Source organism: Streptomyces sp. 71268 (assembly GCF_029392895.1).
In the GTDB taxonomy this organism is placed as follows: domain Bacteria; phylum Actinomycetota; class Actinomycetes; order Streptomycetales; family Streptomycetaceae; genus Streptomyces.
Genome location: NZ_CP114200.1, coordinates 519,045 through 575,368, shown reverse-complemented (window position 1 = coordinate 575,368; position 56,324 = coordinate 519,045). Strand labels below are relative to the sequence as shown.

The following is a 56,324-nucleotide window of genomic DNA, read 5'->3' as shown; positions in this document are numbered from 1 at the left end:
TCGACGCGATCCAGGAGCTGCGCGCGGCCGGCGCGGAGGCCATCCAGATCAACGAGGTGCGGGTCGTGGCCAACACGTACTTCGCCGACGGGGGCAAGGGCATCGAGATCGACGGCCACGAGGTGAGCCAGCCCTACGAGTTCACGGTCATCGGCAAGCCCGAGGATCTTGAGCCCGCGCTCAACATTCCTGGTGGGGTGGTGCAGACTCTGGAGAAGGAGCGCGCGAACGTGTCAATCAAGCGGCACGAGAAGATCGTCGTGGACGCCTTGCGATCGGCGAAGCGGCCTGACTACGCTCGGTCGTCATCGTGAGGAGCGGGGGACGTATGGGGGCCCCGTGCCGCGGGTGGAAGCCAGCGGGGGGTCGGCGCACCAGATACGGGGCGCGTGAGGGAAACTGTCTGGTGGTCACGGACGTTGTGAGGGTGTCCGGGTCAGCCGGTGTGTGCATCGAGGGTTTGTCCTGCCCCACGGGCGGGTCTGTTTCAGTCAAGGGGAATCGCCCGTGAAGTTGTTTGCGAAGTTGTTCGGCAAGAGTGCACGCCCGGAGGGTGGCACCGCTCGCCATCGAGGGCGCGCTGCCGAAGGAAGCGGGGCTCAGGAGGAGCGCCCGCTGTTCCGGGACCAGGTCGGTGGCCAGCCCGGTGGCCACGGCGCGTCGTCTGTTGACCCTGCCGGAGCCGGACCCATAGGTTTCGGGGAACGATCAGCCTCAAGTACGGGTGGAGGGTCCGGGGTGCCTGTTTGCCCCAGGTGCGGGCACCAGGCCAGCGCCACGAGCAAGTTCTGCTCCAACTGCGGCACGCCGCTGCGGGCCGGAGCGACGCCCGAGCGTGCCTCGGAGACGACGTCCACCATCTCGATCTCGGGCCTTGAGGCGTACGACTCCGAGACGACCGGCCAGACGCCGCTGCCGTCGCTGACGCCGGAGGCCCAGGCCGCGGTGGACGCGCTGCCGGCGGGGTCGGCGCTGCTGGTCGTCCGGCGCGGCCCGAACTCGGGGAGCCGCTTCCTGCTGGACAGCGAGTTGACGACGGCCGGTCGTCACCCGAACAGCGACATCTTCCTCGACGACGTCACCGTCTCGCGCCGGCACGTGGAGTTCCGCCGTGGCCCTGACGGCGGCTTCTCGGTCGCCGACGTGGGCAGCCTGAACGGCACCTACGTCAACCGTGAGCGGATCGACGCCGTGCTGCTCAACAACGGCGACGAGGTGCAGATCGGTAAGTACCGGCTGGTCTTCTACGCCAGCCAGCGGGGATTCGGCATCTGAGCGACCAGGGGAGCCGAGGAAGGTTCATGCGTCACTCACCGTCGGGCGGTGCCGGACACGGCACCGCCCCCGCGGACGGCCGGCTGCTGAGCATCGGGGCCGTGCTGAACCTGCTTCGGGACGAGTTCCCCGAGGTCACGATCTCGAAGATCCGCTTTCTTGAGGCCGAGGGGCTGGTCGAGCCCCAGCGCACTCCCTCGGGCTACCGGAAGTTCTCCCGGGCGGACGTGGAGCGGCTCGGGTACGTGCTGCGCACGCAGCGCGACCACTACCTGCCGCTGAAGGTCATCCGGGAGCACCTGGACGCCCTGGAGCGCGGGGAGCAGGTGCCGCTACCCGCTCCCGCCCAGCCCCGCGACCTGCTCGACGGGGAGCCGCCGGCGGCGGAGGAGCCGACGGCGGCCAGGGTCGGCCGTGCGGAGCTGCTGGCCGCCGCCGAGGTGGGTGAGGCGGAACTGGCCGAGTGGGAGTCCTACGGGCTGCTCAGCGCCGCCTCGGACGGCGGATACGACGTCGGCGCGGTCGCCGTGGCCAAGCTCATCGCCGATCTCGGCAGGGCTGGTCTGGAACCGCGCCATCTTCGGGCCATCAAGGCCGCCGCCGATCGGGAGGCCGGCCTTGTCGAGCAGCTCGTCGCACCCCTGCGCAGGCATAGAAACCCGCAGACCAGAGCCCATGCGGAGGCCACCGCCCGGGAGCTGGCGGGGCTGTCCGTACGGCTGCACGCGGCGCTCGTGGAAGCCGCGCTGCGGGTCAGGTTGCACTGAGTGCCGCGGTGCCCGACTACCCAAACCGGTCGACCAGGTCCTAGGGTTGCTGTGTGAATGAGCTCGACGTCGTGGGTGTCCGGGTGGAAATGCCTTCCAACCAGCCGATCGTGCTTCTCCGTGAAGTGGGAGGCGACCGGTACCTGCCCATCTGGATTGGGCCGGGAGAGGCGACTGCCATCGCCTTCGCGCAGCAGGGCATGGCCCCCGCGCGACCGCTGACCCATGACCTTTTCAAGGACGTGCTGGAAGCGGTGGGTCAGGAACTCACCGAGGTCCGGATCACCGACCTGCGGGAGGGCGTCTTCTACGCGGAGCTGGTGTTCGCCAGCGGCGTGGAGGTCAGCGCCCGGCCGTCGGACGCCATAGCGCTGGCTCTGCGCACCGGAACGCCGATCTACGGCAGCGACGGTGTGTTGGACGACGCGGGCATCGCCATCCCGGACGAGCAGGAGGACGAGGTCGAGAAGTTCCGCGAGTTCCTCGACCAGATCTCTCCGGAAGACTTCGACACCAACAGCCAGTGAGCCGCTGACGCCGGCCGTGATGGACATCCGGCCAGCCGTTCCCGGCGGAGTGTCGTGGTAAACCACTCCCAGGGTGATTATCACTCGGCGTGCCGAGTGTGGCGATCGTTGACGCACCCCGAGTGACTGCCTACCGTCGAGAAGGCAGGTCAAGGACGGAGGTCGGCGTGAGAAGCACCGGCGAGGGCACGGCGGCAGGCGGTCCGTATCCGCTTCCCGGGGGCGGGGCCGGATCGGCGCCCGGACAGCCGGTCGCGACACGCGCCATGGCTCCCGAGGAGCCCGCGTCCGAGGACGTCGGCTACCGCGGGCCCACGGCGTGCGCGGCGGCGGGCATCACCTACCGGCAGCTCGACTACTGGGCGCGTACCGGACTCGTGGAGCCGAGCGTGCGGCCGGCTCACGGCTCCGGCAACCAGCGCCTGTACAGCTTCCGCGACGTGGTCGTCCTCAAGATCGTCAAGCGGCTCCTCGACACCGGCGTCTCGCTCCAGAACATCCGCACCGCGGTGCGGCACCTGGGGCTGCGCGGGGACGCCGACCTGGCGCAGATGACCCTGATGAGCGACGGGGCGACGGTGTACGAGTGCACGTCGCCGGACGAGGTCGTGAACCTGCTCCAGGGCGGCCAGGGCGTCTTCGGCATCGCCGTCGGCGTGGTGTGGCGGGACGTGGAGGCGGCGCTGTCCCAGTTGCACGGGGAGCGCGTGGACACCGGCGAGACGCTGGCCCGCCACCACCCCGGGGACGAGCTGGCCAGGCGGCGCAACCGCGCGGTCTGAGCCCGGTTGTCAGTGGCGTACGGCACTATCGTGGTGTGAGGGGTGCGCCAACAATCCTGCATCTGGACATGGATGCCTTCTACGCGGCGGCGGAGCAGGCATCCAAGCCCAGCTTGCGTGGGAAACCGGTGATCGTCGGGGGGCTTGGGCCGCGCGGCGTCGTGTCCACGGCCTCGTACGAGGCGCGGGTCTTCGGGGTGCACTCGGCCATGGCCATGGCGCAGGCCCGCCGGCTGTGCCCCAACGCCGCCTACCTCACGCCGCGCTTCTCGCTGTACCGGCAGGTCAGCGACGTGGTGATGGGACTGTTGGCGAGGCTGTCGCCGCTGGTGGAGCCGCTCAGCCTGGACGAGGCGTTCGTCGATCTCGAAGTCGGCGGCGTGGAGCCCCGATTGGAGGCGGCCCGCGCGGTGGGAGAGCGGCTGCGCCGCGACATCGCCGCCGCGACCGGGCTCTCCGGGTCGGTCGGGCTCGCCGGCTCCAAGATGCTCGCCAAGATCGCCTCCGAGCAGGCCAAGCCCGACGGCCTGGTGGTGATCGAGCCGGGCACCGAGATGGCGCTGCTCGGGCCGATGTCGGTGCGGGCCATCCCCGGAGTCGGTCCGGCGACGGCCGAGGCGCTGCGGCGCGCCGGCATCCACACCGTGGCGGAGTCGGCCGAGGCCGGGGAGGCCGAGTTGGTGCGGCTGCTCGGCAAGGCCCACGGCGCCTCGCTGTTCGCGCTGGCCAGTGGGCGGGACGAGCGCCCGGTGGTCGCCGACCGGGACACCAAGTCGGTCTCCGTGGAGGACACGTTCGACGAGGACCTCACCGACCGCTCGCGGGTGCAGTTCGAGGTGGCCCGGCTCGCGGACCGGTGCGTGGAGCGGCTGCGGGAGGCGGGCAGGTCGGGGCGCACGGTCGTGGTCAAGGTCCGGCGCTACGACTTCTCGACGCTCACCCGCTCCGAGACGCTACGCGGCCCCACGGACGACCCCTCGGTGGTGCGGGAGGCCGCGCGGCGGCTCATCGACGGCGTGGAGACGAGCGAGGGAGTGCGCCTCCTCGGCGTCGGCGTCACCGGTCTGGCCGACTACACGCAGGAGGACCTCTTCGCGCAGGCCGCCATGGAGCGTGAAGCGCTGGAAGGGGCCCAGCGGGCCCGGGACGAGGCTTCGGGCAGACCTGACCCCGGGCCGGCCCCGGGCCCGGAGAGCGCCCCGCAGGGCCCCATATTCGAGCCGTCGCCCGAGCTTCCCAGGCACTGGCTGCCGGGTCACGACGTCGTGCACGCGGAGTACGGCCCCGGCTGGGTGCAGGGCAGCGGCGTGGGGCGGGTGACCGTGCGGTTCGAGCAGCCCTGGTCGGCGCCGGGCCGTGTGCGGACGTTCGCCGTCGACGACCCGGCCCTCGCGCCTGCCGAGCCCCTGCCGTTGGTGCGCCCGGAGATACCGCCCGGGGCGCCGGCAGCCGACCTGCCGGCCGTGGACATCGGGGCCGGCGGCGGGGTGGCGGCCGGCGCCGGCGGGTCAGCCGTCGGAGGGTGAGCCGCCCGGACTCTCCTCGCCGGCGATGCGCCCGAAGCCGGTGTCCGGGGGAGGGGCGGGGCCGCGCCGCGAGGTGTCGAGCCCGTAGTGCCGGTAGAGCTGGACCTCCTGCTCGGGCGAGAGGTGCCGGCCGACGCCGAGGTCCGGGGCGCCCTTGATCAACGCCCGGTCGAACGGGATGCGCAGCGTCTCGTCGACCACCTCGCTCGGCTCCAGCGGGACGAAGACATCGCGCCCGAACAAGCCGGTGCGCACGGCTGCCCACTCGGGTTCGCCCGTCGCGTCATCGAGATAGACCTCGTCCACCGTGCCGATCTTCGTGCCGTGGCGGTCGAACGCCTTGCGGCCTATCAACTGCCGCGGGTCGGTGTCCGTGTGCACCGTCCATCACCTCCAACAAAGTCATGACTGCCCCCTATGACACCTACGTAAGGCCAGATCCAGCTCGTCGGCCACTTGAGGGGCTGGCCGACATCGCCGCTGGTAGGCTGGCAGACGGCTGTCGACCCCGTGCGGGAGAGCTCTCCGTCGCAAGCTGGCGGGGGCGCCGAAGGAGCAAATCCTCCCCGGAATCTCTCAGGCACACGTACCGTACGGACGAGGTCACTCTGGAAAGCAGGGCGGGTCACGGGCAACATGCCGGAGCCCTTCCTCACCGACGGTGAAAGCCGGATCGCTGCGCGGGCCGGTGAAGCTCTCAGGTTGAGATGACAGAGGGGGAGGCCGTACGGGCACCAGCGCCTTGGTGCCCCCCAAGGTCGCTTGACCAGGAGGCCCCCGTAGATGACCGCACACCGCATCTCCCTGACCGAGTTGGAGCGCGGCACGCCCTTCGACGAGCGCCACATCGGGCCTGACCGCGAGGCGCAGGCCAAGATGCTCGCCCAGGTCGGCTTCGGCTCGCTCGACGAGCTGACCGCGGCAGCCGTGCCCGACGTGATCAAGAGCGCCGAGTCGCTGCGGCTGCCCGACGCCAGGACCGAGGCGGAGGTGCTCGCCGAGCTGCGCGAGCTGGCCGACCGCAACGAGGTCGTCACGCCCATGATCGGCCTCGGGTACCACGGCACGTTCACCCCGCCGGTGATCCTGCGCAACGTGATGGAGAACCCGTCCTGGTACACCGCGTACACGCCGTACCAGCCCGAGATCTCGCAGGGCCGCCTCGAGGCGCTGCTGAACTTCCAGACCGTGGTGTCCGACCTGTCCGGGCTGCCCACCGCGAGCGCCTCCCTGTTGGACGAGGGCACCGCCGCCGCGGAGGCCATGGCGCTCTCCCGCCGGGTCGGCAAGGTCAAGCAGGGCGTCTTCCTCGTCGACGCGGACTGTCTGCCGCAGACCATCGCCGTCATCCAGACCCGCGCCGAACCGACCGGCGTCGAGGTCGTCGTCGCCGACCTGTCCGACGGCATCCCGGACGAGATCGCCGAGCGCGGTGTCTTCGGCATCCTCCTCCAGTACCCCGGCGCTTCCGGCGCACTCCGCGACCCGCGCGCCGTCATCGAGCGGGCCCACGAGCTCGGCGCCGTCGTCACGGTCGCCGCCGACCTGCTCGCCCTCACCCTGCTGACCTCGCCCGGCGAACTCGGCGCCGACATCGCCGTCGGCAGCACCCAGCGCTTCGGCGTGCCGCTGGGCTTCGGCGGTCCGCACGCCGGGTTCATGGCCGTCGACGACAAGTTCGCCCGCAGCCTGCCGGGCCGGCTGGTCGGCGTCTCCGTGGACGCGGACGGCAACAAGGCGTACCGGCTGGCGCTGCAGACCCGCGAGCAGCACATCCGCCGTGAGAAGGCCACCAGCAACATCTGCACCGCGCAGGTCCTGCTCGCCGTGATGGCCGGCATGTACGCCGTCTACCACGGCCCCCAGGGCCTGGCCGCCATCGCGCGCCGTACGCACCGCTACGCCACCGTGCTCGCCGAGGGGCTGCGGGCCGGCGGGGTGGAGGTCGTACACGAGGCGTACTTCGACACGCTGACCGTGCGGGTTCCGGGTCGGGCCGCCGAGGTCGTGGCCGCCGCGCGCGAGGCCGGCGTCAACCTGCGGCTCGTCGACGCCGACCAGGTGGGCATCGCCTGCGACGAGACCACCGGTCGCGCGCAGCTCGCCGCCGTGTGGGGCGCGTTCGGTATCAACGCCGACGTGGAGGCGCTGGACGCCGCCGTGGCCGACGCGCTGCCGCAGTCGCTGCTGCGTACCAGCGACTACCTCACCCACCCCGTCTTCCACCAGCACCGCTCCGAGACCGCGATGCTGCGCTACCTGCGCAAGCTCGCCGACCGCGACTACGCGCTGGACCGAGGCATGATCCCGCTCGGCTCCTGCACGATGAAGCTGAACGCGACCACCGAGATGGAGCCGGTGACCTGGCCGGAGTTCGGCGGGCTGCACCCGTTCGCGCCCATCGAGCAGGCGCAGGGCTACCTCACGCTGATCAGGGAGCTGGAGGACCGGCTCGCCGAGGTCACCGGCTACGACAAGGTCTCGCTCCAGCCCAACGCCGGGTCGCAGGGCGAGCTGGCCGGCCTGCTGGCCGTGCGCGCCTACCACCGGGCCAACGGGGACGAGCAGCGCACCGTGTGCCTGATCCCCTCCTCCGCGCACGGCACCAACGCCGCGAGCGCCGTGATGGCCGGCATGAAGGTCGTCGTCGTCAAGACCGGCGACGACGGCGAGGTCGACACGGCCGACCTGCACGCCAAGATCGAGAAGCACGGCAACGAGTTGGCCGTGCTCATGGTCACCTACCCGTCGACGCACGGCGTGTTCGAGGAGCACATCAGCGACATCTGCGCCGCGGTGCACGACGCCGGCGGCCAGGTGTACGTGGACGGCGCCAACCTCAACGCGCTGGTCGGCTTGGCCAAGCCGGGCCACTTCGGTGGCGACGTCTCGCACCTGAACCTGCACAAGACGTTCTGCATCCCGCACGGCGGCGGCGGCCCCGGCGTCGGCCCGATCGGCGTGCGCGCGCACCTGGCGCCGTTCCTGCCCAACCACCCGCTCCAGCCCGAGGCCGGCCCCGAGACCGGCGTGGGCCCCGTCTCCGCGGCGCCCTGGGGCTCGGCCGGCATCCTGCCCATCTCCTGGGCGTACGTGCGCCTGATGGGTGGCGAGGGGCTGCGCCGCGCCACGCAGGTCGCGGTGCTCAGCGCCAACTACATCGCCAAGCGGCTCGAACCGCATTACCCGGTGCTGTACACCGGCCCGGCCGGGCTGGTGGCGCACGAGTGCATCGTCGACCTGCGCGGACTCACCAAGGAGACCGGCGTCACCGTCGACGACGTCGCCAAGCGGCTGATCGACTACGGCTTCCACGCGCCGACGATGTCGTTCCCGGTGGCCGGCACGCTCATGATCGAGCCGACGGAGAGCGAGGACCTGTCCGAGCTCGACCGCTTCTGCGAGGCGATGATCGCCATCCGTGCGGAGATCGCCAAGGTGGGTTCCGGCGAGTGGTCGGCCGAGGACAACCCGCTGCGCAACGCCCCGCATACGGCGGCCACGGTCGGCGGCGACTGGGACCACCCGTACAGCAGGGAAGAGGCCGTGTTCCCGGCCGGCGTGGCGGCCTCGGACAAGTACTGGCCGCCGGTTCGCCGGGTGGACGGGGCGTTCGGTGACCGCAACCTGGTCTGCTCGTGCCCGCCGCCGGAGAGCTACGAGAGCTAGGCGGTCCGGCGTGGTGCGTGGTCGCGACTGACCGACGCGCGACGGACATGCGAGGGGGCCGGTTCGGCGGTGACGCCGGGCCGGCCCCTGGTGTTTCGTGCTGCGTGCTGCGTGCTGCGTGCTGCGTGCTGCGTGCTGCGTGCTTGGTGCTGCGCCGTACGTGTCCGCGCGGTGCTCGTACTCGCGTGGTGCTGGGGCACGCCGCCGTACGGTCTGACGCGGGTTCGCGGCCCCTGCCGTACGGCGACGGCGTGCTCGCCTGTCGGTGCCCGCGTCGGCGGGCAGGGGTCAGGCGGCGGTGACGACGTGCTCGGTGCTCAGCGGCCGGTGCGGGTCGATGACCTGGCCGTCCGGCAGCAGCTCCCCGGTGTCCTCGAAGAGCAGGACCCCGTTGCACAACAGGCTCCAGCCCTGTTCGGGGTGGTGGGCCACGAGGTGGGCCGCCTCCCGGTCAGCGGATTCGGCTGTCGGGCACGGTGGTTGGTGCTGGCACATGGAAGGAATCTTTCGCTGTGACGTGGTAGCTGTCCTGCGGCTCGGTGCGGTATCCATTGCCGCCCCCCGTAACTGTTGGTTGGTCTCAGTCTTGTCCTGCGAGCGTGATTTCGCAGGCATTTAGCGGCAGCGCTTCTCTCCAGTGGAAGACGCGTCACTCGTCGGGATGGTTGTCGTGCGGCGCATCATCCCGACGGGTGGTTCCTGCTAGTCGGCATGCACTAGTCCTTTGGGGGGAACGCGCGTCGGCGGACAGGATGCCGCGCGCCCCACGACCTGGGGTGTCGCGGGGCGCAACGGGCTCGCTCCAATGCGTCAGGCGGGCGATCCCAGCAGGGGTCCGGGGGTGATGCGGAGTGTCAGCATGGGCAACAGGTCGGCGACCCGGTGCGGCAGGTTGGGCGCGATGCCGGGCGGCGCGGGGGCGAGCGGCACCAGCAGGTCCGTCGGTGCCGGGTGGCCGGCGTCGACATCGGCGGTCGTGTCGCGGTGCAGCCACAGCGTGAGCATGTACAACTCGGGTACGGACAGCAGCCTGGGCTGGTACGCGGCGGGCAGCGCCTCCGCGCGCCGCAGGGCGTTCTCGGTCGAGGCCACGTACGGGCCCTCGCAGAAGTGCGAGAAGGCCCAGCCGTCGGGCGTGAACATCGCCTCGGCGGCGGCGACGGCGTGGTCCGCGCCGACGATCAGGAAACGCCAGCCGGCGAGCCGAGTGGTGGGCGTCGCCGCCCGTCCGCCGCGCGGCGACACGCGGTCCAGGACGTGGAGCGGGAGCGGGTGCTCGGCGGTCAGCGGACCCGGTTCGGAGCGCAGGGCCGGGGTGCGGGCCTCACGGACGGCGGTGGGGGAACCGAGGGCCGCGAGGACGCTGCGTAACGCGGGCGCCGGGGCTGGGGAGACATGCAGCGGCATAGTCGCCTCTCACTTCGAGACAGGTGCTACGGGGGTGCGGGACGGCACTGTCTGTGCGCGGGGTCGGAGGTGGGCCGGAACCGATTGCCGGGTCGCCACTCTCCGCCTCATTGGCGAGTTTATACGACAGGTGTTCCCTTTCCCTTTGCCGACGCTCCTGCGGTCAACTCGGCAAGGGCATATCCGGACCTTACGTTGTGGTGATTGATCCGTTTCTGTGCCGTCTTTTCAGAGGCTGACCGTGGCTTTTATCTCGTAGCCGGAAGGCTGAAAGTCGCCCGTCTTTTCTGCTTCGAAAAGAGTGCCAAGCTGCTAGGCCGACGTATGCCGTCCAGAGGGACCAGCGGTTTCGCTACCCGGAGCTTAGTCGTCCCAGAGCCTGGACGGGGCGTTATGGATCACACTGCCTGGGCATCATCGACCGTGACTTACCCCGGCTCCACATCCCGAGCCGGGCTCGGGCGGCTGGCGTGGCCGTGATCCCGTCTAGGAGGGACGCTTCTATGGGTGAGAAGATCGTGGCAGGCGGGTTTGACCTGTCCGATCGGCAACGGCATCGCGAAAAGCTGAGCCAATGCCTGGACGCTTTCGCCCGGCTGTTGAAAGAGAAGCGATTCGAGCGTCCAAAGAACCTCATGGGCCTGGAGATCGAGCTGAATCTCGCCGGCTCCGACGGCATGCCGCGGATGCTGAACGCCGAGGTCCTTGAGCGCATCGCGAGCGGGGATTTCCAGACGGAACTTGGCCAGTGCAACCTTGAGGTGAACATCGTCCCTCACCGCATGCACGGGCGGGTCTTCGACCAGTTGTCGGAGGAGTTGCGTACCGGCCTTGCATATGCCGACAGAAAGGCCGGCGAAGTCTCCGCCGGCATCGTCATGATCGGCATCCTGCCGACCCTGGCGGCGCACGACCTGGTCTCCGCGAACCTCTCGCGAGGCGACCGGTACCGGCTGCTCAACGACGAGATGCTGGCCGCCAGGGGTGAGGACTTCACCATCGACATCGCCGGCGCAGAGCGGCTGACCTGTACCTCCGCGTCGATAGCGCCGGAGGCTGCCTGTACGTCGGTGCAACTGCACCTCCAGGTGACGCCGAGCAGGTTCGCGGACGTGTGGAACGCGGCGCAGGCCGTCGCGGCGGCGCAGATAGCGGTGGGGGCGAACGCGCCGTTCCTCTTCGGGCGGGAGCTGTGGCGCGAGTCGCGGCCACCGCTGTTCGTACAGTCCACCGACACCAGGCCGCCCGAACTCATCGAGCAGGGCGTGCGCCCCCGCACGTGGTTCGGAGAGCGCTGGATCGATTCTGCACAGGACCTCTTCGAGGAGAACCTCCGCTACTTCCCGCCCCTGCTGCCGATCAGTGGGGACGAGGACCCGTTGAAGGTGCTCGACGACGGCGGCGTCCCCGAACTCGCCGAGCTGGCGCTGCACAACGGCACCATCTACCGCTGGAACCGACCGGTGTACCAGGTCACCGACGGCGTGCCGCACCTTCGGGTGGAGAACCGGGTGCTTCCCGCGGGCCCCACGGTCACCGACGTCATAGCCAACACCGCGTTCTACTACGGCTTGGTCAGGGCGTTGGCCGACCAGCCGCGCCCGGTCTGGCGGCGGATGCCGTTCGCGGTGGCCGCGGACAACTTCGACACGGCCTGCCGCGACGGCATCGACGCGGTGTTGCGCTGGCCGCGTCCGGGCCGGTCCGGGGCGCTGACCCGGGTGTCCGCCGTACGGCTCGTCCAGGAGGAACTGCTGCCGCTGGCGGCGGCCGGCCTCGACGCGTGGGGCGTGGAGCCGACGGACCGGGACCGCTACCTCGGAGTGATCGCCGAACGCTGCCGCCGGCGGGTCAACGGGGCGTCCTGGCAGACGGCCACCTACCACCGGGCCCTGGACGCCGGCCTGGCCAGGCAGGACGCGCTGGCTGCCATGACCCGCCGCTACTGCGCGCTGATGCGTACGGGGGAGCCGGTGCACACCTGGCCCGTGGGGGTGGACGGCTGACCGGGCCGCGCCGACGGCGCACCGATGGTGTGGGCCCTGGTGACGGCCCGAGCCCCGGCCTGCGGGCCCCTGTGTCGTGCCCCGGGCGAACGTCAGGCAAGCTATGACCTCCCAGGTGAGGTGGCCCGCGAGGAGCGCGCGGCCCATCGCGCCCATCCGGTAGGTCGAGCTCTTGGAGGCAGGGCAGTGGTGCGGTCGCAGGCGCGTGAGGTGACCGGCCCCGCACCGGGTGGCGGGCTGTCGAGGCGGACGCTCGGCACCGAGACGCTGTTGGTGCTGGCGGTGTCGCTGGGGGCCAGCGGGGTGTCCGCGCTGATCGACTTCATCGGCTCGGCCACGGAACCCGGTGGGCTCAGCGACCAGACCGCCAACCTCAACACCTCGGCGGCCCCCGGGCGACCCTGGCTCGACCTCGCCTGGCAACTCTTCGGGATCACGACCGCGTTGGTGCCCGTGGCGCTGGTGGCCCACCTGTTGCTGCGCGAGGGTTCGGGGCTCCGCGCGATCGGCTTCGACCTGCGGGCCCGCCGCTTCGACCTGGGCTGGGGGGCCCTGGTCGCGGCGTGCATCGGGGGCTCGGGGCTGCTGCTCTACATCGGGGCGCGGGCAGCGGGCGCCAACCTGACCGTGGTGCCCGAGTCGCTGCCGGACGTGTGGTGGAAGTACCCGGTGCTCGTCGCCTCCGCCGTGCAGAACGCGGTGCTCGAAGAGGTGATCGTGGTGGGGTACCTGCTGCGGCGGCTCGGGCAGTTGGGATGGGGCCCGATGGCGGCGCTGGCGGCGAGCGCGGTGCTGCGCGGCTCGTACCACCTCTACCAGGGCATCGGCGGGTTCTTCGGCAACGTGGCGATGGGCGTGATCTTCGTGTTGCTGTACCGGCGGTGGGGCCGGGTGGGGCCGCTCGTCGCCGCCCACGCGCTCATCGACATCGTGGCGTTCGGCGGGTACGGACTCCTTGAGGGCAAGGTCAGTTGGCTTCCGGAGCAGTGAGCAGCTCCCCGTCGATGACGGTGACGGCCTGGCCCGTGAGGAGCGTACGGTCGCCGCGCAGGTGGACGAGTACACGGCCGCCGCGCGGCGAGACCTGGAGCCCGGTGAGTTCGGCGCGGCCGATTCGGGGTGACCACAGCGGTGCCAGGGCGGTGTGGGCGCTGCCGGTCACCGGGTCCTCGTCGATGCCGGACGCGGGGCCGAAGAAGCGCGAGACGAAGTCGTAGTCGCCGGGCGTCCGGGCGGGTGCCGTCACGATGACCCCCCGGTGCGGGAGCCGGGCCACCGCTGCCAGGTCGGGGCTCAGGCCACGCACGGTGGCCTCGTCGGCGAGTTCCACCAGCAGATCCCCCACCTGCGGACCGGTGTCGTAGCAGGCAAACGGGGTCGCGCCGAGCGCCGCGCCGGTGCCGTGCGGGGTGTCCAGCGGGGTGAGCGGCGCGGTGGGGAAGTCCAGCGTGATGGCGGTGGCGGTGACACCGGACGGTTGGCTGGTGCTGGTGCTGGTGCTGGTGCTGGTGCTGGTGCTGGTGCTGGTGCCGGGGGCGGGTGTGGGTGTAGGTGTGGGGGCGAGTGTGCTGGCGGGGGTAGCCGGCGTCGCGGTGAGAATCCCGCTGCGGGTGGCGAAGCGGATCGTGCCCGTGGCGGCCCCCGTGGCGTGCAGGACATGGGCGGTGGCCAGCGTGGCGTGCCCGCACATCGCGACCTCGGTCGTCGGCGTGAACCAGCGCAGCGCCCAGTCCGCGTCGGGCGCGTCCGGGAGCGGGTGGGCGAACGCCGTCTCCGAGAGGTTGACCTCGGCGGCGACCTGCCCGAGCCACCGGTCGCTGGGGAACGGGCCCGAGGGGAGGAGGACGACCGCGGCCGGGTTGCCGGCGAAGGGGCGGTCGGTGAAGGCGTCGACGATCCGGAGGCGCATGGGCCCGACCCTAGTCCTGTGACCGGGGTGGTTCACCAGTGCTGTGACCGGGGTGGTTCACCGTGATCAGAAGGCGGCTTGTGGGACGAGCGCACGCGAAACGGCTGGTATTACTGGGACATGCAGGAAGAGACCGCACGCTCCGCGATCGACATGTTCATCTCCGCGTTCAACGCCTCGGACGACAGCTATGTGACCGCGCTGCTCTCCCAGGCCCTGACCTCGGACGTGGTCTTCTGGGGACCGTTGGGCCGCAGCGAGGGAATCGCGGCGGTCGAGCGGTTCGTGCTGGACATCCGGCGGCATCCGGCGGGGACCGGCACGATGGTGCGCTGCTCAGCGGTGGACATGCCCGGCGAATGGGCCCGGTACCAGTGGGTCTTCACCACGCCTGACGGCGGTCCTCGCCTGGCGGGAACGGACGTCGTCCATCTGCGACGGAACCTCATCGACCAGGTGATCGTCTTCGCGGGGGAGACCGAGCCGTCCGCCTCCTGAGCCATCCCTCCGTCGCTGTCCTTCTTCTGGGCTCCCCCTTCTCCGCTCGGGCGCCGCGGTTCGCGGTTGGTCAGGTCGCGCCCTTATCGCGGTGTTCGGCGCTGCTCGGGCTTCGCGGCCAGGAACGTGACGACCGTTCGCTTCGTTCGCTGGCCGGGCTCTTGCACGAGTCGCGCACTGACCAGGAGGCCGGCCCGCGCCAGCAGGTCGGCTATTCGATCCGGTGGCACGAGGTGGGACTCGTAGGACACCGGATGGCCGCCGTACGCCTGCGTCGGACGTATGAGCTCGTCGTTTCCCACGTAGCCGGCCAGCATCAGTTGGCCGCCGGGGGCCAGCGTGCGGTGGAACTCGGCGAACACGGACGGCAGCACGTCCGGCGGGGTGTGGTGGGTGGAGTAGTACGCCAGGGCACCGCCGAGTTCGGCGTCCGCTATCGGCAGCGCGGTCATCGAGCCCACCGTGAAACGCACCCGTGGGTACGCCCGCCGGGCCAACTCGACCATCCTGGGCGACAGGTCGACGCCGAACGCGGGCACGCCCAACTCGGTCAGGTACGCCGTGACCTTCCCCGGCCCGCACCCCAGATCCGCGACCGGCCCGCGGTCGACCGCCCGTACGGTCTCGGCGAAGGCCGCCAGCATGGCGCGGGACAACGGGTCCAGCTCCGCCGGGGACTTGACGCGTTCCGCGTAGTCGGCGGCGACGGTGTCGTACGATTCCCGGACCGCGGCCAGGTAGGTGGGTTCGGTCATGCGCGCGACTCTAGGGGAGGGCACTGACAGTCAGGTGGGACAAGCTTCGGGACCATCGTTTGGTTGGTGTGGTAGCGGGTGGCGCTTGCTGGTTCGTGCGGGGCGGGGGGCGAACGGCCGGGCGGCAGCCTGCCGCCACGGGCGCGGCGCAGCACCGGCGAAGCGGCCGAAGAGCCCAGCGGCGCCCTGGAGTCGGTCCGACTACTGGCTGTGCAGCCAGATCCGCAGCGGGCCGACCGGCTCGAAGCCATGGCGGACGGCGGCCGTCAGGTCCTCACCCTGCTCGTAGCCGACCACCGGCAGGGTGGGGAACAGCTTGTGCAGGGTGTTCAGTACGCCGGGCCAGGTCGAGTCCGGACCGCCGTCCAGGCCGAAGACGTTGGAGACGCCGACGACCTGGTCACCGCGGCTCGCCACCGCGCCGGCGAGTACCTGGTCATCGGCGGACTGTCCCGCGAGCACGAAGGTGGCCGGGTCGTCGAGTAGTTCGGGGCGGAAGAGGTCCGCGTTGCCCTCCCCGCCGTCCCAGGTGAGCGCCCAGGCGCGCAGCGCGGCCGGATCGCTCGCCACCTCCCAGGAGAGATCCGGCGCGCAGGCGGGCGCACTCGCCGGACGGTGCAGCCACTGCGCGTCGAACAGCACGTGGAAGCCGGCCTCCGTCAGATCGAGGTCGGCGAAGCTGTCCTTGATGGTGGCGCCGGGCGCTGTGGTGTCGATCCGGGACACCAGCGCGGCCCGGTCGGCGCCCGGCACCAGCGTCACCGCGTCGGGGTAGTACAGCGGCGTGCGGGCCGGAGAGGCCCAGGCATCCGCCCGAAACTCGCCCGTCAGGCCGTGCGATCGGCTCATCGCCGCACACCATTCGGCGTTGTTGCGGGCGGCGGCGTGGACCAGGTGGTGCGGGGAAGACGTCACGAGAGCGGATCATGACGGGCCCGACTCGGCCCGTCGAGCGGTTTTCCGCTGGTTGTTACGGGGACGCTCTGCTCGAAGCGAGCCAACCGGCCGCTGGGCGGGGCGTGCCGGACTCGTCGGCGCGGACAGCTCGTCGGAAGCGGGTACGCGTCGCCGGGCCACCGGGCCCACGCCCCGCGCCGGTCGCGGGCCCCTCTCGCGGCCGCGCCACCTCTCGACGGAGCAAGGACGGTTGGGGCCGACGCTGGCGCTCGCGCACGTGCTCCCGATTGTCCCGCAACTGTTCTGAGCAGCCAACGAAAGCCACGCGGTCGAGCGGCTGATCGAGCAAACCGTCCGGCGCCTACGCTCCGAACGGCTGCCCGGCCCCTACTCAGCTCTTCCGCTCACCCAGGACACAGAATTCGTTGCCCTCTGGGTCCAGGAGGGTCACCCAGTGCTGCTCGTCCCGTACGGTGTCGGCGCGCTGGGCACCGAGGGAGAGCAGCCGGGCGACCTCGGCCTCCTGGTCGTCGGGGCGGAAGTCGGGGTGGAGTCGGTTCTTCGACGTCTTGCCCTCGGGGACAGGCACGAAGAGCAGACCAGGCATCTGGTCGGGCTCAGGCCGGATCTCGATGATCTCCTGGGACTCGTCGACCACCACCCAGCCGAGAGCCTCGGCCCACCAGCGCCCGAGGGCGATGGGGTCGGAGGAGTCGACGATGATCTGTTCCCATTCGAGTGCCATGGGCGTGAGCATAAACAGGGTCGGCCGGCCGCCAGGGCTGGGGGCGACGCTGTCGGGGGTCCTGACCGTATGCGGTGAGTGATGGGCCGGAGTATCGGCTGCGGGCCAAGAAGCGATGTCGACGGCCCCATGCTCGCCGTCCGCCTTACGGGACGTCCCACGCCCACGAACACACTTGCTTAACCGAGCTGACCTTGAAGCAGCCCTCGGAAACGTCGAGCGCCGGCCCGCTCACAAAGATGATGAAGAGTCTTGTGAAGTTCGAGGGCTTCGGCGTGTCGCGGACGGGCTGACTTGGGAAGGCTCAAGACGCGCCGAGCGACGTGAGTGCCTGGTGAGTCCTGCGCAACCAGTCGGCGAGGGTGGCGAAGTCCGATTCGGTGAGGCCCAGGCGGGGGTCGACTCGATGGAGCAGAGCATGTCCTGGATGGTGCGCGGATACCCAGGCGCGATCGGTGTCGGTGATCTCGTCGTCGACCCACGTGAATGAGCGTCCGGCAGCCCAGTCGACGAGGGCGCGGGTCTTCCAGTGCAGTCCGTCTCGCTCGTCCTGCTCTTCTTGGTCGGACGACTCCGGCCAAATCACCACCGCCAACTGAGGCAGGCCGATCCGCGGAGCTATGTGTTCATTCGCATCCGCCATCCATGTCGTGGCCCAAACCAGATCACACGGCAGCGCCGCCAGCCGGGGCCCGTGCGCCGGATTGATCCTGGCCAGCAACGGGTTCGCGCTGGCCCCCTGCGGTTCTGGGACCGGATAGGTCGGATAGCCGTTTGGGCATTGCTGCGACGTTGCTCCGAAGGGAATGAGGGGTCCGTCGACATCGAGGAAGAGCAGTGGAGGCTGTGCAGAACCGGTCACCGTCGCACGATAGCGGCTCGACCTGATCGTCTCGAGTCTCGCCAAGCGGCAACGGCCCGCCCTTCGCGAGCCGAAGAGCGAGTTCCCGTCGGAGATCAGTCCTTGAACTCGGCGCTGCTTCGCCCGGCATCGCGGCGAAAGTCGGGCATGCCGAGATGAACGGTGGAGGGCTGTGCTGCACGGTCGCGCATTTCCTCCAGCTTCTGCGCGGCGGCGGCCATGGTGGTCTCGATGGCGGCGACCTCGCCGAGCCAGCCCTGGTCGCGGGCCTCCTGGAGGCGGTCGATGAGGTTGGCGTGGATCTCCTGCGGACGAGGCATGTGGGCCGGGTCAACGAGAAGTAGGGGACATCTGACACAGGCGTTTCCATGCTGGCAAGGGGTCGCGTAGTCGCGGCCACAGGTTCCCAGGGCGACCTTGCGGAGCTCGAAGTGGGCCAGGAACTCGTCCCACTCGGTGACGGTGAGCTCGCGGTACTCCTCGCTGGGCCGCTCGGTTCTGCGGCGGGCGATGAAGGCCCGATGATGAGAGATCACGTCCTCCGAGTAGATCGCGGCATAGCCCATGGTCGTGTCCAGAGCGGCGTGGCCGGCCCGAACCCGGAAGATGACCGCCGTCCGGAGCCAGAAGCCCCTTGCAGTTACGGTTCGTTGATCTCGGGCGAGGCCCAGAATGCGTCACAGTTAGTTCGGTCAACGGGACATCCGCTGCTCGATGCTCAGCGCCAACCCGAAAACGCTGCTCCGCCTCGGTGAACTGGCGGAGGTCCTCGCGGGCCGCAAACGCGCTGTCGGAGAGGACTGGCGAGTGAGACCAAAGGGCTCGCCCTCATCCTCATCTTCCCGCGCAGCAAGCGCGAGCAGGCCCGCCGCTCTCAGCGCAGCGGGCGTCTCGCTCGGGTTGCCAGTGCTCCACGAGCAGGACGGCGGCTGAGCTACGGAAGCTGTGAGGCTGGCGCAGAGTTCCACCGGTAGCGTCCTCGCCGTGAATCTTCACCTCGTCAATGACTTGCCCGACGGGCTGACTCGAAGAGCTCGGTCGTTTGTCGGTACGCACGGCATCAAGGTCGATGCCAAGCAACTCGAACAGCACAGGCAGTGGTGGCTTGACCGGGAAGTGCCTGCTTCCGTGATCGACCGGATGGCGGCCTTTCAGGAGCGATGGGGCGGTCTGCTCCTGCCGCCCGCAGCCCAGTACGACGGTGGCCCCAAGTGCTTCGACGCTGATTCGCCGACAGGGACAATGTCTGAGGTGTGGTGGTTCGAGGCAGGCACGCAGCGGACGGCAGTGCCTTTCTCCTTCATGATCGGGCCAGCTGGAGAGTTCGGTATCCACGCAGATCGCTGGACTCCCCTTCATGCGACCGTTGAGGGATGGGTGGAGTCGCTCGCGTTGAGCCACCACGCATTCATGTGGGCCAAGCAGATCACCAAGGTCACCGGTGATGACGTCGACCGCATCAAGTTGGACGCATACGAGCCGGTGCCAGAGGTGATGGGCCTGACGGACACCTGGTGGCGGGGGACTGACTCATTGGTGGCGATCTATTCCGGGGAGGCCTAGTGTTTCTCCTTCCCCAGGGCTCGCACCGCCTGGATTTACTCCGGCCTCGACGAGTGGGGCCTCCACAGAGAGGTCAAAATGGCTGAGGACGGTGGCAACATCACACCGTGACCCTGTACTCGGTCGGCCCGCCTCACGGGTTGGTGCAGGAAGGGTTGGCCCGTCACGGCTTCGGCCACCTCGCGGTGAACGGCCCGCCCGGCGCGCCGCCGCTCGTGCAGCCCACGCACTTCGCCTACGACGAACAACGCCGGGAGGCCCTGCTGCACCTGGCCCGACCCCACCCGATCTGGTCAGCGATCGAGGCGTGCCCGGAGGTGTTGCTCAGCGTCGCGGACGACTACGTCTTCGTACCAGGCCCCTGGCTGGCCGACGCGGACCTACCGCCCGAACACGGCGTTCCCACCACCTTCTACGCGGCTGTACAGCTCAGTTGCACCGCACGCATAGTCGACGAACCCACCGCCAAGGCAGCTCTCCTGACCAGACAGCTCGGGCAAGCCCATCACCGCCTGCCCCTGCGATGGCACCGCCGGCGCGTGGACGCGCTTGCGACGCTGGTGATCGGGAACCCCTGCCGGGCGTCAGGGAAGTCGAGCGAGGGTGGCCAGGGCGGTCTCGGAGGGGCTTCCGGGTGCGGCCAGGTAGACGATGACCACTTGTTGCTCCGCGCCGCCGACGGTGAGGGCCTGCCGGCGAAGGGCGAGTTCCCCGGCAACCGGATGTGTGAACCGTTTGAGCTCGTCGCGGGCGGGCCGGGCGTCGTTGCGGGCCCAGAGGTCGCGGAAGTCGTCGTCCGCCTCCAGTTCGGTCACGAGCCGCACGGTCCTCGGGTCACGCGGGTCGGCCTCGGCGCGGAGGGCCGCGGCGGTCTGTGCGGCGACCTCCGGCCAGCCCGGGAACAGCCGGCGGGCCGTGGGGTCGAGGAACATCTCCCGGGCCAGGTTGTGTCCGGGCTCGTACAGCGGGGCGAGCGCGCGGGCCCATCTGTTCGCGGCCAGAACGTCGAACCGCCGGTTGCGAACGAACGCGGGACTGCCCGCCCATGTGTCGAGCAACTGGCGCACGCCGGGCGTGACTTCGGTCTCCGAGGGCCGTACGGGTTCCGGGTCGGCGAGCACGAACAGGTGCGCCGAGGCGTCGGTGTCCAGCTCCAGCGCCCGTACGAGCGCCCGCAACACCTGCGGTGACGGGTGCCGGTCGACGCCCTGTTCCAGCCGGGTCAGATACGGCTCGCTGATCCCGGCAAGGCGGGCCAACTCGTCCCGGCGCAGCCCCGCGACCCGGCGCCGGCCGTGGGCGGACCGGTCCGCGTGCGCGGGCGGAACCCGCCCCCGCCGGGCCTTGAGGAACTCTCCGAGCGCGTTGTCGGCGGCCATGGCCGAAGGGTAACCCTCCGGGGGTGCTGGCTCCGCTCCGACGGAGGAAGCAGGGTCGAGGGCATGGAGAAGACCTGGTTCATCACCGGCGCGTCCCGTGGCTTCGGCCGGATCTGGGCCGAAGCCGCCCTATCGCGTGGCGACCGCGTTGCCGCCACGGCGCGCCATCCCGTGGCCCTGAAGCCGTTGACCGACGCGTACGGAGAAAGGGTGCTCCCGCTGGTGCTCGACGTCACCGACCGGGCCGCCGTCACCGCTGCCGTACGGCAGGCCGCCGAAGCCTTCGGCCACCTGGACGTGGTCGTCAACAACGCGGGCTACGGCCTCTTCGGCATGATCGAGGAGGCCACCGAGGAGCAAGCCCGCGCCCAGCTGGACACCAACCTGCTGGGCCCCCTGTGGGTGACGCAGGCGGCCCTTCCGTGTCTGCGGGCACGGGGCAGTGGACACATCGTGCAGGTGTCGAGCCTGGGCGGCCTCGCCGCCTTCCCCACCCTCGGGCTGTACAACGCCTCGAAGTGGGCGCTGGAGGGGATGAGCGAGGCACTGGCGCAGGAGGTCGGCCCGCTCGGCATCCACGTCACGATCGTCGAACCCGGCCCCTACGGCACCGACTGGTCAGGCTCCTCCGCGGTGCACACCGAACCCATCGCCGCCTACGAGCCGGTCCGCGCGGCACGCCGGGCCGGCGCCACCGCCCGCGCACCGCGGGACCCGCGGGCCACCGCCGACGTCATCCTCGAACTGGTCGACACGGACGAACCTCCCCTGCGGCTCTTCCTCGGCACGTACCCCTATCCCGTCGTCGAAGCCGCCTACCGGAAGCGCCTCGACACCTGGAACAGGTGGCGGCCACTCGCCGCCAAGGCGTGACGGGCCCAAGCGGCACATCACGGACGAGGCCGACCAAGGAGCGGACGTACGCGGTGAACTGGCCTGACCAGTACGTATCGTCGGCGCAGGCCCGCGGTGGGCTCGTCTGAGGGTCGGTGAAGTCAGACGAAAGGAGCCACTCCTATGGGCCCTCGGGCCCGGCGCCCCTGGCTCGCGCGGTGGCCGCCGCCTCCAGCAGGGACCAGCCGTCGACCTCCACCACCGGCCGCTCCTCCGGCTGCCACCCGCGGGCCAGCGCCACGTCGAGCAGGGCTCGGACGGCGCCGGGCTCGTGCAGGTTCAGGTCTGACCCTCGGGTGAAGCCCACGTCCCCGGAGCCGAAGGGAGCCCCGCCCGGGATGTACCGGCCGGGGCCGTCGGCGAAGGCAATGCGCAGCGGGCCGCCGCTGCCGGCCGGCTGTGGGGACAGGGTGAGGACGTGGCGGCAGTCCACGGGCCGGCCGTCGTCGTCCCTTCGGTGGCTGTGACGCATCGTCCACATGTACACGCGTCCGTCGGCGACCAGTCGGCGGGGCTTCTTCGCATGACGAGGCACGCGGCCGAGGGTACGCGGCCTGATCCACGAGGCGACCCTGGCGGTGATCAGGCTTCGACGAGACGAACAGGACGGTCGTCGCACTTCGGTGAGATCGGTCAGGGTCCGGCGAGGCAGAACACGGTTCGTCGGGGGAAGGGTCTTGTCGGTCGATCGGTTCCGATATATCGTTGAGACATCGCGATCGATTGACGATGTAGTGCTGGCTTCGGTCGTGACAGGGAGTGAACGTCAGACGCGAACAGAAGGAGCAAGATCATGGGACACGGATTCGGATTCGGGCACGGCCATGGGCACGGGCGCGGGCAGCGTGGGGCCGGGCACGACTGGGGAGAGGGCGAGGGGCGGCGGGCCGCCTTCGGGGCGTTCGGGCCGCCCTTCGGCGGGCCGCCGTTCGGTGGTCGGGGGCGTGGCGGGCCGCGGGGGAGGGCGCGGCGCGGCGACGTACGGGCGTCGATCCTGGCGCTGTTGCGCGACCGTCCGATGCACGGCTACGAGATGATCCAGGAGATCGGCGAGCGCAGCGGCGGCGCCTGGCGCCCCAGCCCCGGTTCGGTCTACCCCACGCTCCAACTCCTGGAGGACGAGGGGCTGATCAGCAGCGTCAGCGAAGGCGGCAAGAAGCTGTTCACGCTGACCGAGGAGGGCCGTACCGAGGCCGAGGCCGGGCCGCGGGCTCCGTGGGAGGAAGCGGGGCGCGGCGTGGACTGGGAGGCGGCGCAGGAGATCCGGCAGGCCGGCGTCGGCGTGATGGAGGCGCTGGCCCAGGTCTGGAAGACCGGCACCAAGGAGCAGCGGGACAAGGCGCTCGCCGTCGTCGGCGACGCGCGGAAGAAGCTGTACCTGATCCTCGCCGACGAGGACTGAGCCGCCGCCGATTGGGGTGGTGCGGCGGCCGGGGCCGTGGCGTCATCGGCCGATGACGGCTCGCGCGGTGGGGTGCGGCCGCGCGAGCCCGCGTGGCGGAGTGCGTGCGGCGGGGCTGGCGTACGCCGGCTCGCGGCATGGCCGCGTGAGCGTACGGATCTCATCCGCAAGGAGGAGGCCGAGGAGCCGCGTGCCCACCCAGCGTTGGATGGCCAAATGATCCCCTGCGTGGATGCTTCGGGCTACCAGGGCTGATGTGGTGAGAGGGTGCAAAATCGTACTCCCCTTCCTGGCCAGGCGGGATCGGTTGCTTCCGGCGGCCTCCGTGCGGCCCTCGGCGCCGTCGGCCCGGCCGGCGCGGGCGGTGTCGATGCCGCTGCCACGGACGCCGACAGCCTTGCCGTCGCCCTCAGCGACGAGCTCGCGGCGGTGGTCGCCGCGGCCCGCCGGCGTGCCTATCGCGACGGTGATCGACACATCGACACCGCGCACCTGCTGCACACCGTCTTGGAGACCGTCCCGCGCGCGACGGCGGCCTTCGAGGGCGGCCCACCGCAGGTGGCGCGGGTGCTGAGCTATCTGGCGCAGCGCACCATCGGTTACGGCCTCAACTGGCACGGCACCGTGGAGGACTCCGGTGCCGTGCCAGTGGTCCACGCGGGGCGTGCCGCGTGGTCGCCGGCCGTCGCGGCGGCCGTGGCGCGGGCGGACGAGCGGGCCGCGGCGCGCGGCGCCGCGCAGGCCCAGGGGTTCGACCTCTTCGTCGCGCTCACCGACGACCGCGAGTGCCGCGCGGTGGAGGTGCTGCTCGGGGCCGGCGTGGACCTGGACGCGCTGGCGCTGCGGGTGGCCGCGGAATCGGCCCGGCTGACCATGGAGGCCGCCAGCAGTGAACCGCGTGACGGTCCTGACGCGGGCTGACATGATGTGCCGATGCACGTGTCTCAGGGGCGCGGCGCGGGGCTCGGGCTCGCGCTGGCGTCGGCGCTCACCTTCGGCAGTTCCGGCGTCGCCGCGAAGCCGCTCATCGAGGCGGGGCTCGACCCGCTCCAGGTGACCTGGCTGCGTGCGGCGGGCGCGGCCCTGCTGCTCCTGCCGGTGGCCTGGCACCACCGCTCCCTGCTGGTGCGGCGCCCGGCGCTGCTCGTCGGCTTCGGTCTGCTCGCGGTCGCCGGCGTGCAGGCGTGTTACTTCGCGGCGATCTCCCGCATCCCGGTGGGGGTCGCCCTGCTCATCGAGTACCTCGGGCCCGCGCTGCTGCTCGGCTGGGTGCGCTTCGTGCAGCGCCGCCCGGTCAGTCGCGCCGCCGCCGTCGGCGTCGCGTTGGCCGTCGGCGGGCTGGCCTGCGTGGTCGAACTCTGGGCCGGGCTGAGCTTCGACGCCATCGGGCTGCTCCTGGGTCTCGGCGCCGCTTGCTGTCAGGTCGGCTACTTCCTGCTCTCCGACCATGGCGGCGACGACGCGGAGCCGGTCGATCCGCTGGGCGTGGTCGCGTACGGGCTGCTGATCGGGACGCTCGTGCTCACCGTGATCGCCCGGCCCTGGGGGATGGACTGGTCGGTGCTCGGCGGGCGGGCGGACCTGGATGGCACGCGCGTTCCGGCCGCGCTCCTCCTGGTCTGGGTCGTGGTGGTGAGTACGGTCGTCGCCTACCTGACCGGCGTCCTGGCCGTACGACACCTGTCACCTCCGGTGGCGGGCGTCGTCGCGTGCCTCGAAGCCGTGGTCGCGACCGTGCTGGCCTGGGTGCTGCTGGGCGAGCGGCTCTCGGCGCCGCAGGTGCTCGGCGGCCTGGTGGTGCTCAGCGGCGCCTTCATCGCGCAGACCTCGGCGCCCCGGCGCGCTCCCGCGACGCCGGTCGCGGGCTCGTCGCCTGCCGTCGCGGACGGTGCGGAGGGCGCGACAGAGCCTGCGGGCCGGCTCGCGGGCGGCGACGGCGGGCGGGCGTGCGCGGGGTCCGTTCCGGAGGGCGATACGGAGTTGTCCGAGGGCTCGCAGACCGCTTAGGGTCCCGATCGTGCCCATGACTGTTCTGCCGCCTCCTGCCCGCTAGGGCGGGCGGCTCTCACCGGAAGACCGAGTTCGAGGCGGGGCCTCGGACGAGTTGACGCTGCCCGCAGACGGGACGACGCGACCGACACCAGCCCGCTCGGGCTGTCTTCCGTGGGAGAAACCTCGTGCTCACTCCTGTGCGCTCCGCCCTGCCCGTGGGGCGCGGGCTCGCCTACATCACCTTCGCCGCCACCACCTGGGGCACCGCCGGCGCGGCGGCCTCGCTGCTGTACGACACCAGTGGTCTCGGCCCCCTCGCCCTCACCTTCTGGCGCACGCTGGGCGGTCTCGCCCTCATGCTCCCCGTGGTGCTGCTCCGCGCCCGCCGTACGCGGGCGTACGCACCGCGCGCCAACCCCCGCCCCTCGCGCCGCGACCGTACGACACGCGTCGTCGTCACGGGCCTGGGGCTGACCGTCTTCCAGGCCGCCTACTTCGAGGCGGTCGACTCCACCGGCCTGGCCGTCGCCACCGTCGTCACGCTCGGCGCCGCGCCGGTCATGGTGGCGCTGGCCGGCAGGGCCGTCGTCGGCGAGCGTCTTGGAGTCGGCGGCGCGTGCGCCGTCGCCGGAGCGGTGGTCGGCCTGTCGGTTCTCGTGTTCGGCAGCGAGGGCACCGGCGCGGTCCGCCCGGCGGGGGTCGGGCTCGCGCTGCTGTCGGCGGCCGGGTACGCCACCATCACCGTCTACACCCGCTACCTGGGCCGCGACGGTGGCGGCACGGACCCGTACGTCACCACGATGACGTCGTTCGCCGTGTGCACCGGGTGCCTGTTGCCCTTCGCGTTGGCGGAGGGGCCGCTGCCGCAGGCGCAGCACCTGGGACAGACGGTGGCCCTGCTGGTCTACATCGCCGCCGTGCCGACGGCACTGGCCTACGGCCTGTACTTCACCGGCCTGGCCGTGGTGCGCGCCACCACGGTCTCCGTGATCACGCTGATCGAACCGGTCACGGCCGCGGTCATCGCCGTCGCGCTGCTCGACGAGCGGCTGACGGTCGCGACGGTGCTGGGTACCGCCGTGTTGCTGTGCGCCGTGGTCGCCCTGGCGCTCGCCGAGGCGCGCAGTGCTCCGGCGGCGAGGGCCGACGCGGCGTCGACGGGCTGATCGCCGCGCCGGAGGGGTGGCGTCGGGCCGGCCGGGCGGGGTGAGCCCCGCGTGGCCGGCCCGCTCGCGCCGGCCGGGGCCCCACGTCACGCGCACGCGTGACGTGGGGCCGGCCGAAGGCCGGCGGTGACCGGGATGGCGGCTGGCGCGGCGCGGGTGCTCAGCCCGCCGTCGCGGTCCAGGCGCCGCGCCGCACCTGGTGGGCCCGGGCCGCGGCGTCCCGGGGCGCGCCACGGGAGGCCAGGGCGTCCGCCGTCCGCTGCCGGACCCGCTCCGACCGCTGGTTGGCGTACTTGAACTTGGCCCGTACGCCCATCACCTCAAGCCGCAGGCCGCGGATGCCGGCCAGCGAGCGGCCGTACGGCTCCTGGCCGGCGACCACGGGCGCGGAGCCGCCCTCCGGCTGGAAGTGCGCGAGCTGCCTGGTCAGGAGGGCTGCCTTGGCCGTGGGGTCGTCGACTATGTGCGCGGTGCAACTGAGCTGTACGGCCGCGTAGAAGGTGGTGGGAACGCCGTGTTCGGGAGGTAGGTCCGCGTCGGCCAGCCAGGGGCCTGGTACGAAGACGTAGTCGTCCGCGACGCTGAGCAACACCTCCGGGCACGCCTCGATCGCTGACCAGATCGGGTGGGGTCGGGCCAGGTGCAGCAGGGCCTCCCGGCGTTGTTCGTCGTAGGCGAAGTGCGTGGGCTGCACGAGCGGTGGCGCGCCGGGCGGGCCGTTCGCCGCGAGGTGGCCGAAGTCGTGACGGGCCAACCAGGACTGCCATTCGGCGTCGTCCTGGGCGGCGTCCCAGGGGTGGATCAACATCCGTGCGCTGCCTTTCGTGCGGTGCCCCGCTGTGGTGCTGTGCCGCTGTACTGGTCGTGCCGTACCGCTGCGCTCCGGGTCAGCCGCCGGCGAGGTAGTCGGGGAGCGGGATGGCCGGGTCGAGGTCGTCGGAGGGGATGGGCGTGCCGTAACGCGGCGCGACGGGCAGCACCCCGGCCCAGTGCGGCAGTCCGAGGTCCTCCGGCTCGTCGTTGGGGCCGCCGTCGCGCCACTTCGCCGACACCTCCTTGAGGTCGAGGCGGAGCACGGCGGTGGCGGCCAACTCCTTGGCGTTCCCGGGCCGGCAGTCGGCGGCGCGGCCCGGCACGACGTGGTTGACCAGGGCATCGAGGGCCACGGTGCGCTCGTCCGGGTCGGTGACCTGGTGGGCCACGCCGTGCACCACGACCGAGCGGTAGTTGATGGAGTGGTGGAAGGCGGAGCGCGCGAGGACCACGCCGTCCAGGTGGGTCACGGTCAGGCACACCGCGAGGCCGGGCCGCGACTGCTCGGTGTCCGCGGCATCGCCGGAGGAGGCGGTGCCCGGGTCGGCCGCGTCGGGGGTGGCGGCGGCCCCGTCGGTGGCGGTCGCGCCGTCGCCGGCCGCCGAGGGGTTGGCCGCCGCCATGCGCAGCGGGCGCGAGCCGGTGGAACCGTGCACGTACAGCCGCTCGCCCACGCGCGCGTAGAGCGTCGGCAGGACGACCGGGGCGCCGTCCCTGACGAACCCGAGGTGGCAGACGTAGGACTGGTCGAGCAGCGAATGGACCAGTTCGCGGTCGTAGGAGGCGCGGTCGCGGTCGCGCGAGGTGACGGTGCGGCTGGTCGGGCCGTACGCGGCGGGGGGTGCGCCATCGGCGGTCTTGTCAGCCTCCGGCGCGGGGGTGAAGGTGGAGGCGGATTCGACGGCGGCCATTGCCTTCTCCTTTGTATTAGTGCATACTCGTCATTGTGCTAGGAGAGTATCGGATCGAAGGGCGGCGCGCTGCTGATATCGCCGCCAGCGTGGAGCGGGCCGTCGGAGCGGGTGGCCTCGCCCCCGGTGAACTGCTGCCGCCCATGCGGGAGTTGGCGGTCTCGCTGGGGGTGAATCCCAATACGGTGGCGGCCGCCTATCGCTCGCTGCGCGATCGCGGGGTGATCGAGACGGCCGGCCGTCGGGGCAGTCGGGTGCGCTCGCGTCCCTCGACCACGGCCCGGGAGATGCTGGGCGTCGACGTTCCCGAAGGCGTTCGGGACCTCGCGATGGGAAACCCGGACCCGGCCCTGCTGCCCTCGCTCGATGACGCCCTGGCGTCGGCCGCCGCGCGGTACGCGGAGCGGCCGGTGCTCTACGGGGCGCCGCTGGTCTCCGCCGAGCTGGCTCGGATGGCGCGGGCGGCGCTGCGCGCCGACGGGGTGCCGGACGGGCCGATCACCGTCGTCTCGGGCGCCCTCGACGGCATAGAGCGGGTGCTCGCGGCCCATCTGCGGCCGGGTGACGTGGTGGCCGTCGAAGACCCGGGGTGGGGCGGCCTGCTCGACCTCATCCCGGCGTTGGGCCTGCGGCCCGAGCCGGTGGCGCTCGACGACGACGGCCCGCTTCCCGACCACGTCGAGCGGGCGGTGCGGCGGGGCGCCAGGGCGCTGGTGGTCACCAGCCGCGCGCAGAACCCGACGGGCGCGGCCGTCAGCGCCGAGCGCTCGCGCGAGCTGCGCGGGATACTGGCCGACCACCCGGGCCTGCTGCTGATCGAGGACGACCACGGGCACGGCATCGTCGACCTGCCCCTGCACTCACTGGCCGGGATCACCGACCACTGGGTGCTGGTCCGCTCGACGGCCAAGGCGCTCGGTCCCGACCTGCGACTGGCCACGCTCGCCGGCGACCCGGTCACGGTGGACCGGGTCGGGGGCCGCTCGCGGCTCGGCCCCGGCTGGGTCAGCCACCTGCTCCAGGATGTGGTGATACGGCTATGGGAGACGGAGGCCGTCCAGCCGGGCCGGGTCGCGCGGTCCTACGGTGAGCGCCGCGACGCCCTCATCGCGGCGCTGGCCGAGCGGGGGATCGAGGCGTACGGGCGCAGCGGGATGAACGTGTGGGTGCCGGTGCCCGACGAGACCGGCGCGGTCTCCCGCATGCTGCACGCCGGTTGGGCCGTCGCCCCCGGGGCCCGCTTCCGGATGGCCTCTCCGCAGGGCATCCGGCTGACCATATCCGCGATCGACGTCGATGACGTCGAGGGGCTCGCGGACACCGTCGCGGCCGCGGTCCGCCCGACGCTCGTGGGGCGCTACGGCTGACGTGACGGCTCGCCGGGCCGGTGTGCGGCGACGGTACGGCGCGGCCCGCGCTGGGTCAGGGCCGCGCCCGCGAGGACGATGACCGCCCCGACCGGGGTGTTCCAGGTCAGCGCCTCACCGAGGAGCAGTACGCCCGCCGCCGTGGCGATCACCGGGATGAAGTAGGTCACCAGCGTGGCCGTCGTCGGCCCGACCTCGGCGACCAGGCCGTACTGGAGCAGGAACGCCAGGCCCGTGCCCAGCGCGCCCAGGGCCAGCACGGACAGCAGGGGGAGCATCGGCAGGGAGTCGGGGGCGGCGGCGAAGAAGGGCGTGACGAGGCCGAGTTGGATCGTGCCCAGCAGGAGCTGGCCGCCCGCCATGGAGAGATTGGAGTGCGATGTGTGGGCCAGGGTGCGGCGCACGTAGATCCAGCCGACCGCGTAGCTGAGCGAGGCCGTCAGGGCCATCGCGGTGCCCGCCGGGTCCTGGCCGGAGAAGCCCTGCCAGGCGCCGAGCACGGTGAGTACGCCGACGAACCCGAGGCCCAGGCCGGCGATGCGGCGACGGGTGGGGCGGTCCTCGGACAGGGCGACGAGCGAGAGCAGCATGCCCCACAGCGGGGTGGTGGCGTTGCAGATCCCGGCCAGGGTGGAGGAGATGTGCAGTTCGGCGTAGGCGAACAAGGAGAACGGAAAGGCGTTGAGGAGGAAGGCCGCCACGGCGAGGTGGCCCCAGGTGCGGACGCCGCGCGGTAGCCGCTCCCGCTTGACGGCCAGGACCGCGAGCAGCACGAGCGTGCCGAACAGCAGCCGCCCGAGCGTCACGTACAGCGGGGCGAAGCCGTCGGTGCCGACCTTGATGAGGAGGAAGCTGAAGCCCCAGATGAGGCACAGTACGGCGAACCGCAGCCGCCACCCCGGCCGGCCGCGGGTGCGCTCGCGCGCCGCGGGGCGCTCGGCCGTCGGGAGCGTCCCGGTCCGCGCGGTGGCGACCTGGGTCGGAGCGGGCGCGGATGCGGGGGCTCCGGGGGACGGGGCGGTGGTCGCGCGCGGGGTGGTCGCGGCGGTGCGAGGGGCGGGGGGCGTGCGCATGGGTATCACGATGATGGTCGTCACGGATTAGAACAATCGAAATTTTGTGGCCCCCTTCACGTAGCATCGCTTACATGTTGAACCTGGACCGTCTGCGTACGCTCTACGCCGTCGCTCGCCACGGCTCCGTCAGCGCCGCAGCCGACGGACTGCACGTGACCACCTCCGCCGTCTCCCAGCAACTGGCCAAGCTGGAGCGTGAGACAGGGCAGCAACTGCTCGCCAAGAACGGCAGGGGGGTGCGGCTGACCGACGCCGGACGGCTCCTGGCCGATCACGCGTCGCGCATCCTGTCCCAGGTAGAGCTGGCCCAGGCGGATCTGGAGGCGCAGCGCGGGCAGGCCGTCGGCGAGTTGGTGCTGGGCGCCTTTCCGACCGCGGCGCGCGGGCTGTTCCCCACGGCGCTGGCCCGGCTCCGCGAGGAGCATCCCAAACTCCGTGCCCACCTGCGGGAGATGGAGCCCGATGAGTCGATCCCCGCGGTGGTGCGCGGAGACGTGGACCTCGCGGTGGTGCTCGACTGGTATAACAAGCCCCTCCCGGTGCCCGAGGGACTGGTCAAGGCGCCCCTGTTGGACGACGTCGCCGACGTGGCGATGCCGGCCTCACACCCGCTCGCCGACCGGAGCGTGGTGGATCTGGAGGAGTTCGCGGGCGACGAGTGGGTGTCCTGGCCCAAGGGCGAGTTCTGCCACGACTGGCTGATGCTCACGCTGCGCGGCGCGGGCATCGAGCCCCGGATCTGCCACATGGCGGAGGAGCACCACACCCAGCTCGCCCTGATCGCCGCCGGGCTCGGCGTCGCCGTCGCCCCGCGCCTGGGCCGGGGCCCGGTGCCGAGCGGGGTGCGCGTGGTGCCCGTTCGGCACACCATGCGGCGGCACATCTACGCCGCCTGGCGCGCGGACGCCGACCGCCGCCCGTCGATACGGGCGGCGGTGGAGGTGCTGCGGGCGACCGCGGTGGAACTCGGCGCGGTGGAGGAGGGCGAACCGGGCCCGTCCTGAGCGGCGCATGCCCCGCGGCGCTGGCCCGCCGCGCTGGCCGGCCGAGACGACCCGTCGTGACGACCTGCCGTGACGACCCCTCGTGACGCTCGACCGTGACGACCGGCCGCGCGAGCGGGTCAGCGCAGGGTGAGGGTGTCGCCCGAGACGGTGACCTTCGCCGCCTTGAGGGGGCGCCGGGCCGGGCCGGCCTTGACGCTGCCGTCGGCGATGTCGAACTTGCTGCCGTGGCAGTCGCAGTTGATGGTGCCGCCGGACACGTTCGCGACCGGACAGCCCTGGTGCGTGCAGATGGACGTGAACGCTTTGTAGTCGCCGGGTGTTGGCTGGACCACGACCACCTTGTGCTTCTTGTAGACGACGCCGCCGCCCTCGGGGATGTCGGACGTCTTGCCTAGCTCGCGGGCGTCCGACGACTGTCCGTCGCCGCCCCCGTCGTCGCCGCACGCGGCGAGCACGGCGGACAGGCCGGCCACCCCGACGGCCGTGACCACGGTGCGGCGGGTCGCGTTCGGACGGGTCCTCGTCGGCTCTTGGATCATGGTGCTGCCTCCCGGCTGGAGATCGCTGCGGAGGTTCCACGCGGACGAGCTGGGCCCGGTGCCGAGGAGCCGAGGGACCGGTGGAGGAAGTCGACCTGGAACCGCAGAAGGTTTTCGGTGACCGCATTGTCCACGGGGAGGTGCGTGGCGCCCGGGAGCGGCAGCACCGTATGTGGCCGTCCGAAGGACAGCAGTTCCGCCGAGAAGCGCAGCGTGTGCGCCGCCAGCACGTTGTCGTCAGCGAGCCCGTGCACCAGCAGCAGCGGTCGACGCAGCAGGTGGCCGTGGCCGACCAGGGACGTGGCGTCGTAGGCGGCCGGCTGCTCGTCGGGGTGGCCCAGGAACCGCTCCTTCCAGTGCGTGTCGTACAGCCGCTGGTCGGCGGGGGCCGCGCCGGCGATGGCGGCGTGGAAGACCCGCGGCCGGTGCAGCACGGCCGCGGCCGCCAGGTAGCCGCCGAACGACCAGCCACGGATCGCCACCCGCCCCAGGTCCAGGCTGGGATGCTCGGCCGCCGCCGCGTACAGCGCCTCGACCTGGTCGTCCAGGACCGGCGTGAGCACGTCACCGTGGACGGCCTTCTCCCAGGCCGGCCCGCGCCCCGGAGTGCCCCGGCCGTCGGTGACCAGCACGGCGAACCCCTGCTCGGCCAGCCACTGCGAGACACACGTCCACCACCCGTGGCAGCGCCGTACGACCCGCAGCGCCGGCCCGGCGTACGGGTCGAGCAACACGGGCAGCTTGCCGTCCCCCGGGGTGTGCCACGACGGCAGGTAGAGCGCGCTGCGCAGCGCGCGCTCACCCAGCCGCAGCAGCGTGGGGCGCGGGGTGAGGACCGGCTGCTCGGCACGCGAGCCGATCCGCCCCACCGGTACCCCGTCCCGTACGACCGTGACCGTGTCTCCCTCGGGCGTGCGGCTGTCGATGACGACGGTGCCCCCGCCGCAGACCGCGTCGTGCACCCCCGGGTCCCGGCTCAGCCGCCGCAGGCCCGCCTCCGGCGCGTACGACCACACATGGCGCTCGGTGGGCTCCGCGCTGGCGGCGAACAGCACCCGCTCGCCGTCGACGCCGAGCACCGCGTCCAGTTGGAGGCCCTCGGGAGTCTCGAACACCGGCTGGCCCACGCCCGCCCCGGACCGCCCGTCGCCCCCGTGGCCAGCCGCGCCGTCAGTCGCCCCGTGACCGGCCGGGACCACGCGTAGCCCCCGCGTGTCGGCGCTCTCCCACGGCCAGACCCGGGCGCCGGAAGCGGTGCGGGCCGGGATGCCGGGCACGATCTGTACCCAGGCCGGGTCCCGCCGCTCGTGCAGGACGTGGGTCTCGCCGGTGTCCGGATCGGCGGTGAGGACCCGCAGGGTGCGCTGGTCGCGGCTCTGCACGGACAGGACGGGCCGTGGCCGTGCGGCGGGGCCAGGGGCCGTGGCGGGCGCCGGGACGCCCGCGCCCGTGTCCGCGCTCGCCAGCGTGTCCGTATCCTCCCAGCCCGCGGTGACCAGGTACTCGAACGCGGCCCGGTCCCAGCGCACTTCGGTGCGCCGGCCGTCGAGGTGGACGACGTGCAGGGACACGTCCGCGTTGGCGGTGCCGGCCGACGGGTAGCGCACCGTGCGTGGCCGCCGCTCCGGGCGCGCCGCGTCGCCGATGAACACCTGCCGTATGGGGCTGACGTCCACCCGGGCCACGAGCAGTGACCTCCCGTCGGGAGCCCACCAGAAGCCGCGGTCGCGGCCCATCGACTCGGCGGCCACGTACTCGGGCAGCCCGTAGCTGACCTCCGGGCCCTCCGGCGCGAGCAACAGCCGGTCCGTGCCCGCGCCGTGCCCGCGCCGGGCGGCCGCGCCCGGACCCGCCGCACCGGCCGCGCCGCCCGTGCCGTTCGGTGTCGTGCCGTCCGGCGGCGTCAGCTCCACGACGTGCAACGCCCCCTCGGTGACGTAGCCGATCCGCCGTCCGTCCGGGGACAGGCGCGGGTCCACCACCGGGCCGGCGGCCGCCACCGGGAACGGCGCGCCGTCGGTGCGTACCGCCCACAGCGCGCCCCCGAGCGGGAAGGCGGCTATCCGTCCGTCGCGGTCGATGCTGAAGGAGACCACGCCCTCCGAGGGCTCCCGGGCGCGCTCGCGGCGCAGCCGTTCCGCGGTGGGCAGCGCCCGGCGCGGGCCGGTGAGTTGTCGTGGGCCGGCGAGCACGCGTTCCTCGCCGTCCTCCCACACCCACAGCGAACTCGTCGGGTCGCTGCCACTGGCGGAACGGACGAAGAAGACGCGGCTGCCGTCGCCGGCGACGGCGAAGTGTCGAGGGACGCCGAGCGCGAAGCGGCGGGTCCTGGCGTACTGCGCGGGAAAGGTCGTCACGTCGGTCACCCTGACCACTCTGACAGCACGGCCACGGGGCTTGCCGCGCCCTCAGGTTGTCGCTGCCGTCGCGGACCGGGCGGGCCTCCGCGCGACGCCTGGTCGGCGCCCGTACGTCAGGTCGCCGACGTTACGGGACGTTCCAGGCATCCCAGTCGTCGATGGCGGCCAGGCAGCGTTCGATGATCGGGAACCGGGCGGGCCACTCGCGGCCCCGCTGCTGGACGGCCATGACGTGCAGGGCCAGGGGCGTGGCGAGGTTCCACGGCAGCGCGGCGCGCACGTCGTGCCGGCAGCGGTCGAGGTCGTAGCCGGTGACGCCGCGTGCGAGGAGTACCCGGTGGTACTCCCGTACGAGGTCGGCCTCGACCGCTCGCCGCAGCCGCGGGGTCAGGCTGGTGGCCAGGAAGCGGGCCACGTCCAGCGGGCCGCGGCCGTGCTGGGCGAACTGGAAGTCGACGAACCGGACGTCCCGGGGCCGGTCAGCCGCGCCGAACGCGATGTTCTGGCTGTGGAAGTCGCCGTGTACGAGGGTGCGGGGCGCCGCGGCGAGACGGGTGACCAACCGGTCGAAGCCGGCCAGCAGCCGGTGCGGCGCGTCGCCCAGCACCGGCGGCCAGGCGCCGGTGTAGGAGCCCAGCCAGCGCGCGCAGAACGCGGTGACCGTGGCGTCCCGGGGCACGGTGATCTCCCGGGCGCCGGCCGGCAGGTCGCGGCCCCACCACGGGGCGTGCAGCGCGGCCAGCTTGCGCACCGCGGCCAGGGCCTGCTCGGCCGAGCAGCCGTCGAACTGCCGGACGAAACCCCGCTCGCCCAGGTCCTCAAGGAGCAGCCAGCGTGGGCCGCCGCCCGCCTCGCGCCCGCTGCCCAGTACGTGGGGAGCGACCGGTTCGGGCAGCCGGGGAGCGAGGTGACGGTAGAACTCCGCCTCAACTTCGGCGAGTCGTGGGCCTTCGATGAGGGCGGCGGAGGCGGTCTTCAGCACCAGCGACGCCGGCCCCGGCGGCCCGTCCGGCGCGTACGCGAGCCGTAGCCGTACGACCGTCCCCACCAGGCCCGAGCCGTCCACCGGCGTCGCCCGCGCGGCCGTGACCCGGCCGCCGTCGGGCAACCGTCCCGCGCACCGTAGGAGTTCGGTCAGGCCGGCCACGTCGTCGACGAGGGAACCGGCGGGCAACTCGGACCGGAATCGGGCGTCATGCGTCACGGAACTGCTCATCCTCACGTTCGTAAGCGACGGAACTCGTAAGCGATAGAACCCGTATGCGGAAGAACTCGTACGTGATCGAAGCGGACCGGTGGCGGAGCGCGAGGCTCCCGGGGAGGCGGTGGGGGCGGCCGCGCGTGGGCTTGCTGGCGCGGGCGGGAGCGGTGGCGACTGCTCGTCGGGCGCGATGGGGAGCGGCCGGTGGGGTACGGCGGTGACGGTGGTGGTGTCGTGGGGTGGCCCGTGCGTACGGGATGCTCAGGTCAGGACGACGCATCCGCGGTGCTCCAACGCGGCAACCAGTGGGTGGGTCGGGTCCACCTCGTTCCACCGCAGGTCCAGTTTCTCCAGCGCGGGCATCCGGGCCAGCCACTCCGGCAGGTGGCGCAGGCGGTTGCTCCGCAGGTCGAGCTGGCGCAGTCGGGGCAGGGCGGCCAGGGCCGAGGGCAGCGCGGACAGGGCGTTCTCGCGCAACTCCAGGTGGCGCAGCTCGCGCAGGTCGGCGACGGACGGGGGCAGGTGCGTGATCGCGTTGCCGCGCAGCCAGAGTTCGCGCAGGGCGCGCAGGCCACCGATGGTCTCGGGCAGCGTGCCGAGCCGGTTGTGCTGGGCGCGGAGTTCGACCAGGCCGGCCATGCGTCCGAGGGCCGCCGGCAGGGTGGTGAGGTCGTTCTCGCCGACGTTCAGGTAGCGCAACCGGGTCAGGTCGCCGAGCGTGTCCGGGAGCCGGGTGAGCCGGTTGTCGTGCAGGTACAGGCAGCCGCTGAGCCCGGTGAGCTGACCCAGCGCGTCGGGCAGCGAGGCGAGCGCGTTGTGTCCGAGGTCCAGGGTGGTCAACCCGCGCAGCGCGCCGATCGCCTCCGGGAGGTCCGTGAGCCCGTTGTCCGCCAGGATCAGCACGTTCAGCTCGGTCTGCCGCCAGACGTCTTCGGGCACCGCTCCGAGCCCGTGCCGCCACAGGTTCAGGGTGTTCACCACGGTCGATTCCCCTTCGCGCGTGTCCCGCGCCTCGATTCTCACCCGCGGCGCGCGCCCCGGCGACCACGTTTCGCGGGCCGCCGTGGCCAGCCCGCTGGGCCCGTCCGCCGGGCGCGCCCGGCGGCGCCCGTGGGTGCGCCCGAGTAGCGCCCGTGGGTGGGCCGCCTCGCGCGCCCGGCGTGGGGGCGGTTGACCGCGCGGCGTCAGTCCGCCGCGTCGGGATGGGGCGCGCCGGCCCGGCGGGCGGCGGGCAGGTCGTGCGGTGGCGTGGGCGGGTGCCCGTACTGGGCCGCCTGGCGTTGGAACATCCGCTGGTACAGGCCCCCGGGGCTGGCCATGAGCTGGTCGTGGGTGCCGTCCTCGGCGACGCGCCCGGCGTCGAGGACGTAGATGTGGTCGGCGGTGGCGGTCGCGGCGAGCCGGTGGGTGATCAGGACCACGGCGGTGCCGTCGTCGGCGAGCTGACGCAGTTGCTCGAAGGCCTCGATCTCGGCGTGCGGGTCGAGTGCCGAGGTCGGCTCGTCGACCAGCAGGAACGGCGCGCCCCGGTAGCGGCTGCGCGCGGTGGCGAGCTTCTGCCACTGACCGCCCGAGAGCTGTACGCCGCGCTCGTACCCCTTGAAGACGATCGAGTCCCACCCGTGTGCCAGGCCCTCGACCAACGTGTCCACGTCGGCCGCTCGGGCCGCGGACCTGACCTGCGCCATGTCGCGGTCGCGGTCGCCGGCGCCGACGGCGACGTTGGCCGCCGCGGTCATCTGCCACTGCGGGAAGTCCTGCGCCAACAGGCCGACCGAGCGGAAGACCTGCGCCCGGTCGGCCTCGCGCAGCTCGACCCGCTCCCCGTCGGCGCCCTCCCACCACACGGCGCCCTCGGTGGGCAGCACGAGCCCCGCGAGGATCTTGGCCAGCGTGGACTTGCCCGAGCCGTTCATGCCCACCAACGCGGTCACCTCTCCCGGGCGTACCCGCAGGCTCACGTCGGTGAGCGCGGGCTCGGCGGCTCCCGGGTAGGTGAACGACACCTTCTCCACCCGCACCGCCCGCACCGGCGACGGCAGCGGCGCACCCGTGCGCGGGATGGCGTGCTCGGCCGCCAACCGCGTGGCCTCCTCGGTGTCGCTGAACTGCAACATCTCCTCGTACATGCGGTTGACCTGGCGCACCAGCGAAGTGAGCCCGGCGGTCGAGTTGCGGATGGCGACCACCGCGGTGCCACCCACGGCCAACGGCAGGCCGCCGCTGGTCAGCAGCCACCACAGCATCCCGTAGCAGCCCAGCGACGCCAGGCCGGAGAAGGCCCCCGCGACCAGCTCGGTGTGCGCCTGGGCCCGGGCCAGCCGTCGCTGCTCGGTCTCCATCAGCCGCGACATCTCCTCGTAGCCGCGCAGCAGGAGCGTGCCGGCCTCGTGCGCCCTGATCTCGCCCGCGGCGTGCGGCATCGTCAGGTACTGCAACAGCGTGGCCACCGCGCGCCGGTGATCGACCCAGTGCCGGCGCGAGAGGTACTCGCGGCGCGCCGTACGGACGGCCCCCCACCCCTTGGGCACGGCGATCGCCAGCAGCATCGGCAGCAGCGCCCAGTGCAGCGAGGCCAGCACGGCGGCCGAGGCCACCATGCTGATCAGGACGCCCGTGATGCCCACCGACAGGCCGAGCATGCGGCGCGCCGAGTCCGTGCCGAACTTGCCGGCCTCCAGATGCCGTTGGATCTCCGGCCGCTCGGTCGCCGCCACCTCCACGCGCGTGACGGCCCGGTAGTACTGGGTGGACACGGCCCGCTCGATCTGTGGTTCGAGCCGGCCGGACATGGCGGTCGACCAGGCCGCCAGCAGCGCCGTACCGACCGACACCACCGCCAACACGACGAGCGCGGGCAACGACTGCCGCAGCTTGTCGGGGGTGGGGCCGTCCGCGAACAGGTGGGTGAGGACCCCGTTGACCGCCACCAACCCCGTGGCGCCCGTGACGCCCTGCCCCACCTGGGCCACCACGAGCCCGATCAACGCCCGCCGGTCCGCGGCCCAGCCGGCCCGCAGTACCACGGCCATCATGCGCGGCAGCGCCGAGGTCATCTGGCCGAACCCGGTGCGCGCGAGCGCGCCCTCGTGCTCGACGTACGCGTGGTTCCAACGCAGCCGGCCGCCGAACAGTTCCTGTTCCGCCGCCGAGACCCCGCTCGCGAACTCCCGCTCCCGCTTCAACCCCGCCACCCCCGGCCCCCGTCGACCCCGGCGGGCTGGGGGCGTCCGGTCGCACGGCGGCACCCCCGTGCGCCGGCCGCCGTGTCCCGGTTCCGGTCCCGCTCAGCACGGCGTACGGCGGCGAACCCGGGCCAGGGTGGCGGGGTGGCCGGTCGGAGGCGTGCGCCGGCGACGGCGGTGGCGGGCACGAGGGGCGGTGCGACGTACACGGTGGCCTCCGGATGAGGTTCGGGGAGTACGGGCGCCCTGGCAACGGCGGCTAGCACGGCCGCGTAACGGGCCGGCCACAGGCTGGCCGTCCGCGAGCACTTCCCGCAAGGCGGCCGGGGTCGCGGGCGCCACGCGGGCGGGGGAGGGGACCTGTCCCAGACAACTAGCCGATAAGGCGCGGTAGTTGGCCTGAACGGGGTCGACGCGTGCGCGGGCGGTGGCGTGAAACGGTCGCCGACTTCACCGCGGAGGGAGGCCTGCTGGGGTGGCCAACGAGGCGGTCCGCGGGGGCGGGCGATCCATTGACAGCGATGTGGTCTGGACCAATTATGTGGGGCATGTCGAGAATCCGTGGAACGCTCGCCGCGCTCGCGGCCTTGCTGTTGCCTCTGGGGATGGCCGCTCCGGCGGCCGACGCCGCCGGCGGCTCGGTGACCGCGCCCGCACCCGCGCCCGTGTACACCCACGTCGACACCGAGGACCCGGTTCTGTTCATCACGATCGACGACGGCTGGGGCACGGAAGCAGCGGCCGGCGCCCGGAAGTTGCTGATCGACCGGCGGGTCCCCGCATCGCTCTTCCTGCTGCCCGGCGCCTACCAGCGGGACATGGACTACTACCGCACCCTGCTCGCCCACAGCCCCGCCCGCGTCGAGAACCACACCGTCAGCCACCGCGACATGACCACGCTGAGCGCGGCCGAACAGCGGGCGGAGATCTGCGGCGCCCGCGACCAGCAGTTGTCCGCCTTCGGCGACAGCCCGCGGTTGTTCCGCCCGGCCGGCGGTCAGGACCACCAGTGGCCGTACTACGACGACGACACCCGCACCGCCGCCACCGCTTGCGGGGCCGAGGCCGTGGTGACCTGGACCCACGATCTCACCACCTGGGGCTCCTGGACGCCGCCCACACCCGAACTGAACCGTGGGGACATCGTGCTGCTGCACATGGGCCCGCAACTGGAAGGCGACCTCAAGCGGGTGCTCGCGGCGGCGGACGCGGCCGGCCTGAGGCCGGCGAAGCTACGCGAGTCCGCGCTCGCCGCGCGCTGAGCCGCGCGGACGCGCGACGCCGGGCGGCCGGGCCCGGGCGGGCGGAACCGACACGGCCTGGCACGGCCTGACGCGGGCATCGGACAGCCTCACGTCCGTGGTGGGTTGTGGCGGTCCGGTGCCGGGTGACAGGGTCCCCACCATGCCCACCTTCCACGCGCCCGACGGAGTACGGCTCGCCTACCGCACCATCGGGGACGGCGAGCCGGTCGTCTGCCTCCCCGGAGGCCCCACAGCCGCCGGCTACCTCGGTGACCTGGGTGGCCTCTCCCAGCACCGCCAACTCGTCATGGTGGACCCGCGCGGCACCGGCGAGTCCGCGCTGCCCGACGACACCTCGTCGTACCGTTGCGACCGCCTGGTCGACGACGTCGAGGCGCTACGCGAACACCTCGGGCTCCCGCGCGTCGACCTGCTGAGCCACTCCGCCGGCACGAACGTCGCGACGCAGTACGTGGCCCGCTATCCGAGGAACGTCAACAGGCTCGTGTTGGTGGGGCCCAGCCCGCGCGCCGTCGGCCTGGCGATCACGGCGGAGACGCGACGCGAGCTGGCGCGACGTCGCGCGAACGAACCGTGGTTTCCCGCGGCGTTCGCCGCCCTGGAGGCGATCACCGACGGTACGGGCAGCGACTGGGAGGCGATCGCGCCCTTCTTCTGGGGCCGCTGGGACGCCGCGGCGCGGCGACACCACGCGGCCAGCCAGCCGACGAACGAGGAAGCCGTCGCCCTCTTCGCCGCCGACGGCGCCTTCCAGCCGGAGTCCACCCGCGCGGCGCTCGCCGCCTGCCAGACCCCGGTTCTGCTGCTCGCCGGAGAATTCGACCTGAACAGCCCGCCGCGGTCGGCGGCCGAGTTCGCGGCGCTGTTCCCCGACGCCACGCTCGTGGTGCAACCGGGTGCCGGCCACTACCCCTGGCTCGATGACGCCGACCGGTTCGTGTCGACCACCGCGGCGTTCCTGAAGGGGTGACGGCATGACCCGCACGCCGCCCCGCGCGGGAGCGACCGGTACGAACATGACCGACCTGATCATCGTCGGTGGAGGGCCCGCCGGTTGCGCCGCCGCGCGGATGGCGGCCAGCGTGGGGCTGCGCTCGGTCCTCGTCGAGCCGGACGCCGTGTGCCACAACCTCCACCGCGTTCCCGTGCTGGACAACGTCCCCGGCGGCCACACCAGCGGCCCAGCGCTGGCTGACTCCCTGGCCGCGGAGTTGCACGCCACCACCGCCTGCCGCGTCGAACTCGGCCGGCGGGTCACCCACCTGCGCGCCGACGACGACCAGGTCACCGTGGAGTTGGACGACGGCACCCGCATCGCGGCCCCGCACGCCGTCGTCGCCACCGGCGTCGGCCCGCGGCAACCGGGGGACGTCGGCTGGCTCACCGCCCCCGCCGACCCGCGCCTGCCACCGCTGTGGGCGGCCGACGCCGCCGACGCTAAGGGGCGCACCCTGCTCGTCCTCGGCGGCGACCGCCCGATCGGCACCTTCCTGCGGGCCCACCCGAGGATTCGCACCCGCCTGCTCGTGGCCTACCCGGTGAGCGACGACTACAAGGTCGAGGAGGTCGGCGACGACCCCCGCGTCACGCTCCTGCCGGTGCGCCACCTCACCCTCCCGCCCGGCACACGGGGCGCGCCGGTGGCCCAGGTGGTGGATCGCGAGGGCCGACGCCGTACGGTCACGGCGGACGCCGCGTTCCTCAGCATCGGCAGCACCCCCACCGCGCCCCTCGGCGACCTGGTGCGCGATGCGAGTGGTTACTGCCCGCCCGACGCCCAACACCCCCGCGTCAGCATCGCCGGCGACCTGCGCTCGGCCCGCTACCAGCGCATCGCCACCGCCATCGGCTCCGGCAGCGAGGCGGCCCTGCGCGCCTACTACGCGGCGCGAGACCTGTTGGCCTAGGAGTTGTCGTCAAAGCGTCACGCCCACATCAGCAGCGAGACAAGGGTGACGGCTGCCTGGTAGGACTCGGCGGTCTTGTCGTAGCGAGTCGCGATGCCGCGCCATTGCTTCAAGCGGTTGAAGCACCGTTCCACTACATTGCGCCGCTTGTAGATTTCGCGATCGACTGTCAGGGGCGTCCGCCGAGACTGCCGCGACGGGCCCGGTCGCGGATCTGGTCGGCCCGTTCAGGGATGGTGTGCGTGATGCCCCGGCGCCGCAGCCAGGCCCGGATCGCCTTGGAGCTGTAGCCCTTGTCTCCCAGGGCGTGATCGGGCCGTACGCGGGGTCTGCCGGGGCCGACGCGGGGCACCCGTATCGCTTCCATCACGGCGGTGAACTGGGTGCAGTCGTTGGTGTTCCCGCTGGTGAAAACGAAAGCGAGCGGTCGGCCGACGGCATCGCAGACCAGATCAATCTTGCTGGTCAGTCCCCCTCTGGAGCGGCCGAGTGCCGGGTCTCGAAACCCCCTCTTCGGGCTCCGGCGGCGTGCTGGTGGGCTCGGACGACGGTGGAATCGACCGACACCAGCCAGTCGATCCCGCCGGGCCGCGTCCGCCTGGGCTTTGCGGAGCATCCGCTCGAAGGTGCCGTCCTTAGCCCATCGGCGGAAGCGGGTGTGCAGCGTGGCCCAGGATCCGTACCGCTCCGGCACGTCTCGCCAGGCCGTACCCGTCCGCCGTCCGATCGTCCAGCCGCTTCCGCCCTCGCTCTGACCGGGGCAGCAAAGGGCGGACGAACTCTCACTCGGCATCCGACAGTTCATGGCGCCGTATCACCCGACCATGATCCACTACCCAAGATCATTTGACGACAGAACCTAGCCCACACCGCTACGCTCCCACGCCGGGGAGCTCGCTCACAAGGTCAGGGCTTCCCTGATGATCTGACGTGTTCAAGCGCGTCAGGAGGACTCAGGTTGAGCGAGTGGCGAGTCTCGTTGGTGCGCGGCGCAGCGCCACCCACGGGGGAGGTGGCGTATGCGCCGCCGGATCCCGCCGGACACCTCCCCGCCGGCGCCACCTGTCTCCGACCCGTGAAGGAGCCGAGGCCGCACCGTCCGATCGCTGAGCGGGTGTGCCGGTCGATGCCGGCCCTGATCGTTGCACCTTCAGGCACTGTGGGTTGCCCTGATCCTTGCTGCTCTACCCCGCCTCGTTCGCCCTGTGCTAAGCAGGAGGCCGGCAGGCGGGAGAGGGGACCGGGGTGCGGGCGCAGGACAGGGACGGCAGAGGCGAGCGGCAGGCCGTCAGGCCAGGCATGACAGCCCGGACACCCGGAGCGGCCGCCGGGGCGCGGTCGGGCCCGCCGACGGAGCTGCTCGCCCTGCAGGCCACCGTAGGAAACGACGCCGTCCTGCGGATGCTCCGCCGGACGGCGCAACCCGTGCAACCCGCCCAACCCGCGCAGCTCGCGCAACCCACGCAGCCCGGGGAGCGGCACCAGCAAGGTGCCGGTCCTGCGCACCCTCTTCCCGGACCGCCTCCGGTGCAGCGGCGTTCGACCGTACACGAAGTCCTGCGGTCGGCCGGCAAGCCGTTGGACGACGCGACCCGCACAGACATGGAAGCGAGGCTCGGGGCCGACTTCTCCGATGTCCGCGTCCATGACGACAGCGCGGCCCGGGCCTCGGCGGCCGAGGTTGGCGCCCGGGCCTACACGTCGGGCTCTCATATCGTCATCGGCGACGGCGGCGCCGACCGGCACACCTTTGCCCATGAGCTCACGCACGTCGTACAGCAGCGCCAGGGCCCGGTCGCGGGCACCGACGACGGCCGCGGCCTGAAGATCTCGGATCCGGCCGACCGGTTCGAGCGCGAGGCGGAGGCCAACGCCCGTCGAGTGCTCTCCGCGCCGGTTCCCGACCACTCGACCGGGCGGGGCGCCGGAGCCGCCGGATGCCACGACGAGATGCCGGACCACGCCCAGGCGCCGGACAACGCGCACGCGCTCGGCAACGCGGTACAGCGGCTGAGGGACGAGTCGAGGCCCCCGAAGGTGAGCAAGCCAGGCAGCCGCGCCCGATCACTCACCGCTCTGAACGAGCAGGAACTCCAGATACTCTCGGAGTATCTCGCGGAAATAACGCACGGCGATGTCGACTTGGCGGACGTCGAGAAGCAACAGGACCCGAACGCGTGGTTCACGATCGAGTTCAACGGCTGGACCCTGGCGGAGCTCTCCACCGAGGTCGAGAAGAACCTGAAGCGTCTGGTCGGCGAGAGCCGGGCCTTCAGCGTCCGGAGCCGCGCCGTCCATCCGGCCGGGGGAATCGTCTTCACCGACGACGTGAAGGCCCGGGAAATCGCCAGGCGGCATACCCTCACGGTGGGGCACCTGGACCTCGGGAAGAACCTGCTCAAGACGCAGCGAGACCCTCAGTTTCTCGAGCAACTCGATGAGCATATGGGCAAGACCGTCCGGGAGACGGAAGCCCTCGTGAACCAGCACAAGTGGGTTCTCAGGACCGAGGCGACAAGCGACGGGCTGATCTACTACGGGCCGACTCCCGCCTCCCGCGCCCCCCACCAGAATCCGGCGAAACCCAAGGACAACCTCGGCGCGCCACCGCGTCCCGCGAATCTACGGATCACCCAGGAGATCAAACTTACAGGCCCCTGCGCCCGTGGGGACGAGAGCCAGACGCGTGCACGCGCCATGGGCAACTACTCCGCCCTGAACTACGCCAAGAAGGTCGGCTTCCCGGACGCGGACACCATGCGCTGGGAGTGGCTGCACGTCATAGGCAGCGCGATCGGTGGAGGCAACGAAGCGGGCAATCTCGTGGCCGGGACCTTTGACTCCAACACCCAGATGACGATGCTCGAGGGGAACATCACGAAATTTTGCAAGGACAACGCGAGCCCGGCGAACCCGGTGACGGTCAGAGCGGAGGCCGTCCTCCTCCCGGATGCCGGTGGCAGCCCCACCTACATCGCGAACCAGATCCGTGTCTGGGTCACACAAGGAGGCAACACCGTCCTGGACGGGACGTTCCGCGGAGTGGACCCGACCGCGATGGACCGCATGCAGTACGACTACTACCAGAGCGTCTTCAACAGGCAATTCCAGCCGGCCGAGGACCCCTGGCAGCAGCTCGTCGACTCCGCCCTGTGACGCCTCCTCCTGCCCGCCCGCCCGGCCCGCGCCCAGCTCGCCCCCTGAGGCATCGAGGCCCCCGACCCCGAGTGGCAGCGGCTGAGCGGAGTCCAGTACCGGCCGCGCGGGCAGGCCTCCGTCCTCCTTCGGCGGAAGCGGGGTGTGCAGCGTGGCCCAGGATCCGTACCGCTCCGGCACGTCTCGCCAGGCCGCACCCGTCCGGAACTCCCAGACGATTCCGTTGAGGACCGTCCGCTCGTCCAGCCGCTTCCGCCCTCGCTCTGACCGGGGCAGCAAAGGGCGGACGAACTCCCACTCGTCATCCGACAGTTCATGGCGCCGTGACACCCGACCATGATCCACCACCCAAGATCATTTGACGACAGAACCTAGCGCCGCGTGGCCCTACGGAGCCCCGGTCCGTCAGCGCCTGCCGCCGCACTGCCAGTCGTGGACCTCGACGTGGTCGTGGTGGTCCGGGGCGAGGGTGGCGCGCGCGGTGTCCGGGTCCGGCGCCTGGACCAGCGCCGCCGTACCCAGCCAGGTGGCGCCGTCGTCGGAGAGCAGTGGCCCGTAGGCGATCAGGTCGTCGGTGTCCGGGAGGGCGCTGGGGGCGGTGGGCTGTCCGGTGCCGAGGCCGAGCACCAGGTACCGGTCGCCGCCGGCCAGGCCGCCGGGGAAGTCCCACATGGTGCGGCCCAGGAGGTTCTGCCAGCGGCGTAGCAGCACGTCCTGGTACACGCCGGCCTGGTAGCCGGGCTCGTCGAAGGCGAACGCGCGGGCGGCGGCCGGGTTCGGCAGGTCGACTACGTGCACGCTGCCGGTGGGCGTCTCACCGTCGTCGGCGAAGGTCGGGCCACGCGCGATCATCTCCTTCGCGTACCGGTCCATGTACGACCAGTGCTCTTCCAGCAGGTCCATGCGCAGTGACAGGGAACCGGGCCGGTCGCGGTGGTAGCAGAAGAACTCCATGCCGCAGTCTCTCCCATACGGTTCCCCCTGCCGAGGCCCCCCATCGCCGTGGTTGCCGGACAGGCGGATGGCCGCGTTGTCCTCCTCGCGTGGCACGGGCGTCCGGGGCAGCGTCTTTGCCCTTACGCGGTGGATCAACAGGCGGACGGGCAGCCGGAGTCGAGCGCACCGGCGAGTCACGGCACGGACAGCAGGCGCAGCGCCGCCGTGACGGCCGCGGCGGCGATCACCACCACCAGGAAGGGGACTTTCCGGTAGGCCAGCACGCCGCCCACCGCCACGCCCACCGGCCGGGCGACCCCGCCGATGTGCTGGCCGGTCGCCAGCGTGGCGGTCACCACGAGCGAACCCAGCAACACCATCGCCGACGTGTTCAGCAGGTGCTCGGCCCGTGGCGGGAACGTGAGGCGGGAGCGCAACACCGGCCCGGTGAAGCGGAAGACGAACGTGCCGGCGGCCAGGGCCAGGAGCGCCACCAGCACCGTGGGGGAGTAGGGCACTACAGCGCCTCCTGGCGCCCCTTGGGGGCGGGGTTGAGGAACACGGCGAACAGGGCCAGCAGCACGGGCAGGCCGGCCGGCAGGAAGGGCGTCGTGGCCAGCGCGATCGCCGCCCCGGCCAGCACCGCCCCGCGCATCGCGCGTTCGCGCAGGGCCGGCAGCATCAGGGCCAGGATGACCGCGGGGAACATCGCGTCGAGCCCGAGCGCCTCGGTGTCGTGGACGACGTCCCCGGCCAGTGCCCCGAGCATCGCCCCGGCCGGCCAGCAGATCAGCATGCCGAGACCGCACACCCAGTAGGCGCCGCGCTGGCGGGGAACGTCGGGCTGGGCCAGGGCCAGCACCACGCTCTCGTCGTTCATCAGGTGTGAGGCCACCACCCGCCGCCAGCCGGGCTGGATCACCTGGGGCGGGATCGCCAGCCCGTACGGCAGGTGTCTGGCGTTGGCCAGCAACGCGACCAGGGTCGCGGCCACGGGGCTGCCGCCCGCCGCGATCATCCCGACGAACAGGAACTCCGACGACGCGGCGAGCACCAACACGGCGGCGACGGCCGGAAACCACAGGGGGAGGCCCTCGGCGACGCAGATCGCGCCGTAGGAGACGCCGATGGCGCCCACCGCGAGGCAGGTCAACACGATTCCGCGCAGGAGGTCCCGATCGAGGGTTCCCCAAATCGATCGCATGTTGAATATAATGAACACGCCGAATCGCCCGGTCAACCACAACGGATGCTCATGTCGCCAACGGATCCCCCCCGCCCCGCCGCCGCACGACGCCCCGCCGCCCGCCTCGGGCCCGGTGCCCCTGATGGCGACCATCGCCCCGGCCCTGCGTCAGGAGCGTCGCCGCGCCGGCCTCTCGCTCAGCGAGGTGGCCCGCCGCGCCGGGCTGTCCAAGTCCACGCTCTCCCTCCTTGAGTCCGGCACCGGCAACCCCAGCCTGGAGACGCTGTGGTCCATCTGCGTCACGCTCGGCATCCCCTTCTCCCGGCTGCTCGACCTGCCCACGCCCCGGGTACGGGTGGTCCGCGCCGGGCAGGGCCCGGTCTTCGCCGCCGAACACGCCGACTACCAGGCCACGTTGCTGGCGATCGGCCCGCCGGGAGCCCGCCGGGACATCTACACCATCACCGCCGAACCCGGCAGCCAGCGCACCTCCAGTCCGCACACGCCCGGCGTGGTCGAGCACGTGGTGCTCAGCACCGGCCGGGCGCTCGTCGGCGTGGCCGCGGAGCCCGTCGAACTACACCCAGGGGACTACATCGCGTACCCCGCCGATGTCCCGCACGTCTTCCGCGCGCTGGAGCCCGGCACCACCGCGGTGCTGGTCTCTGAGAACGTCTGAGGCCCGGCCCGGCGGACGCGGTCCGCCCACCGAGCCGGACGCGCCCCCGTGCGAGCCCGGCAGTCCGGGCGTCACGGCTGGTCAGAGGTGAAACGGACGGTCACGTACATCTGTGTCTCGCCGGGAGCCGGCGGCCGGTTCCACGGCCGGGTACGGAAGGTGTGCAGGCGCCCGCCGGTGAGGGCGGCGCGCGGCAGCCGCACGCCGAACTCGGCCGCCAGCGCCTCCAGGGCGCGGCGCTCGCCCAGCCGCTCGGCGTGCGGGTCGTCCGACGGGAAGAGCCGACCGGGGTCGAACGCGTCCGGCACGGGCCCGTGGCTGGTGACCTCGCCATCCCGCACGGTGAACGCGTACCGCTCCGCTCCGTCCTCGGCCACGGAGAGGTGGAACAGGCCGCGGCGGCGGGCCCGGACCGGGTCGCTCCACACGGTCACCGCGCGGGTACCCCGGGACGCGGCGGTGCCGGGGGAGGCGAACCGGTGCTCCGCGAATTCGCTGAGGGGCCGCGCCTCCAACGCGAAGCTCCAGTCGGGACCGGCCGAGCCGACGGCGACCACGGCCTCGTCCTCCCACGTCACGTCGGCCCGGCGCTGGCCTCGCGCGCGCCCCAGGGGCGTCGGCTCGCCCAGATCGCCGGCGTCGGTAGCGCCGAGGCGGCCCGGGAGGTCGACCGGCCCCACCGACTCCACGAGCACGAAGCGGTACGAGGCCAGCAACCCACCCGGGCCCTCGTCCACCAGCCAGGCCAGGCCCGACGGGTCCGAGCCCGCCGCCGGGACCGGAACCTCGCCCGCCTGACTGGCCCGTGGGGTGGCCAGCAACTCGCGGCCCCGCTCCGGGGTGAGGACAGGGCCGAGGAGAGGATCGACACAGAGGCCGACCGGTGCGAGGTGGTCGGGACCCAGCGGACGCCACACCGGCAGCGCGGCGCGCAGCGTCCGCCACGCCGCGTCCGTCTCACCCCAGCGCGCCTGCTCCCGCGCCCGTTCGACGGCGCGCCCTAACTCACCCGCGGCGGTGTAGCGGTAGCCGCCCTTGCCCTCCCGCGTGCGCCGCAGGACCTCGTCAGCCAGCTCGCGTACCGCGTCCGAAGCGCCGTGCGGTGTGTAGCCCCACACGGCGTCGTCGTGGCCACGGTCCACGTGCTCGGCCGCCAGCAGGGGAAGGATCTCCGGCGCGTACACCGGATCGCACGCGAGCGTGCCGAAGTCGACCATGTAGGTCTCCCCGAGCAGCCGGCGTATCTGGTCGCGTAGCTCCTTCGCCCGTGGCCTGCCGTACGCCAGCGCCTCCGCCAGCGCCGCCTCGGCCCGTTCGTACCGCCCGGCCAACGCGTCCAACCGGGCCGCCTCGACGGACGCGTCGAGCCCGCGCGTCGTCGGGTTGACGAACTCCACTCCGGCCCGGTCCGCCGCGCTGACCCGCAGACGGTGGAACTCGCGGTACATCTCGTCCATGAACGCGCGGAACGACGCGTACCGCTTCGGTGGAGCGGCACGCCACGAGGCGTAGCAGTACACGGCCCACTCGCCGTCGTCGCCCACGTCACCCGGGTCCAGCAGGACGTACATGGCGTCCGAGACCACGTCCAGTTGCAGGGCCCGCTCCCACATCCCGGCCAGCAGCACGTCATCGGGTGTCGGGTCGTCCTCCAACTCGCCGGGGAAGAACTCCGACAACCCCGACTCGTCCTGGTGCCACCGGGCGTCGTCGGTGCCGGCGAGCAGATAGACGAACCCACCCGCGTGCCGCCAGCCGTCGCTCACCGCCAGGAACGTCCGGTACGAGGGCGGCAGGCGATGGCCCAGCCGCTCCTCCAGGGCGCGGACGCGCTCCTCGGAGGCGGGCGGGAACCCCAACCAGCGCTCCCGCAGGGCCTCCTGGTCCTCGTCCGAAAGCTCGCCGTCCGCCGCCTCGTGCGCCGCGGCCCCCGCCCACTCCCGGCTCCAGCGCTCCAGGAACGGCCGCCAGTCCTTGTTCTCCGTCATGCCGCCGATAGTGCCAGCCACCACTGACAACGCCCGTCGCCGCCGCCGGACCGCGCGGGGAGCCGCGCCGCACGCTGTGACGGAAGTGAATTCTGGGAATTCCCCGGACACTTCTTCGCGACACTTCGTGTGCCGACGCGCCGGGTCCCGCTTTTGCATTCGGGTTATGGACTCCTTGCGTACGGGAAAGCAGTAGGAGGTCATATGCAAAGGGCCCGGATCCGCGCATGCGAGATCCGGTCATGTGAGAGGGGTCGGGCATGGAATTCCGCAACGGCGTGGGCGCGGACGAGATCGCGGGCGTCGACTGGGTCAAGAGCAGCGCCAGCGAGGGCGTGGGCAACTGCGTCGAAGTTGCCGGGCTCCCCGACGGTGGCGTGGCGATGCGCAATTCGCGCGACGCCAGTGGGCCGGCGCTGGTTTTCACCGCCGCTGAGATCCGGGCCTTCCTGGCCGGCGCGAAGGAGGGGGAGTTTGACGGCCTCTGTGGCTGAAGTCAACTAGCTGGAAGGGTAGTTCGGCGGACGTTCGGGCGGGATGCTGTAATACTGGCTCATCCCCTGCTCATGACACCAATTCAGGCCCTTGTGAGGAGCCTCCGTGTCCGCCGAATCACCTCGTGATCCGCTGCCCGTAGCTCCCGTCACCCCGTTGCGACAGCCTGCCGCGGCCGGGGGCCCTGACCGGCTGCTCGGCGCCGCGCTGCGGCAGCTACGGCAGGAGCGGGGGATGACGCTGGAGGAGGTCGCGGCCGCCCAGGAGATCAGCGCGTCCGTGACCAAGCTCAGCAGGTTGGAGCGGGGTCACTCACCGGTCAAGGAGCGGGACCTGCGGGACTTGCTGCGGCACTATCGCGCTTCCTCCCGGGAGCAGGAGCACCTCGCGGGGTTGTTCCGGGACATCCACGAGGCGCACGGCCGGGCCACGATCAGCGACCTCACCCCGACGTGGCTGGAGCGGCTCATCCTGGTGGAGGAGAACGCCCGCTCCATCACGACCTTCGAGCGCAACGTCGTCCCCGGCCTGCTCCAAACCCCCGCGTACGCGCGGGTCCTGGTCCGTAGCGAGCTTGAGGCGGAGAAGGCCGCCCACGACGAGGTGACCGTCAACTGGCACGTTCGGCAACGCCGGTGGCGCTGGGAGGCGTTCGAGCAGCGCGCCGAGGGCGACCTCGAGGTCATCATCGGGGAGGCGGCGCTGTGCCAGGTCGTCGGCGACTACGCGATCATGCACGAGCAGATGGAGCGCCTGCGCGAGGTGGCCGGCGGGCCCCGGGTCATCCTCCGGGTCCACCCGTTCGTCGGTGGCAGCCTGCTGGCGCCCCGCCAGCCGGTCACGCACCTGGTGTACGACGACGGCGGCCCCAGGGAACTGGTGTACTTCGAGACCATCGTCAAGGCCGTGTACCTCACCTCGCAGGCGCACGTGGAGCGGACGCGGGAGCGGCTGCTGCACGCGCGAGGCGGAGCGCTCACCCGTCGACAGAGCCAGAAGCTGCTGGACGACTACGTCGAGAAGTACGCACGCCTGCGGGGCGGGAGCGGCGAGACCACGCCGTAGCCCGCCGCTCCTCGGCGGGTCAGGGCCCACGCGGGCGGAGGGTCAGCGCACGATGCCGACGCCGCCCCACTCCTCCCAGTCCTGTGTGCGCTGACGGGGTACGACGTCGGACACCGCGCGCCACCCGGTGACGTTCATCAGGCCGGGCTCCACGACGTCCAACCCCAGGTGCTCGAAGTAGGAGACGACGTCCTCCCTGGTGCGTACCCGGCCCCAGGTGTCGTGGGTGGCCTCCCGCATCAGGTCGGTGACCCGGTCACGGACGTCGGCGCGGTCGCTCACCAACTGGCAGATGACGAAGAGGGAACCCGGCACCAGCCGCTGCTTGACCTGGTCGAGCAGCGGCAGCACCTCGTGGTCCTTGACGCAGTGCAGCACCGACACGAACAGCGCCGCCGTCGGCTCGTCGGGTCGGATCAACCGCTTGACGTCGGGGTGGGCGAAGGTGGACTCGACGTCCCGCATGTCGGCGCTCAGGACGGCCGTCCGGTCGTTGCGGTCGAGCTTGGACCTGCCGTGCGCGAGCACGATGGGGTCGCTGTCGATGTAGACGACCCGGCAGCCCGGGTCGACGCGCTGGGCGACCTCGTGGACGTTGTCCATGGTGGGCAGCCCGGACCCGTGGTCGATGAACTGCCGTATGCCGTGCTCCTCGGCGAGGTACCCCACCACGCGCCGGAGGAAGTCCCGGTTGTTGAGCGCCAGCGCCCGCGAGTCGGGAACGATCTCCAACAGGTCCGCGCAGGCCACCCGGTCGGCCTCGTAGTGGTCGATGCCACCGAGCAACCAGTCGTACATCCGGGCCACGCTGGGGGTGGCCGTGTCGATGGTGCGGAAATCGGGTTTCGCCCCGTCGCGCATACGTCCTCCGAAAGCCAGTCGGCAGTGTCTCCGCACAGCAAGTGGCCATGGTACAAGCCAAGTTGAGGGGGCGCCGGAGATCGCGGGGGAGCGAGGGGAGGTGCGGGAGGAAACCGGCGCGGTGCGGGGCGATTTCGTGCGCCCGGCGCTCAGCGGACGCGCCCGGCGGATTCCCGGTCGGCTCGGGCAAGGAGCATCCGGACGCAGGCGACGCTGACCCCCATCACGCTGGCTATGTCCTCCAGCGACATGCCCGCGTGCCGGTGGAGCAGGGCCACGTCCCCGCACGGCCCCGCGAGCCATGGCCGGGGAGCGGCCTCGTGGCCCAGGCGGCGGGCGACCGCGTGTCGCAGGTGGCGCCACGCCGCCCGCGGGGCGGAGGCGCTGCTCAGGGCCTGGGGCCAACAGCGGCGAATGTCGGCGAACGCCGCGTCGACCGCCGCCTGGGCCAGGGCTGGCGCCTCCAGGCGGGCCTGTGCGTAGCGCAGGTAGGCGCGCGAGACCAGTTCCCGAAAGGCGAGGAAGTCCAGCGGGTCCCGTGCCGCGCGGGTCTGCCGTGCGGTCACGGCCTGGTCCACGGGGTGGGACGCGTGCGGCGGGCCGGCAGCCCGGCGGCGGGGAAGGCGTCCCGGGTGTTGAGGAAGTGGTAGTGCACCCGCTCCCAGGCCGGCCGGACGAGCCCCGGATGGGCGTTCAGGGCGCGAGCCAGCGAAGCGGTCGCCTCCCAGGCCGGTGCCCAACTCCCCGCCAGCGCGGCCCGTATGGCGTGGGCTGGGAGGCCGGTGGCGTCCGCCAGTGTGCCCGCCGTCGGCTCGCCGGCGGCGCGGTGCAGCGTGGTGAGCACCCTGCCCAGGTTCTCGACAGCCTCCTCGACGGCCAGGCCCCCGGACTCCGCCGCCGGCCTGCCCGGCACGCTGTCGCGCGCGGCGGTTAATCGGGCCGCCTCGATGACGAGCCTGCCCGCGATCGACACCAGGCGTTCCGACCCGGCGTCCGCCTCCGGCGAGTCGGCGAGCTCCGCCACGAGCAACCGGAGCCGCTCCGTCACGCCGGGCGGCGCGTCCAGGTCACGCAGCAGGGCGCGCTGCTTCGCCCGGCGCCGCTGGCTCCGTCGCTGACAGGTGGTGCCGCAGTACGAGGAGGGGCGCCCGGGGCCGGTGTGCTGGGTGAACTCCGCGCCGCAGTGGGCACAACGGGCCGCCGGGGTCGGCGGGGTGGGCGGGGACACGCCGGGGCTCCTTCGTTGTCGCGAGGTCGTCAGGTGGTCGCCGGGGTGGGAGGGGCGGAAGCAGGTGGGAGCGGAACGGGCGAAAACGGCATCGGGTGGGAACGGATGCGCGTGGGCATGGGGCGGTCGTGGGTGGAGAAGGCCGTGGACCGGGGGATTCCGATCGGTCCGTGAGTCGAACGGTTGGTGACCATAGCGCTCGGCACAGGCCCCGGGGGCGCCACCGAAACCGCAGGTCCCGGCCTCCCTTCCTGCAAGCGAACTCGCCCGTTCCGGCATGGCGCCCGATGTCAACGTGGTGCCTCGCGGGGAGCCGTGACGCGCGGTTGACCGGATGACAGGAAGCGATCGTCTTGGTGCGCGCAATAGCCCAGGAGAGATCGCGAATGACCGATTTGCAGAACGTCCCTGGAACTTTTGCCGTATGAAAGCCCGACTGCCGGACGACGCCGACCCCATGTCGAACGGGCAGATCATCCAAACGGGTGAATTCGCCGATGAGGCTGGCCGACAGTGGCGCGACTCGAAGGAACGCCGGTGGCCACGGACATCACCCCGACTCGTCGTCCGTGGCCACCACCGGACGGGCCACGCGCACCGCGACGCCCTCGGCCCGGCGTACGTCGCGGCCGCCCGCCCGCTTACCCCGCGAGCGAGCCGACCTCCGACCGTCAGAAGTCGTTGGCGCTCTTGGCCATGAGGCCGCCGTCGCACACCAGGTGGCTGCCCGTGACGTACGAGGCGTCGTCGGAGAGCAGCCAGGTGGCGGCGCGGGCGACCTCGGCGGGGTCGGCCATCCGGCCGAGCGGGATCTGGCGCGCCGCGGCCTCGCTCAGGCGCGCGCGTTCGGCTGCCAACTCGGCGCCGTCGAGGCCGAAGTAGAGCATGGGCGTGTCGGTGGCGCCGGGCACGACGGCGTTGACGCGGATGCCGTGCGGGGCGAGGTCGATGGCGGCGGCCCGTACGAACGCGGAGACCCCGCCCTTGGACGCCGCGTACGCGCTGTTCGAGCCGCCCGCGAAGCCGACGAAGGCGGCGGGGGACGACATACACACCAGCGAGCCCGGCCGCCCGGCCTCCCGCAGGGCCCGCGCGGCCGTGCGTACGGTCAGGAAGGTGCCGGTGAGGTTCACGTCGAGCACGCGGCGCCAGGTGTCCAGGGACATGCGGGACAGGGGCTCGTTGATCTCGACGCCGGCGCTCGCGATCACCCCGTCCACCGGGCCCAACGCGGTGCCCGCCGCGTCGAACGCGTCGGCGAGGCTCCGCTCGTCGGTGACGTCCGTCGCGGCTGACCAGGCCCCGGGGGCGCCGACGCGCCGGGCCTCGGCCGCCGCCCGCGCGGCGCGCTCGCCGTCCCGGTCGAGAACGCCGACGGCCCAGCCCCGGCGGGCCGCGTCCAGGGCGGTGGCGCGACCGATGCCGCTGCCGCCGCCGGTGATCAGGATGGTCCTGGTCATTCAGCGGGGTCCTTGGTGGCTCCGAGGTGGGTGGTGATGTGCGCGGTGACGGCGCGGTCCAGTGCCCGCTCGTCGCCGGCGCGCAGGGCGTCGACGAGTTCGCGGTGTTGCTCGGCGACCACGGTCGCGTCCGCGTAGCGGCTCGCGTCGCGCCGGAAGTAGGAGCGCACGCGTGGCTGGATCGACCGCCAGATCTGTAGACAGTGCTGCTGCCCGGACAGCGTCACGACCGCCTCGTGGAAGCGGATGTCCTCGTCGGCGAGCGTCGCGGCGTCCGCCGCGTCGGCCGCCGCCGCCATGTTGCGGACGAGCGAGTCGAGGTGGGCGTAGTCCGCGTCGGTCAGCAGGGGCATCGCCTTGCGGAAGGCGAACTTCTCCAGGGAGACGCGGACCGGGACGAGAACGTTCTCGATCTCCTCCTGGGAGACGCCCAGCACCTCCGTGCCCCGGTACGGGTAGGAGATCACCAACCCCTCCTGCTCCAACTGGCGCAGCGCCTCGCGAACCGGCGCCCTGCTGGTGCCCAGCTGCGCGGCGACCCCGGCCTCGGTGAGCTTCTGGCCCGCGGTGAGCTGGCCCACGGTGATGGCCTCGCGCAGCACGTCGGCGACGGTTTCGCGGCGTGAGGCGAGGGAGGCGGAGGAGAGCGCGGGCAGCGCGGAGAGACCGGACATGGCCGGAGCGTAACAGGGTCGTATTTTGTCGACAACCTGATGGTCGATTGTCGACCATCGCCGCATGGGTCGGGTACGGTCCCGAACACGGCCGCCGCGTCGTCGGCGTTCGGAGCGGCACGCACCCACCACGAGAGGCACTCATGAGAATCACCAGGGTCGAGACATGCGGCCTGCGCGGGGCGACCCCCGAGGGCGGTTGGTCCAACGAACTGCGCCCGGACGACGTCGTGCACACGCTCGTCGCCGTCCACACCGACGCGGGCCTCACGGGCGTCGGGAGCGCCTTCACCACCGAGGACCTCGTCCGGGGCGCCATCGACCTGTTGCTCCCGCACCTCGTCGGCCAGGACCCGATCGAGGTCGAGCGCATCACCGAGACGCTGCACCAGACCACGTTCTGGATGGGCCGGGGCGGCTCGCTCACGCACGCGACGAGCGCCGTCGACATCGCGCTGTGGGACATCGCCGGCCAGGCGCTCGGCCAGCCGGTCGGCCGACTGCTCGGCGGGCGCCACCGCACCCGGGTGCGCCCCTACGCCTCGGTGCTCATGGACGAGGCCGGGCCGATGACGGACACCCTGGTCGCACTCGTCGAGCAGGGGTTCACCGCCTTCAAGATCGGCTGGTGGAAGTTCGGCCGGGTGGACGCCGTCACCGACGAGCGCACCGTCGCCGCCGCCCGCGCCGCGATCGGCGACCGGCTCCTCGCGGTCGACGCCGGCGGCTCCGAGGCCTTCTTCCCCGGCGGCCTGGCATGGGCGAAGCGCACCGCGCGCATGCTCGCCGACCACGACGTCGCCTGGTTCGAGGAAGCCCTCGCGCCGGACGACCTCGACGGCTTCGCCGAGCTGCGGGCCGGTTCGCCCGTCCCGATCAGCGGCGGCGAGGTCCTCACCCGCAGGCAGAGCTTCGCCCCCTACCTCCAGCGGCGCGCCTTCGAC

Annotated in this window: 54 protein-coding genes, 2 pseudogenes and 1 riboswitch (2 of these 57 cut by a window edge); of the genes and pseudogenes, 27 read left to right on the top strand and 29 right to left on the bottom strand. The window is 72.1% G+C overall.

Translation table 11 applies throughout. The annotated features are described in order from the left end of the window. The 6 genes from OYE22_RS02065 to OYE22_RS02040 all read left to right on the top strand — a co-directional run. Positions 1-314, top strand: partial view of a DUF881 domain-containing protein gene (locus OYE22_RS02065; RefSeq protein ID WP_277323944.1) — the final stretch only. The gene continues 664 nt to the left of window position 1, outside the view; only the last 314 of its 978 coding nucleotides appear in the window; its start codon lies beyond the left edge, outside the window; the stop codon is at positions 312-314. Between the two features lie 424 nt (positions 315-738). After that, positions 739-1,275: an FHA domain-containing protein gene (locus tag OYE22_RS02060; protein ID WP_269475435.1), complete on the top strand. Its 537-nt coding sequence runs from the start codon at positions 739-741 to the stop codon at positions 1,273-1,275. Between the two features lie 26 nt (positions 1,276-1,301). Beyond that, positions 1,302-2,042: a MerR family transcriptional regulator gene (locus OYE22_RS02055; RefSeq protein WP_277318783.1), complete on the top strand. Its 741-nt coding sequence runs from the start codon at positions 1,302-1,304 to the stop codon at positions 2,040-2,042. Positions 2,043-2,095: 53 nt separating this feature from the next. Next, positions 2,096-2,569: a bifunctional nuclease family protein gene (locus OYE22_RS02050; RefSeq protein WP_014044725.1), complete on the top strand. Its 474-nt coding sequence runs from the start codon at positions 2,096-2,098 to the stop codon at positions 2,567-2,569. Positions 2,570-2,736: 167 nt separating this feature from the next. After that, positions 2,737-3,351, top strand: a complete 615-nt coding sequence (locus OYE22_RS02045) for a MerR family transcriptional regulator (protein ID WP_277318781.1) — start codon at positions 2,737-2,739, stop codon at positions 3,349-3,351. 35 nt (positions 3,352-3,386) lie between these two features. Beyond that, positions 3,387-4,877, top strand: a complete 1,491-nt coding sequence (locus OYE22_RS02040; protein WP_277318779.1) for a DNA polymerase IV — start codon at positions 3,387-3,389, stop codon at positions 4,875-4,877. Here OYE22_RS02040 and OYE22_RS02035 read toward each other — a convergent pair. Continuing rightward, on the bottom strand, positions 4,860-5,258 hold the full coding sequence (locus tag OYE22_RS02035; RefSeq protein WP_277318778.1) for a PRC-barrel domain-containing protein: 399 nt from the start codon (positions 5,256-5,258) through the stop codon (positions 4,860-4,862). The two genes, OYE22_RS02040 and OYE22_RS02035, sit on opposite strands and share 18 nt — an antisense overlap. A gap of 122 nt (positions 5,259-5,380) precedes the next feature. Then, positions 5,381-5,479: riboswitch (glycine riboswitch) on the top strand. Positions 5,480-5,660: 181 nt separating this feature from the next. Here OYE22_RS02035 and gcvP point away from each other — a divergent pair. Further along, the gene (gene gcvP / locus OYE22_RS02030; protein ID WP_277318777.1) at positions 5,661-8,546 is read left to right on the top strand and encodes an aminomethyl-transferring glycine dehydrogenase; all 2,886 of its coding nucleotides are present in this window, start codon (positions 5,661-5,663) and stop codon (positions 8,544-8,546) included. 288 nt (positions 8,547-8,834) lie between these two features. Here gcvP and OYE22_RS02025 read toward each other — a convergent pair whose 3' ends face one another. Both OYE22_RS02025 and OYE22_RS02020 read right to left on the bottom strand, forming a co-directional pair. Beyond that, the gene (locus OYE22_RS02025) at positions 8,835-9,041 is read right to left on the bottom strand and encodes a DUF5999 family protein (RefSeq protein WP_222624040.1); all 207 of its coding nucleotides are present in this window, start codon (positions 9,039-9,041) and stop codon (positions 8,835-8,837) included. A gap of 315 nt (positions 9,042-9,356) precedes the next feature. Then, on the bottom strand, positions 9,357-9,953 hold the full coding sequence (locus OYE22_RS02020; RefSeq protein ID WP_277318776.1) for a hypothetical protein: 597 nt from the start codon (positions 9,951-9,953) through the stop codon (positions 9,357-9,359). 503 nt (positions 9,954-10,456) lie between these two features. On the opposite strand from OYE22_RS02020, the gene OYE22_RS02015 reads away from it, so the two are divergent. Further along, positions 10,457-11,959, top strand: coding sequence for a glutamate--cysteine ligase (locus OYE22_RS02015; RefSeq protein WP_277318775.1), 1,503 nt, complete (start codon positions 10,457-10,459; stop codon positions 11,957-11,959). Positions 11,960-12,148: 189 nt separating this feature from the next. Further along, positions 12,149-12,949: a type II CAAX endopeptidase family protein gene (locus OYE22_RS02010; protein ID WP_277323943.1), complete on the top strand. Its 801-nt coding sequence runs from the start codon at positions 12,149-12,151 to the stop codon at positions 12,947-12,949. On the opposite strand, the gene OYE22_RS02005 is transcribed toward OYE22_RS02010, so the two are convergent. After that, positions 12,927-13,868 carry a PhzF family phenazine biosynthesis isomerase gene (locus OYE22_RS02005; RefSeq protein WP_277318774.1) on the bottom strand — a complete coding sequence of 314 codons (942 nt, stop codon included), beginning with the start codon at positions 13,866-13,868 and terminating at the stop codon, positions 12,927-12,929. The genes OYE22_RS02010 and OYE22_RS02005 overlap by 23 nt on opposite strands. Before the next feature lie 120 nt (positions 13,869-13,988). Here OYE22_RS02005 and OYE22_RS02000 point away from each other — a divergent pair, with 120 nt between their 5' ends. Next, entirely contained in the window at positions 13,989-14,366 is a 378-nt protein-coding gene (locus tag OYE22_RS02000) for a nuclear transport factor 2 family protein (RefSeq protein WP_277318773.1), read from the top strand. Positions 14,367-14,449: 83 nt separating this feature from the next. Here OYE22_RS02000 and OYE22_RS01995 read toward each other — a convergent pair whose 3' ends face one another. From OYE22_RS01995 to OYE22_RS01975, 5 genes are all read right to left on the bottom strand, one after another. Then, complete coding sequence (locus tag OYE22_RS01995; protein ID WP_277318772.1) at positions 14,450-15,121, bottom strand: class I SAM-dependent methyltransferase; 672 nt, start codon at positions 15,119-15,121, stop codon at positions 14,450-14,452. Positions 15,122-15,322: 201 nt separating this feature from the next. Next, on the bottom strand, positions 15,323-16,036 hold the full coding sequence (locus OYE22_RS01990; protein WP_277318771.1) for a hypothetical protein: 714 nt from the start codon (positions 16,034-16,036) through the stop codon (positions 15,323-15,325). Between the two features lie 373 nt (positions 16,037-16,409). Next, the gene (locus OYE22_RS01985; protein ID WP_277318770.1) at positions 16,410-16,763 is read right to left on the bottom strand and encodes a VOC family protein; all 354 of its coding nucleotides are present in this window, start codon (positions 16,761-16,763) and stop codon (positions 16,410-16,412) included. A gap of 304 nt (positions 16,764-17,067) precedes the next feature. Then, positions 17,068-17,625 (bottom strand): HAD domain-containing protein, encoded by a 558-nt coding sequence (locus tag OYE22_RS01980; protein WP_277318769.1) that lies wholly within the window; start codon positions 17,623-17,625, stop codon positions 17,068-17,070. A gap of 95 nt (positions 17,626-17,720) precedes the next feature. Beyond that, positions 17,721-18,161 carry an integrase gene (locus OYE22_RS01975; protein WP_277318768.1) on the bottom strand — a complete coding sequence of 147 codons (441 nt, stop codon included), beginning with the start codon at positions 18,159-18,161 and terminating at the stop codon, positions 17,721-17,723. 448 nt (positions 18,162-18,609) lie between these two features. Here OYE22_RS01975 and OYE22_RS01970 point away from each other — a divergent pair, with 448 nt between their 5' ends. Both OYE22_RS01970 and OYE22_RS01965 read left to right on the top strand, forming a co-directional pair. Continuing rightward, the gene (locus OYE22_RS01970; RefSeq protein ID WP_348652175.1) at positions 18,610-19,188 is read left to right on the top strand and encodes a hypothetical protein; all 579 of its coding nucleotides are present in this window, start codon (positions 18,610-18,612) and stop codon (positions 19,186-19,188) included. 107 nt (positions 19,189-19,295) lie between these two features. After that, a pseudogene (locus OYE22_RS01965) lies at positions 19,296-19,706 on the top strand (FMN-binding negative transcriptional regulator); the annotation flags it as partial. A gap of 66 nt (positions 19,707-19,772) precedes the next feature. Here OYE22_RS01965 and OYE22_RS01960 read toward each other — a convergent pair. Then, the gene (locus tag OYE22_RS01960) at positions 19,773-20,567 is read right to left on the bottom strand and encodes a helix-turn-helix transcriptional regulator (RefSeq protein WP_277318767.1); all 795 of its coding nucleotides are present in this window, start codon (positions 20,565-20,567) and stop codon (positions 19,773-19,775) included. Between the two features lie 63 nt (positions 20,568-20,630). On the opposite strand from OYE22_RS01960, the gene OYE22_RS01955 reads away from it, so the two are divergent. Continuing rightward, positions 20,631-21,440, top strand: coding sequence for an SDR family oxidoreductase (locus OYE22_RS01955; RefSeq protein ID WP_277318766.1), 810 nt, complete (start codon positions 20,631-20,633; stop codon positions 21,438-21,440). A gap of 142 nt (positions 21,441-21,582) precedes the next feature. On the opposite strand, the gene OYE22_RS01950 is transcribed toward OYE22_RS01955, so the two are convergent. Beyond that, positions 21,583-21,996: a hypothetical protein gene (locus OYE22_RS01950; protein WP_277318765.1), complete on the bottom strand. Its 414-nt coding sequence runs from the start codon at positions 21,994-21,996 to the stop codon at positions 21,583-21,585. Positions 21,997-22,254: 258 nt separating this feature from the next. On the opposite strand from OYE22_RS01950, the gene OYE22_RS01945 reads away from it, so the two are divergent. From OYE22_RS01945 to OYE22_RS01930, 4 genes are all read left to right on the top strand, one after another. Beyond that, positions 22,255-22,863, top strand: coding sequence for a PadR family transcriptional regulator (locus OYE22_RS01945; protein WP_277318764.1), 609 nt, complete (start codon positions 22,255-22,257; stop codon positions 22,861-22,863). A 267-nt stretch (positions 22,864-23,130) separates the two neighbouring features. Continuing rightward, positions 23,131-23,784: a peptidase gene (locus OYE22_RS01940; RefSeq protein WP_277318763.1), complete on the top strand. Its 654-nt coding sequence runs from the start codon at positions 23,131-23,133 to the stop codon at positions 23,782-23,784. Between the two features lie 12 nt (positions 23,785-23,796). Further along, positions 23,797-24,870 (top strand): DMT family transporter, encoded by a 1,074-nt coding sequence (locus tag OYE22_RS01935; RefSeq protein ID WP_277318762.1) that lies wholly within the window; start codon positions 23,797-23,799, stop codon positions 24,868-24,870. A 170-nt stretch (positions 24,871-25,040) separates the two neighbouring features. Next, positions 25,041-26,021 carry an EamA family transporter gene (locus tag OYE22_RS01930; RefSeq protein WP_277318761.1) on the top strand — a complete coding sequence of 327 codons (981 nt, stop codon included), beginning with the start codon at positions 25,041-25,043 and terminating at the stop codon, positions 26,019-26,021. A gap of 160 nt (positions 26,022-26,181) precedes the next feature. Here the strand turns inward: OYE22_RS01930 and OYE22_RS01925 are convergent, their stop codons facing one another. Then, on the bottom strand, positions 26,182-26,829 hold the full coding sequence (locus OYE22_RS01925) for an FMN-binding negative transcriptional regulator (RefSeq protein WP_277318760.1): 648 nt from the start codon (positions 26,827-26,829) through the stop codon (positions 26,182-26,184). Positions 26,830-26,908: 79 nt separating this feature from the next. Then, on the bottom strand, positions 26,909-27,745 hold the full coding sequence (locus OYE22_RS01920) for a pyridoxamine 5'-phosphate oxidase family protein (RefSeq protein WP_277318759.1): 837 nt from the start codon (positions 27,743-27,745) through the stop codon (positions 26,909-26,911). A gap of 35 nt (positions 27,746-27,780) precedes the next feature. Between OYE22_RS01920 and OYE22_RS01915 the strand changes: the two genes are divergently transcribed. Continuing rightward, positions 27,781-29,112 carry an aminotransferase class I/II-fold pyridoxal phosphate-dependent enzyme gene (locus OYE22_RS01915; protein ID WP_277318758.1) on the top strand — a complete coding sequence of 444 codons (1,332 nt, stop codon included), beginning with the start codon at positions 27,781-27,783 and terminating at the stop codon, positions 29,110-29,112. On the opposite strand, the gene OYE22_RS01910 is transcribed toward OYE22_RS01915, so the two are convergent. Beyond that, complete coding sequence (locus OYE22_RS01910) at positions 29,103-30,185, bottom strand: DMT family transporter (RefSeq protein WP_277318757.1); 1,083 nt, start codon at positions 30,183-30,185, stop codon at positions 29,103-29,105. The genes OYE22_RS01915 and OYE22_RS01910 overlap by 10 nt on opposite strands. Before the next feature lie 74 nt (positions 30,186-30,259). On the opposite strand from OYE22_RS01910, the gene OYE22_RS01905 reads away from it, so the two are divergent. After that, entirely contained in the window at positions 30,260-31,192 is a 933-nt protein-coding gene (locus OYE22_RS01905) for a LysR family transcriptional regulator (protein ID WP_277318756.1), read from the top strand. A gap of 119 nt (positions 31,193-31,311) precedes the next feature. On the opposite strand, the gene OYE22_RS01900 is transcribed toward OYE22_RS01905, so the two are convergent. The 5 genes from OYE22_RS01900 to OYE22_RS01880 all read right to left on the bottom strand — a co-directional run bounded on the left by OYE22_RS01900 (position 31,312) and on the right by OYE22_RS01880 (position 38,480). Further along, positions 31,312-31,734 carry a Rieske (2Fe-2S) protein gene (locus OYE22_RS01900; protein WP_277318755.1) on the bottom strand — a complete coding sequence of 141 codons (423 nt, stop codon included), beginning with the start codon at positions 31,732-31,734 and terminating at the stop codon, positions 31,312-31,314. Then, the gene (locus tag OYE22_RS01895) at positions 31,731-34,100 is read right to left on the bottom strand and encodes a prolyl oligopeptidase family serine peptidase (protein ID WP_277318754.1); all 2,370 of its coding nucleotides are present in this window, start codon (positions 34,098-34,100) and stop codon (positions 31,731-31,733) included. Before OYE22_RS01895 ends, OYE22_RS01900 begins: the two co-directional genes overlap by 4 nt. 121 nt (positions 34,101-34,221) lie before the next feature. Next, positions 34,222-35,310 carry a phosphotransferase gene (locus OYE22_RS01890; protein ID WP_277318753.1) on the bottom strand — a complete coding sequence of 363 codons (1,089 nt, stop codon included), beginning with the start codon at positions 35,308-35,310 and terminating at the stop codon, positions 34,222-34,224. A gap of 246 nt (positions 35,311-35,556) precedes the next feature. Beyond that, positions 35,557-36,276, bottom strand: a complete 720-nt coding sequence (locus OYE22_RS01885; protein ID WP_277318752.1) for a leucine-rich repeat domain-containing protein — start codon at positions 36,274-36,276, stop codon at positions 35,557-35,559. A 203-nt stretch (positions 36,277-36,479) separates the two neighbouring features. Further along, entirely contained in the window at positions 36,480-38,480 is a 2,001-nt protein-coding gene (locus OYE22_RS01880; protein ID WP_277318751.1) for an ABC transporter ATP-binding protein, read from the bottom strand. 548 nt (positions 38,481-39,028) lie between these two features. Between OYE22_RS01880 and OYE22_RS01875 the strand changes: the two genes are divergently transcribed. The 3 genes from OYE22_RS01875 (at position 39,029) to OYE22_RS01865 (ending at position 41,652) form a co-directional block, all read left to right on the top strand. Then, positions 39,029-39,742, top strand: coding sequence for a polysaccharide deacetylase family protein (locus OYE22_RS01875; protein ID WP_277318750.1), 714 nt, complete (start codon positions 39,029-39,031; stop codon positions 39,740-39,742). Positions 39,743-39,884: 142 nt separating this feature from the next. Beyond that, entirely contained in the window at positions 39,885-40,715 is an 831-nt protein-coding gene (locus OYE22_RS01870) for an alpha/beta hydrolase (RefSeq protein WP_277318749.1), read from the top strand. Between the two features lie 4 nt (positions 40,716-40,719). Beyond that, the gene (locus OYE22_RS01865; RefSeq protein WP_277318748.1) at positions 40,720-41,652 is read left to right on the top strand and encodes an FAD-dependent oxidoreductase; all 933 of its coding nucleotides are present in this window, start codon (positions 40,720-40,722) and stop codon (positions 41,650-41,652) included. 17 nt (positions 41,653-41,669) lie between these two features. Here OYE22_RS01865 and OYE22_RS01860 read toward each other — a convergent pair. Beyond that, a pseudogene (locus OYE22_RS01860) lies at positions 41,670-42,419 on the bottom strand (IS5 family transposase). A gap of 532 nt (positions 42,420-42,951) precedes the next feature. Here OYE22_RS01860 and OYE22_RS01855 point away from each other — a divergent pair. After that, entirely contained in the window at positions 42,952-44,808 is a 1,857-nt protein-coding gene (locus OYE22_RS01855) for a DUF4157 domain-containing protein (RefSeq protein ID WP_277318747.1), read from the top strand. 405 nt (positions 44,809-45,213) lie between these two features. On the opposite strand, the gene OYE22_RS01850 is transcribed toward OYE22_RS01855, so the two are convergent. The 3 genes from OYE22_RS01850 to OYE22_RS01840 form a co-directional block, all read right to left on the bottom strand. After that, a complete protein-coding gene (locus OYE22_RS01850) occupies positions 45,214-45,762 on the bottom strand; it encodes a YciI family protein (RefSeq protein WP_277318746.1) in 549 nt (182 codons plus the stop codon). Between the two features lie 176 nt (positions 45,763-45,938). Continuing rightward, positions 45,939-46,262, bottom strand: a complete 324-nt coding sequence (locus OYE22_RS01845) for an AzlD domain-containing protein (RefSeq protein ID WP_277318745.1) — start codon at positions 46,260-46,262, stop codon at positions 45,939-45,941. After that, on the bottom strand, positions 46,262-46,948 hold the full coding sequence (locus tag OYE22_RS01840) for an AzlC family ABC transporter permease (RefSeq protein ID WP_277318744.1): 687 nt from the start codon (positions 46,946-46,948) through the stop codon (positions 46,262-46,264). Before OYE22_RS01840 ends, OYE22_RS01845 begins: the two co-directional genes overlap by 1 nt. A 124-nt stretch (positions 46,949-47,072) precedes the next feature. Here OYE22_RS01840 and OYE22_RS01835 point away from each other — a divergent pair, with 124 nt between their 5' ends. After that, positions 47,073-47,609, top strand: coding sequence for an XRE family transcriptional regulator (locus tag OYE22_RS01835; RefSeq protein ID WP_277318743.1), 537 nt, complete (start codon positions 47,073-47,075; stop codon positions 47,607-47,609). A gap of 71 nt (positions 47,610-47,680) precedes the next feature. Here OYE22_RS01835 and OYE22_RS01830 read toward each other — a convergent pair whose 3' ends face one another. Further along, positions 47,681-49,597, bottom strand: a complete 1,917-nt coding sequence (locus tag OYE22_RS01830) for an SMI1/KNR4 family protein (protein ID WP_277318742.1) — start codon at positions 49,595-49,597, stop codon at positions 47,681-47,683. Between the two features lie 260 nt (positions 49,598-49,857). Between OYE22_RS01830 and OYE22_RS01825 the strand changes: the two genes are divergently transcribed. Together OYE22_RS01825 and OYE22_RS01820 are read left to right on the top strand one after the other, a co-directional pair. After that, the gene (locus tag OYE22_RS01825) at positions 49,858-50,091 is read left to right on the top strand and encodes a DUF397 domain-containing protein (RefSeq protein WP_277318741.1); all 234 of its coding nucleotides are present in this window, start codon (positions 49,858-49,860) and stop codon (positions 50,089-50,091) included. A 106-nt stretch (positions 50,092-50,197) separates the two neighbouring features. After that, a complete protein-coding gene (locus OYE22_RS01820) occupies positions 50,198-51,157 on the top strand; it encodes a helix-turn-helix transcriptional regulator (protein WP_277318740.1) in 960 nt (319 codons plus the stop codon). 42 nt (positions 51,158-51,199) lie between these two features. Here the strand turns inward: OYE22_RS01820 and OYE22_RS01815 are convergent, their stop codons facing one another. From OYE22_RS01815 to OYE22_RS01795, 5 genes are all read right to left on the bottom strand, one after another. Beyond that, positions 51,200-52,018: an SAM-dependent methyltransferase gene (locus OYE22_RS01815; protein WP_277318739.1), complete on the bottom strand. Its 819-nt coding sequence runs from the start codon at positions 52,016-52,018 to the stop codon at positions 51,200-51,202. Positions 52,019-52,167: 149 nt separating this feature from the next. Further along, entirely contained in the window at positions 52,168-52,584 is a 417-nt protein-coding gene (locus OYE22_RS01810; RefSeq protein WP_277318738.1) for a hypothetical protein, read from the bottom strand. Next, complete coding sequence (locus tag OYE22_RS01805) at positions 52,581-53,246, bottom strand: hypothetical protein (protein WP_277318737.1); 666 nt, start codon at positions 53,244-53,246, stop codon at positions 52,581-52,583. The genes OYE22_RS01810 and OYE22_RS01805 overlap by 4 nt, the downstream gene beginning before the upstream one ends. A 671-nt stretch (positions 53,247-53,917) precedes the next feature. Then, positions 53,918-54,706, bottom strand: coding sequence for an SDR family NAD(P)-dependent oxidoreductase (locus tag OYE22_RS01800; RefSeq protein WP_277318736.1), 789 nt, complete (start codon positions 54,704-54,706; stop codon positions 53,918-53,920). Further along, the gene (locus OYE22_RS01795; RefSeq protein ID WP_277318735.1) at positions 54,703-55,380 is read right to left on the bottom strand and encodes a GntR family transcriptional regulator; all 678 of its coding nucleotides are present in this window, start codon (positions 55,378-55,380) and stop codon (positions 54,703-54,705) included. Before OYE22_RS01795 ends, OYE22_RS01800 begins: the two co-directional genes overlap by 4 nt. A gap of 143 nt (positions 55,381-55,523) precedes the next feature. Here OYE22_RS01795 and OYE22_RS01790 point away from each other — a divergent pair, with 143 nt between their 5' ends. Beyond that, positions 55,524-56,324, top strand: partial view of a mandelate racemase/muconate lactonizing enzyme family protein gene (locus tag OYE22_RS01790; RefSeq protein ID WP_277318734.1) — the 5' portion only. Its footprint extends 339 nt past the window's final position; only the first 801 of its 1,140 coding nucleotides appear in the window; the start codon lies at positions 55,524-55,526; the stop codon falls past the right edge of the window.

Coding starts and splice junctions, on each gene's coding strand:
- OYE22_RS01900 (WP_277318755.1), bottom strand. CDS start 31,734: ATGATCCAAGAGCCGACGAGGACCCGTCCGAACGCGACCCGCCGCACC.
- OYE22_RS01955 (WP_277318766.1), top strand. CDS start 20,631: ATGGAGAAGACCTGGTTCATCACCGGCGCGTCCCGTGGCTTCGGCCGG.
- OYE22_RS01875 (WP_277318750.1), top strand. CDS start 39,029: ATGTCGAGAATCCGTGGAACGCTCGCCGCGCTCGCGGCCTTGCTGTTG.
- OYE22_RS01835 (WP_277318743.1), top strand. CDS start 47,073: ATGGCGACCATCGCCCCGGCCCTGCGTCAGGAGCGTCGCCGCGCCGGC.
- OYE22_RS01935 (WP_277318762.1), top strand. CDS start 23,797: ATGCACGTGTCTCAGGGGCGCGGCGCGGGGCTCGGGCTCGCGCTGGCG.
- OYE22_RS01855 (WP_277318747.1), top strand. CDS start 42,952: ATGACAGCCCGGACACCCGGAGCGGCCGCCGGGGCGCGGTCGGGCCCG.
- gcvP (WP_277318777.1), top strand. CDS start 5,661: ATGACCGCACACCGCATCTCCCTGACCGAGTTGGAGCGCGGCACGCCC.
- OYE22_RS01825 (WP_277318741.1), top strand. CDS start 49,858: ATGGAATTCCGCAACGGCGTGGGCGCGGACGAGATCGCGGGCGTCGAC.
- OYE22_RS01815 (WP_277318739.1), bottom strand. CDS start 52,018: ATGCGCGACGGGGCGAAACCCGATTTCCGCACCATCGACACGGCCACC.
- OYE22_RS01920 (WP_277318759.1), bottom strand. CDS start 27,745: ATGGCCGCCGTCGAATCCGCCTCCACCTTCACCCCCGCGCCGGAGGCT.
- OYE22_RS01800 (WP_277318736.1), bottom strand. CDS start 54,706: ATGACCAGGACCATCCTGATCACCGGCGGCGGCAGCGGCATCGGTCGC.
- OYE22_RS01960 (WP_277318767.1), bottom strand. CDS start 20,567: ATGGCCGCCGACAACGCGCTCGGAGAGTTCCTCAAGGCCCGGCGGGGG.
- OYE22_RS01995 (WP_277318772.1), bottom strand. CDS start 15,121: ATGACCGAACCCACCTACCTGGCCGCGGTCCGGGAATCGTACGACACC.
- OYE22_RS01985 (WP_277318770.1), bottom strand. CDS start 16,763: ATGGCACTCGAATGGGAACAGATCATCGTCGACTCCTCCGACCCCATC.
- OYE22_RS02015 (WP_277318775.1), top strand. CDS start 10,457: ATGGGTGAGAAGATCGTGGCAGGCGGGTTTGACCTGTCCGATCGGCAA.
- OYE22_RS02000 (WP_277318773.1), top strand. CDS start 13,989: ATGCAGGAAGAGACCGCACGCTCCGCGATCGACATGTTCATCTCCGCG.
- OYE22_RS01865 (WP_277318748.1), top strand. CDS start 40,720: ATGACCCGCACGCCGCCCCGCGCGGGAGCGACCGGTACGAACATGACC.
- OYE22_RS02020 (WP_277318776.1), bottom strand. CDS start 9,953: ATGCCGCTGCATGTCTCCCCAGCCCCGGCGCCCGCGTTACGCAGCGTC.
- OYE22_RS02025 (WP_222624040.1), bottom strand. CDS start 9,041: ATGTGCCAGCACCAACCACCGTGCCCGACAGCCGAATCCGCTGACCGG.
- OYE22_RS01945 (WP_277318764.1), top strand. CDS start 22,255: ATGGGACACGGATTCGGATTCGGGCACGGCCATGGGCACGGGCGCGGG.
- OYE22_RS01925 (WP_277318760.1), bottom strand. CDS start 26,829: ATGTTGATCCACCCCTGGGACGCCGCCCAGGACGACGCCGAATGGCAG.
- OYE22_RS01905 (WP_277318756.1), top strand. CDS start 30,260: ATGTTGAACCTGGACCGTCTGCGTACGCTCTACGCCGTCGCTCGCCAC.
- OYE22_RS02055 (WP_277318783.1), top strand. CDS start 1,302: ATGCGTCACTCACCGTCGGGCGGTGCCGGACACGGCACCGCCCCCGCG.
- OYE22_RS01890 (WP_277318753.1), bottom strand. CDS start 35,310: ATGAGCAGTTCCGTGACGCATGACGCCCGATTCCGGTCCGAGTTGCCC.
- OYE22_RS01850 (WP_277318746.1), bottom strand. CDS start 45,762: ATGGAGTTCTTCTGCTACCACCGCGACCGGCCCGGTTCCCTGTCACTG.
- OYE22_RS01910 (WP_277318757.1), bottom strand. CDS start 30,185: ATGCGCACGCCCCCCGCCCCTCGCACCGCCGCGACCACCCCGCGCGCG.
- OYE22_RS01795 (WP_277318735.1), bottom strand. CDS start 55,380: ATGTCCGGTCTCTCCGCGCTGCCCGCGCTCTCCTCCGCCTCCCTCGCC.
- OYE22_RS01830 (WP_277318742.1), bottom strand. CDS start 49,597: ATGACGGAGAACAAGGACTGGCGGCCGTTCCTGGAGCGCTGGAGCCGG.
- OYE22_RS01870 (WP_277318749.1), top strand. CDS start 39,885: ATGCCCACCTTCCACGCGCCCGACGGAGTACGGCTCGCCTACCGCACC.
- OYE22_RS01840 (WP_277318744.1), bottom strand. CDS start 46,948: ATGCGATCGATTTGGGGAACCCTCGATCGGGACCTCCTGCGCGGAATC.
- OYE22_RS02005 (WP_277318774.1), bottom strand. CDS start 13,868: ATGCGCCTCCGGATCGTCGACGCCTTCACCGACCGCCCCTTCGCCGGC.